The sequence below is a fragment of the Streptomyces atroolivaceus genome (assembly GCF_000717025.1).
Taxonomy (GTDB): domain Bacteria; phylum Actinomycetota; class Actinomycetes; order Streptomycetales; family Streptomycetaceae; genus Streptomyces; species Streptomyces atroolivaceus.
The window spans coordinates 226,017-281,972 of the sequence record NZ_JNXG01000004.1; the positions used below are offsets into that span (position 1 = coordinate 226,017).

Sequence of the window (55,956 nt, forward strand, 5' to 3'; positions counted from 1 at the left end):
GCTGCGCTGCGCGCTGGCGCTGGCGGAGCAGCGGGAGGAGGCCCAGCCGGACTGGGAGCTGGCGGCCGGTGCGCTCGGCCACGCGATCCGCAGCCACCCGGAGCACTTCCTGGACAAGAGCCGTTACTCGATGGACTGGTACTACCCGGTTCTCGGCGGCGCGGTCACCGGGGCCGCGGCGACGCGGCGCATCGAGGAGGGCTGGGACAGCTTCGTGGTCCCCGGCCTCGGCGTGCGCTGTGTGCTCCCCAATCCCTGGGTCACGGGCGGCGAGAGCTGCGAACTGGCCCTGGCGCTCTGGGTGACGGGCGAGTCGGACCGCGCCCTGGAGATCCTGCAGTCCATCCAGCACCTGCGGGCCGAGGGCGGCCTCTACTGGACGGGATACGTCTTCGAGGGCGAGCGGGCCGTATGGCCGGAGGAACTCACCACCTGGACGGCCGGCTCACTGCTGCTCGCGGTGGCCGCGCTCGGTGGGGACGAGGCGACCACCGCGGTCTTCAGCGGCGAACGGCTGCCGACCGGGCTGGAGCCGGACTGCTGCCGTGAGGAACCGGCCCACTAGCCGGCTCGGTCAGGCCCTAGTGGCGGCGGAGCCGGCCCGCGACGGCGTGACCGACGAACAGATAGACGACTGCGGCCAGACCGTAGCCGGTGACGACGCGCGCCCACGCTTCATCGAAGGTGAACAGGTCGTACGACCAGCCGGCCAGCCAGTGTGCCGAGTCCTGGACCCACTGAACCAGGTCGTTGCCCCGGTTGGCGTCGAGCAGGTACATCAGGATCCACAGAATGATGATGAATGCCATGATGTCCGCGACGACGGCTATGACGCGTGCAGCGGTACTGCTTCCTGTGCCTGTTCTGGGAGACATGCTCTCCGGATTGCCGCTTTGCCGTGAGTGAAACCCGTACGGTGTGCGCCGGGTCGGGCCCGTCGCCGCACGGGCGAGCCCGGCGGTGAGTACCGGCCCACCGGAGCCTGAGCCCCCCACCACCGGGCGGAGAGAAACCGCTGAGCAGACCCTCGTACGCCGCATAGGGTGCGGGGATGACCCTCCTCGCGCACGCGCGCTACTGCGACGAAATACTCGCCCAGACCGACCGGTTGGGCGCGCTGGTCGAGGGAGCGGACCTGACCCGGAGGGTCCCCAGCTGCCCCGGCTGGAACCTGCGCGAACTCGTCGTCCACGTCGGCGGCGCGCACCGCTGGGCAGGGGAGATGGTCCGCGGCCGGGCGGCCGAAGAGCTCCCCGAGGACCAGGTGCCGGGCATCGAGGGCCCGGCCGGCGAGGACGCGGCTGCTCTGGTGGGATGGCTGACCGCAGGCGCCGCCGCGACCGTGGACGCCCTGCGCGCGGCGGGCCCCGACACCGAGGTGTGGACCTGGGCGTGGGAACGCCGGGCCGCCTTCTGGGCCCGGCGCATGGCCCACGAGACCGCCGTCCACCGGGCGGACGCGGCCCTGGCCACGGGGACGGCGTACGACGTGGCACCCGGCCTGGCCGCCGACACGATCACCGAATGGCTGCAGATCGTCGCCTTCGCCCAGGCGCAGGGCGACCCGGAAGCAGCCGAACTGCGCGGAGGCGGACGGTCCTTGCACCTGCACGCCACGGACGTGCCGGGAGCGGAGTGGCTGATCGAATTCGGTGAGGACGGCTTCACCTGGCGCCACGCGCACGAGAAGGCGACCGTGGCGCTCCGGGGCCCGCTGACCGAACTGATGCTGGCCTTCAACCGCAGGCAGAAGCCGGACGAGGGCGGACTCGAGGTCCTGGGGGACCGGGGGCTCCTCGACTTCTGGCTGGAGAGGTCGTCCTTCGGCTGAGGTCTTCCCCCGGACGCGAGAACGACAGTGGCCCCCGCCCTTCCGGACGGGGGCCACTCGTGTGCGCGGGCTCAGCCGCGCTGGATGCCCGTGGTGTCCTGGAGGACGCCACGACGGCCGTCCTGCGTCTGGGCGATGAGCCCGGGACCACGCTGCTCTACCGCGAGGTACCAGGTACCGGGCGCGAGCTCGGCGATCGGGTTGGGCGCGCCGTCCTCGCCGTAGAGCGGACGGGCCACCGGCACCGCGAACCAGAACGGAGTGAAGTCACCGGCCGGCGCCCCACCCCCCTGCGGAGCCTGCTGGGCGGCCTGCTGCTGGTGCTCCGGCCGGCCGGGACCGGGCTGGCCGGGCTGGGCACCGTACGGCTGGGGCTGGCCGGGCTGCGCGCCGAACTGCTGGCCACCGGGGTAGCCGTAGCCCTGGCCGGGCTGCTGACCGTAGGCCGGCTGGACGGCCTGCGCCGGACGCGGAGCGCCCATGAGCGGGGCCTTGAGCGCGGGAACCAGCGGAGTGGCCACGGCGCCGCCGGCCAGCACGAGGGCCGCCAGCAGTCCGAGGATCAGGCCGGCGCCGGCGTCACCGGCGTCGATGATCGTCCAGAACATGGTCCACAGCGAGTACACGGTGAACGCGGCGCCGAACTGGGCGAGTTCGAAACCGGCGACCTTGCGGCCCGGCATCACACGGCTGACGATCAGCAGCGCGGCGCCGATGATGCCGGCCAGGTAGATGCCCATCAGGACGGAAAGCGAGTCCCAGGCGTTCGCGCTGTAGCCCGAGCAGTCCACGCCCGAGGGGCAGTCGTAGCCGGAGAGGTCGAGGAAAGAGGCGATGAACAGCACGACCGCTGCTCCGATCACCACGCCGTCGCCTCGGGAGAGGGAGCGGATATTCACGTGAAGGTCCTTAGTCGGTCGTCTCGTCGGGGCGGTCGTCGATGCCGCCTGGACGGCGGGCTACGGCGCGAAGCTCGGGGGCGGCCCCCCATCGTACGGATGAATCTATCGTCTGCCCGGGCGGGTTGTGATGCTGCCCGGACCTCGGACCGGCTATCCCCCCGATGTCTCCGCCATCACCGCAGAACTACCTCTTCAGATAACTGCTGATGCCGTCGGCGATCCCGAGAGCCGCCTTCTGGCGCCAGCCCGCGCTGGTGAGCAGGGCGGCGTCCGCCGGATCACGCATGTTGCCGCATTCGATGAACACCTTGGGCACGGTCGACAGGTTCAGGCCGCCGAGATCGTCACGGGTGTCCAGTCCGGTGTCGCCGCCGACGTAATTGGAAGGGGCGCTTCCGGTGACGCGTACGAAATTCCCCGCAATCCGTTCTCCCAGTTCACGCGAGGGTGCCACGATGCCGGCGGTGTCCGCGCCGCCTCCGTTCACCGCTGCGGGGAGAATGACGTGGAACCCCCGGTTCCCGGTCGCGCTGCCGTCCGCGTGGACCGAGACGACCGCGTCGGCCCGCTCCCTGTTGCCGATCCGCGCCCGTTCGTCGACGCACGGGCCGAAGGCGCGGTCACCGTCCTGGGTGAGGACGACCTTCGCGCCCTGTTCCTCCAGCAGTGTGCGCAGCCGGCGGGAGACGTCGAGGGTGAACCGCGCCTCCGCGTAACCGGAGTCGGTGGCCGTGCCCGTGGTGTCGCACTCCTTGCGCCCCGTGCCGATGTCCACCTGGCTGTTGATCTCCCGGGTGTGGTCGCGGTTACCCGGATTGTGCCCGGGGTCGATCACCACGGTGCGGCCCGAGAGGGGGCCCCGGGGGAGCGGCTTCGCGGACGCGGTCCCGGAGGACGGGCTCGCGTCCGGAACCGGTGACCGCCGGGGCGAAGGGGTGGAGGACGGTGTGGACGACGCCGGGCCGGACGCGGACTCCGGTCCGGCGCCGGGGCCCGGCCCGCCGTCGCCGGCGCAGCCCGCGGCGGTCAGGCAGACGCCTGCCAGCGCCGCCGCGGCGAACACGGGCCTGCGGCGCGGGCCCTGGCGGGGTGTGGGGGGAACGAAGTCGTGAAGCACGTCGCGATGCTATCCGCGCCCTTCAGATTCCAGGCCCCGTACGCCGCAGTACGCGCAGTGAGTCCGTCGTTGCGATCTCGGTGAACGCCCCTGAGGCCAGGGCCCGTTGATGGACGCGGTACGGAGCCTGGCCGCCGTCGGCCGGATCGGGGAACACGTCGTGGATGACCAGCAGGCCGCCGTCGGCGACCTTCGGGGCCCAGCCCTCGTAGTCGCCGTTCGCGTGCTCGTCGGTGTGCCCGCCGTCGATGAAGACCAGGCCGAGCTCGCCGCCCCAGACGGCCGCCACCTGCGGGGACCGCCCGACGAGCGCCACCACGTGCTCCTCCAGACCCGCCCGGTGCAGGGTGCGCCGGAAGGTGGGAAGGGTGTCCATCAGGCCGATCTCGGGATCCACCACCGACGGGTCGTGGTACTCCCATCCCGGCTGCTGCTCCTCGCTGCCCCGGTGGTGGTCGACGGTCAGGGCCGTCACGCCGGCCGACCGGGCGGCGTCCGCCAGCAGGACCGCGGACCGCCCGCAGTACGTGCCGACCTCCAGGAGCGGCAGCCCCAGCGAGCCCGCCTCGACGGCGGCGGCGTACAGGGCGAGCCCCTCGTGGACCGGCATGAAGCCCTTGGCGGCCTCGAAGGCGGCGAGAACCTCCGGCTCGGGACGGGCGGCGGACTCGGCGGCCACGGGGTTCCTCCTGGTGGGGCGGCGGATCGGACGGCGTCCCATCGTGCCGTACGCCCCCGCCGCACGGGTCGGCGGGGGCGCACGGAGGGGCGGGCCACCGGCAGCGACCGGGACCCGTGGCCGGAACCTTCGTGTCCCGGCCGCCCGCTAGGGAGCCGGGGTCCGGCGCTCCGGCGCACCGACCGGTGCCGCCACGGGTGCGGACTCCGCGGCGGGAGCCGGGGTCCGGCGCTCCGGCGCACCGACCGGCGCCGCCACGGGTGCGGGCTCCGCGGCGGCGGCCGCGTCGCCCGCACTGCCGGCCAGCAGTACCGGGCGCGCCGGCCGCTGCGCCGGCAGGAACGCGGCCAGCACGAGGCCGATCAGTACGGCCCCGGTGGCGATCATGAACGAGGTCCGGAAGCCCTCCATGGTGGGGACGTCCACCGCCCCCATTCGCACGGAGGTGTTCGCCAGCACCATGCCGATCACCGCACTCGACAGCGAGGTGCCGATCGACCGCATCAGTGTGTTCAGGCCGTTGGCCGCGCCGGTCTCGGACGCGTCGACCGCGCCGATGATCAGGGCGGGCAGCGAGGAGTAGGCGAGCCCGATCCCCGCCCCGAGCACCACCGCGATCACCACGGTCTGCCAGGCGGCGCTCATCAGGCCGAGCCCCGCCCCGTAGCCGACGGCGATGACGAGCATGCCCAGCATCAGGGTCACCTTGGGGCCCCGCCGGGCGGAGATCCGGGCGTAGAGGGGGGCGACGAACATCATGGTCACACCCAGCGGCGCCACGCAGAGCCCGGCCACCACCATGGACTGCCCCAGGCCGTAGCCCGTCGACGCGGGGAGCTGGAGCAGTTGCGGCAGGACCAGCGAGACGGCGTAGAAGGCGACCCCGACCATGATCGACACGAGGTTGGTGAGCAGCACCTCCCGGCGGGCGCTGGTACGCAGATCGACCAGCGGCGCCGGCGAACGCAGCTCGAACAGGCCCCACAGCACCAGGATCACCAGGGACGCGGCGATCAGTCCGAGTGTCAGGGGGGAGGTCCAGCCCCAGTCGCTGCCCTTGGTGACGGGCAGAAGCAGGCAGACCAGGCCGAGGGAGAGCCCGAGCGCGCCGACGACGTCGAAGCGTCCCGGTGCGCGCAGCGGGGGCTCCGGTACGACGAGGAGGGTCAGGACCATGGCCAGCACGCCCAGCGCGGCCGATCCGAGGAAGAGCGCGTGCCAGTCGGCGTGCTGGGCCACGAGCGCGGCGGCGGGCAGCGCGAGTCCGCCGCCCACGCCTATGGAGGAGCTCATCAGGGCCATTGCCGAGCCGAGCTTCTCGTGCGGCAGCACGTCGCGCATGATGCCGATCCCCAGCGGAATGGCACCCATGGCGAACCCCTGGAGCGCCCGGCCGACGATCATGATCACGAGGTCGTCCGTGGAGGCGCAGATCAGTGAGCCGAACACCATCACGGCGAGACTCGTGAGCAGCATCCGGCGCTTGCCGTACAGATCGCCGAGCCGCCCCATGATCGGCGTCGCGACGGCTCCGGCGAGCAGGGTGGCCGTCATCACCCAGGTCGCGTCGGCCGGGTCGGTGTCGAGCAGGGCCGGGAGGTCCTTGATGACGGGGACGAGCAGGGTCTGCATCACCGCGACGGTGATCCCCGCGAAGGCGAGTACGGGGACGACGCCGCCGTCCTTGCCCCTGCGCGGGCCGGGGAGTTCCCCGGCCCGCTGTTCGTTCGTCGTCCGTCGCATACGTGTGGCCTCCGGGCAGGGGAAGGTGCGGAAAGTCGAGCGGGGCGGGGCGTGCGGGAGCGCGCCGACGGGCAGCGCCCACCGCCAAGTGTGTGCACGCTGAACACTTCCGCATGCCCGCGGTATTCCGGTGAACGCGGCGCAAAGAGAAGGCGGTGGACAAGGGCCCGGGGAGACGGCGCCGGGCCGGACCGATGGGGGAGCGGAAACCGATGTACTGGGCACGAATGGCCTGCGAGTATGACACCCATGGTTGACGTCCCCCCGCCCACGCGGCCTCCCGCCCGATCGAGAACCCGTACGTGGGCCGTGGTCGCGGCAGCCTGTACCGGCCAGTTCCTGGTCGTCCTCGATGTGTCCGTCGTCAATGTGGCGCTGCCGTCCATGCGCACCGACCTGGGCCTGAGCGCGCCCGGACTGCAGTGGGTCGTCAACGCCTACTCGATCGCCTTCGCCGGCTTCATGCTGCTCGGCGGGCGGGCCGCGGACATATACGGCCGCAAGCGCATGTTCCTGACCGGACTCGGCCTCTTCACCGTGGCCTCACTGGCCGGCGGCTTCGCCCAGGAGGGCTGGCAGCTCCTGGCCGCCCGCGCCGGGCAGGGCCTGGGCGCCGCCGTGCTGTCCCCGGCGACCCTCACCATCCTCACCGCCGCCGTCCCCGAAGGCCCCGCGCGGACCCGGGCGATCGGCACCTGGATGGCGGTCGGCGCGGGCGGCGGAGCGGCCGGCGGGCTGATCGGCGGGGTGCTCACCGACCTCCTCTCCTGGCGTTGGGTCCTGCTCATCAACGTGCCGGTCGGCGTCCTCGTCCTCGCCGGCGCGGCGGTGTGGCTGGCCGAGGGCCGGGCGGGCGACCGGCGCCGCGTGGACCTGCTGGGCGCGGTGCTCGTCACGGCGGGCCTGGCGACGACGGCGTACGGCATCGTGCAGACCGAGGCCACCGGCTGGACCGCCGCCGCCACCCTGGTGCCGCTGCTGGGCGGTCTTGCGCTGCTCGGCGCGTTCGTCCTGGTGGAGGCCCGGACGGCCGCGCCGCTGATGCCGTTGCGGGTGCTCGGGGTACGTGCCGTCTCGGCGGCGAACGTGTCGATGCTGCTGATGGGGTCGGCCACCTTCGGCATGTGGTACTTCATGACCGTCTACGCCCAGAACGTGCTGGGCTACACGCCGCTGGAAGCCGGATTCGCCCTCGTGCCGAGCTCGGCCGCCGTCTTCGTCGGCGCGAAGGCCGCACCCGTGATCATGGCGAGGACCGGCGCCAAGCCGCTGGCCGTGGCGGGCACCCTGGCCGCCGCCGCAGGCTTCGGCTGGCAGTCCACCATGGGGGTGCACGGCTCCTACCTCACGTCGGTCTGTCTCCCCGGCGTCCTGATGATGGCCGGGGCCGGACTGGCCTCCACCCCGCTGGCCGCGCTCGCCACCTCCGGAGCTGCCCCCGGCGACGCCGGACTCGTCTCCGGACTGGTCAACACCTCCCGCACGATGGGCGGGGCGCTGGGCCTCGCCGTGCTCTCCACGGTCGCGGCCGCCCGGACCGCGGGCTCGACGGGCGCGGCGGAGATCACCGCCGGATACGCCCTGGCCTTCCGCACCTCCGCCGTGGTGCTGGTGGCCGGAGCGGTGATGATGCTGCTCTGGCTGCCCGGGCGGGCGGCAGCGGACACGCGCGGTGGTCCGGACGCACGAGCCGGCGACGGCCGGGCGGGACGGCCCGGTAAGGAGCCGGCGCCGGCGCTGCGCTCCCCGGAGGCCTAGGGTCTGCGGCTGCCGCACAGCCGAGGGCCGTCACAGCCGGGGCGGCTGCGACGGCCCTCGTGTCGTGCGGAGGGGTTCAGGCCGCCGCGCTGCCACCCCCTTCGGAGGGCCGGCGGTGACGGCCGTGCGGCTGCACGGCCGCGCTCTCCGCGGATGCGCCTCCTCGGTGCTTTCCGTAGCCGCCGGCTTCGGCCCGATCCGCGTCCGTCTCCGGCGGACGCGTCTGGGTCGTGTCGGTTCGGGCTTCAGGCATGTGGGAAGTCTCCCCGTCGCAAATCGCTTACGTGTGTGTCGCAGCCCCGCCGCCGCCCGGCACGGTCACCCTCGGCGCCCGAACGGAACGGCCGCGTAGCCCGGACCGGAGTTTATCCAGGTGGGGTGTGCCCGTTGAGAGGCGCCATCCCCAGCGGTACGGGCCTGCACACACCCGGAACCGGGGCGCCCTCGGACGCGCCCGTTCCGGACGCGGCGACCGGGTGCGGCTCGTCCGCGGGGGCCTCCAGCAACGCCACGGCGCAGGGGGCGCCCTCCTGCGCGTACGGCAGGTGCAGCACGCCGTCCCGGGTCCAGAATCCGGACCCTGCCAGCCACCCCCCGGGCGCCGCGACCTGGTGCAGCCGACGCCCCGCCGGACGCCACAGCCCCACCCAGCTGCCCCCCGCGCCGTCGATCCGCAGCGCCACCGCGCAGCTCTCGGGCATCAGCATCTGGCCGGGTTGTACGGCGAACGGGGTCAACGCCGCGTCCGGGGTGCGCAGGCACTCCGGGAACCGCACCGGGAGACAGCTGCCGAGCACGCCCCAGCCGAGCCGGTCGTGGCCGGGCGCGTCCGACCGGACCAGGAGCAGGCCGCTGTCGGCGTCGGCCAGCAGCAACCGGTCGTTACTCTCCGGCGCGATCTGGAGCAGGGGGGTCACCTCTCCGCCCCGCTCCAGGTCCACGACGACCGCCTTGACGGGGCCGCCACCCGGCATCCGCCGGTCCAGGGCGAGCAGCCGGCCCCCGCGGTCCAGCCAGACACCGCCCGAGCAGCGGCCCGGGACGTCCGCGACGTGCTCGGGGCCGCAGGCGCCACCTGCCACGAGCCAGATGCCGGTGGAGCGTTCGCCGGGGAGCAGGGCGAGGACGCCGACACCGTCCGGGGACGGGGGGAGGAGCGTGAGGTCCGCACCGTCGAGGACGCCCAGCAGGAGTTCACCCGTGCCGGGGCCGGTGGGGTAGAGCAGCGAGAACGTGTGCCGGTCGGCCGCCACCCGCCGACGGATCAGGACCCGCCCGTCCGACAGCGGCAGCACGTCGGCCTCGGCCTCCTCCGGCTGGTCGAGGGGGAGGGGTACGGCGTAGGGCTCGGGGCCGTCCAGTGTCCAGCGCTCGGGGAACCAGGAGGGCTCGCCCGCCTGCCCGGCCGTGGTGAGCCGCGCCGCGTACGCGTGGTCGGCGGACAGGGTGAGCGAGGGCGGCGAGGGGCGCGACGGCCCCGGGGGGATGACCGCCGTGCCGGTCCGTGGCGCCGGGGTCCGCGCGGGAGGCACGGGAGACCCGGCCCGCAGGAGCGGCACGAGGGGCGCGGTCCCCGGCGACGCCGGGAAGGGAGGGCCCGGTGGCATCGGCGGGACAGGCGGCACGGAAGGGAGGGGAGGTACGGGCGCGACGTCCCTTCCGTGCCCGCCGTGCGCGCCGGACTTCTCAGGTGAGGCCGTGTACGCGGCCCGGCCGCCGGGCCCGAGCGGTGCGGGACCGACGACGCCGCCGGGGCCGAGCCGTACGGGGCCGGTGCCGCCGGGCCCGAGGGCCACGGGATCGGCGTTGCCAGGGCCGATGGAGACGACGGCGACGGCGACGGCAGGGGTGGCGGGGGTGGCGTCAGGTGCCCCGGCGCCCGCCGGGCCGGTGCCGGGGCCATGTGTCCTCGCCGCCGGACCGGCGTCCGGGCCGGGCGCCCCCGTCGTGGCCGGTTCCGAGCCCCGGGCGGACGCGCCCGCTCTGAGCGGGTCCGCGCCCTCGTCCGACGCACCCCCGGGGCGGGGTGTCACGGGTTCCGCCGGCTCGTCCGGTTCCGCACGCTCCGGTGCGGGCTCGGCCGCAGCGGCAGCTCTTGTGACTCCGGCGGTCTTGTCCTCGATGGCACAGGCAGTCATGGTCCGGTCACCTCCGGCAACCGAAGCTAGATTTCGCACTCCCCGCCGGACAACGCGAGCCACACCACTTCACACATAAGGGTGCCGATGTCCTGATTCCCCTGCGGAGGCAGGAGCGGCTGTGCTGGCGTCGATGTACGCGTCGGAGGTGAGGCTCCCCTGAGGATTTCCTGTGCACGTCCCGAACCGGAGCAGATCATGTCCCTCGGGCGCCGCGACACCGGCCCGCCGGACCCGCTGTGGAAGGACCTGGCCGCGGTGAGGGCCGGCCGGGCCGAGGCCGTCCCCGAGGAGGGACCTGGCGTCCCGGTCCCGCGGTGTGACCTCCGCGGACCGGTCCTCGGCGACCTCCGCGCCGGCCCCGTCGAGGGACGAGGCGCGTAACGATTCGTACCGGCCGCCGTTCCCGCCGCACAGGCCCCGGCGGCCAGGGGCGGCGGGGTGCGGGGGACAGGTAGCCTTTCCCCCGTGCCCCGTCTGTCTGAAGTCATCGCCGAGCTCGACGCTCTCTGGCCGCCCGAGCGGGCCGAAGGATGGGACGCCGTCGGCACGGTCTGTGGCGATCCGGAAGCGGAGATCGACCGGGTCCTCTTCGCCGTGGACCCCGTCCAGCAGGTCGCCGACGAGGCCCGCACCCTCGGCGCCCGGCTGATCGTCACCCACCACCCCCTCTATCTGCGCGGTACGACGACGGTCGCGGCCTCCACCTTCAAGGGCCGGGTGGTGCACGGGCTCATCAAGCACGACATCGCCCTGCACGTCGCGCACACCAACGCCGACACCGCCGACCCCGGGGTGTCCGACGCCCTCGCCGGCGCCCTGGACCTGCGGGTCACCGGCCCCCTCGTGCCGGACCCCACCGACGCCGACGGCCGCCGCGGGCTCGGCCGGATCTGCGAGCTCGACCACCCCCAGACCCTCCGCGACTTCGCCGCCCGCGCCGCCGCCAGGCTGCCCGCCACCGCGCAGGGCGTCCGGCTGGCCGGCGACCCCGACGCCCTCGTGCGCCGGGTCGCGGTGAGCGGCGGCTCCGGCGACAGCCTCTTCGACGCCGTACGCGCGGCCGGTGTCGACGCCTTCCTCACCGCGGACCTGCGCCACCACCCGGCCTCCGAGGCCGTCCAGCACTCGCCGCTCGGCCTCGTCGATGCCGCACACTGGGCCACCGAATGGCCCTGGTGCGAGCAGGCCGCCGCGCAGCTCGACGCCATTTCCGACCGCCACGGATGGGACCTGCGGGTCCATGTCTCGAAGCAGGTCACCGACCCCTGGACCACCCACCACTCTTCTGGAGCCCCCAACTGAACGCCGCGCCCGCCGACCAGATCCGACTCCTCGAAGTCCAGGCACTCGACGTACGTCTGTCGCAGCTCTCGCACAAGCGCAACTCGCTGCCCGAGCACGCCGAGCTCGAGTCGCTCAACAGCGACCTCGCGCAGCTGCGCGACCTGCTCGTCGCCTCGCAGACCGAGGAGAGCGACACCACCCGCGAGCAGACCAAGGCGGAGCAGGACGTCGACCAGGTGCGCCAGCGTGCCGTGCGCGACCAGCAGCGGCTCGACTCCGGTGCGGTCTCCTCGCCGAAGGACCTGGAGAGCCTGCAGCGCGAGATCACCTCGCTGGCCAAGCGCCAGGGCGACCTGGAGGACGTCGTCCTCGAGATCATGGAGCGCCGCGAGTCCGCCCAGGAGCGCGTCGCCGAGCTGACCGAGCGCGTCGGCGCGGTGCAGGCCAAGGTCGACGACGCGACCACCCGCCGGGACGCCGCGACCCAGGAGCTCGAGGCCGAGGCCGCCACCGTGGCCAAGGACCGTGAGGTCGTCGCGGGTGCGGTTCCCGCCGATCTGCTCAAGCTGTACGACAAGCTCCGCGCCCAGCAGGGCGGCGTCGGCGCCGCCCGGCTCTACCAGCGCCGCTGCGAGGGCTGCCGCCTCGAGCTGAACATCACCGAGGTCAACGACGTGAAGGCGGCGTCCCCCGACACCGTGCTGCGCTGCGAGAACTGCCACCGCATCCTGGTGCGCACCTCGGAGTCGGGCCTGTAATGTCCGCTCCCCGCCGGCTGGTCGTCGAGGCCGACGGCGGCTCCCGGGGCAACCCGGGGCCCGCCGGCTACGGCGCGGTCGTCCTCGACCCCCTCGACGCCGCGACACTCGCCGAGGCCGCCGAGTACATCGGCGTCGCGACGAACAACGTCGCGGAGTACAAGGGCCTGATCGCCGGCCTGAAGGCGGTGAAGGAGCTGTTCCCGGACACGCCCGTGGAGGTGCGTATCCGGATGGACTCCAAGCTGGTGGTCGAGCAGATGTCGGGGCGCTGGAAGATCAAGCACCCCGACATGAAGCCGCTCGCCGCGGAGGCCGCGAACATCCTGCCCGCCTCCTCGGTCACGTACGAGTGGATCCCGCGCGCGGAGAACAAGCACGCCGACCGGCTCGCCAACGAGGCGATGGACGCGGGCAGGCGGGGTGAGCAGTGGGAACCGGCGTCCTCGACGGCCGACCTGGACACGCCGCGCGCGCCGGCCGCCCCGGATCCGTCCCCGGCCGGCCCGCCCGGCGACGCGGTGGCGGGCGCGGCGAAGGTCCGGGCCGCGATGGCCGCCGCCCGTCCCGCGGCGGCCCCACAGCCGGTTCCTCCGGCATCCCCGCAGGTGGGCTGGGGCAGCGCACCCGACCTGGGTGCGCCCGCCACCTTCATCCTGCTCCGGCACGGCGAGACGGCCCTCACCCCCGAGAAGCGGTTCTCGGGGAGCGGTGGCAGCGACCCCGAGCTGTCGGAGACCGGGCGGCACCAGGCCGCCTGCGCGGCGGAGGCGTTCGCCGCCCGGGGCACGGTCCAGGAGATCGTGAGCTCGCCGCTGCGCCGCTGCCGGGAGACGGCGTCCGCCGTCGCCGGACGGCTCGGCCTGGAGGTCCGCATCGACGAAGGCCTGCGCGAGACGGACTTCGGTGCCTGGGAGGGCCTCACCTTCGCCGAGGTGAGGGAGCGCCACGGCTCGGACCTCACCACCTGGCTGGCGTCACCCGACGCGGCACCCACGGGCGGGGGCGAGAGCTTCGCCGAGGTGGCGGAGCGTGTCTCGGCGACCCGCGACCGGCTGATCGCCCGTCACGCGGGCCGCACGGTGCTGCTGGTCACGCACGTCACCCCGATCAAGACCCTGGTCCGGCTCGCGCTGGGCGCCCCGCCGGAGTCGCTGTTCCGCATGGAGCTCTCGCCCGCCTCGGTCTCGACGGTGGCGTACTACGCGGACGGGAACCCGTCGCTGAGACTGCTCAACGACACCTCCCACCTGCGGTAGCGGTGCCACGGTGACCTGGTCCACCGGACTCCTGGGCTTCGTCGCCGGACTGCTGATCTCGGTGGCTACCGCGCCCGTCGGTGTGTCCGGCGCGGTCTTCCTGCTGCCGGTGCAGGTCAGCGTCCTCGGCGTGCCGAGCCCCGCGGTGACCCCCACCAACCTGCTGTACAACGTGGTGTCGTGCCCCGGGGCCCTCCTGCGCTACCGCAGCAGTGGCGGCCTGCGTGGGCCGCTGACCCGGCTGCTCGTGATCGGCGCCGTACCGGGCGTGCTGATCGGCGCGGTGGTCCGGGTCTTCGCCGTACCGGGCGCCACGGTCTTCCGGGCGTTCATCGCCGTCCTGCTGCTCCCGCTGGGCGCCTGGCTGTGCGCCCGTACGCTGCGTCCTGCCCGGCGTGCGGCCGGCGCCTCGCTGCCGTCGCCCCGGGCCACGACCGGCCTCGCCCTGGCCGTCGGTGTCGCGGGAGGCGTCTACGGGATCGGCGGCGGTTCCCTGCTCGGCCCGATCCTCGTGGGGCGCGGGGTCCCCGTCGCCAAGGTCGCTCCCGCCGCACTCGCCTGCACGTTCGTCACGTCCCTGGCGGGGGCGGCCGCCTACGCGCTGCTCTCCCTGACGGCCACGGGCGACATCGCGCCCGACTGGGCACTCGGCCTGGCCTGCGGTCTCGGGGGACTCTGCGGCGGCTACCTCGGGGCACGGCTCCAGCCGCGCCTCCCGGAGACGGGGCTACGGCTCCTGCTGGGCGTCCTCGCCCTGGGCATCGGGCTGCTGTACGCGGTCCAGGCCGTGAGCTGAGCCCGTACAGGCAGCGCGCCCGTCCCCGGGGTCAGCCGCGGCCCAGCGCCGACGCCTCGGCCGCCAGCCGTTCCACGCGCGCCCAGTCCTTCGCCGCCACCGCGTCACCGGGCACCATCCAGCTCCCGCCCACACAGCCGACGTTGGACAGGGCGAGGTACGACGGGGCCGAGGCGAGCGAGACGCCGCCCGTCGGGCAGAACCGGGCCTGGGGGAGGGGGGCGGACAGCGCCTTCAGATAGGCGGTGCCGCCCGCGGCCTCGGCGGGGAAGAACTTCATCTCGGTGATCCCGCGCTCCAGGAGCGCGACCACCTCGGAGGTGGTCGAGACGCCCGGCAGGAACGGCAACCCCGACGCCTTCATCGCGTCCAGCAGGGCGTCCGTCCAGCCCGGGCTGACCAGGAAGCGTGCTCCGGCCGCGACGGTCTCCGTCACGTGCGCCGGGGAGAGCACGGTGCCGGCGCCGACCACGGCCCCGGGGACCTCCGACGCGATCGCCCGGATCGCGTCGAGGGCGGCGGCCGTCCGGAGCGTGACCTCGATCGCGGGCAGCCCGCCCGCGACGAGCGCACGGGCCAGCGGGACCGCGTCGGCCGCGTCCTCGAGCACGACGACGGGTACGACGGGGGCGAGGTCGAGCACGGAAGCGGACACGGCGGCGGGCGCGGAGGAGGTCATGGACTCATCCTGCCGCGAGAACCGCACGCTGCGCAACGCGCGTTGCGCATGTTGCAACGCGCCCGCCGTCAGTGGATCTCGGTGACCACCACGTCGAGTGCCCACGGCCGCCCGGCCCGGCCGGGTGCCTGCGCCTCCACGACGTGACCGAGGTCGCGCAGCACCTCGACCAGCTCCGCCGGTCCCTTGGGCCGCGCCCCGGCCAGCAGCAGGTCCCGGACCATCCGGCCCTTCGTCGCCTTGTTGAAGTGGCTGACCACGGACCGCTTCTCCACCCCGTTCACCATCTGGGACTGGAGGACGCGCACACTCGCCGTGCGCTCCGCGACCTCGCCCACGGGCTTCCACGCCCCGGCGTAGGCCGACGAGCGCAGGTCCAGAACCAGTCCGTCCCCGGCCGCCTCCGGCATGACCGACGCCATCGGGGCACGCCAGTACGCGTTCAGCGCGCCCAGGCCCGGGAGCTTCACCCCCATCGAGCAGCGGTACGAGGGGATCCGGTCGCCCACCCGCACGGCGCCCCACAGGCCCGAGAAGACCAGCAGCGACTTGCCGGCCCTCCGCCTGGCCGCCGCGTCCAGGGAGGCCAGGTCGAGAGCGTCGTAGAGCACCCCGGTGTAGATCTCCCCGGCAGGCCGGGTGCCGGCCGTGCGCAGCTCCGCGTTCTTGGCGATCTCGCCCCTCAGCCCCTCGCTCAGACCGAGCACCTCACGGGCCTTGTCCTCGTCCGCCAGACACAGCTCGACCAGCTCGTCGAGGATCGCGGCACGGGCGCCGGCGAGGCCCGGCAGGGACAGCGACTCCGGCTTCAGCGGTGCTCCGCGCCCCGAGGCGGCCTTACCTTCGGAGGGCGGCAACAGCACGAGCACGGGGGTCTCCTTCATACGCGGCACAGGGGCTCCGCGCGTGTGGGAGCCCCCCGGGCAAGGGTACGGGCCGGACCGCCTCCAGCCGCTCCGGAGGGCGGGATGCCGGCCTGCTGTGCGCGCCCGCGGGAGCGCCGGCCATCAGGTCCCCGACGGCCGGCTTGTCCGTATCTCGTACGATCACGTCCTCGGCTACGGACCGCGTACCGACTCCGTACCAGGGAAGGCCTCATGCGTGAGTGACCTCGCCATCACCCCCGCCGCCGGCCGGCCCCGGCAGATCATCGCCGCCGCACGCGTCCTGCTGGAGGCCGAGGGCCCCGAAGCACTGACCATGCGGCGGCTGGCCGACCGGGTGGGCGTCAAGGCGCCGTCCCTCTACAAGCACTTCCCGGACAAGTCGTCCGTGGTGGCCGCCCTGGCCGCCGAGATGCTCCGGGAGACCGCCGGGGTGCTGGCAGCGGCCGAGGCGGCGGCCCCGGGGTCCTTCTCCGCTCTCGCCACCGCGTACCGCACCTATGCCCTGGCCCACCCGCACCTCTACCTCCTCACCATGGGGCGCGCCCTTCCCTCCGCCGGAGCGGCCGACGCCGCCGCCGCCCCCCTGTTCCGCGCGGCCGGGGGCGACGAGGACCGGGCCCGGGCGGCCTGGGCCTTCGCCCACGGAATGGTGGTCCTGGAACTCAACGGCCGCTTCCCCCCGGCCGCCGACCTCTCGGCGGCCTGGGAGGCGGGCATCGCGGCCTTCACCGCCGGCACCGCCGGGTAGCATGGTCACCACGGCAGACGAGCCGGGCGGACGGCCGCGTGAGGATCCCCGGATCCTCCCGAGGAACGTCCGGGCTCCACAGGGCAGGGTGATGGCTAACGGCCACCCGGGGTGACCCGCGGGACAGTGCCACAGAAAACAGACCGCCGGGGACCTCGGTCCTCGGTAAGGGTGAAACGGTGGTGTAAGAGACCACCAGCGCCTGGGGCGACCCAGGCGGCTAGGTAAACCCCACCCGGAGCAAGGTCAAGAGGGAGCACCCCGGTGCTCCTGCGCGAACGTCCGAGGGCTGCCCGCCCGAGTTCGCGGGTAGACCGCACGAGACCGGCAGCAATGCCGGTCCTAGATGGATGGCCGTCTCCCCGGCCGCCGCGAGGCGACCGGGCGACAGAACCCGGCGTACAGCCCGACTCGTCTGCCGCCACCAGCGGTTCCGCTCCGGAGAGGTGTCCGGCCCGCGTCGGATGCCCGCTCCGTTCGTGCGCCGCCCGACCGGCGAGCACGGCCATGGCGTACTTCACGTACGACTCGACGGGCGAGGAGCACACCGAGCCCGGCGAAGCGCGGATCCGCCGCATCGTCGCGCGACTCGGCGACTCGGCGACTCGGCGACGCGGACGAGGAGCACCCCGGCTTCTCCTTGCAGCACGGGTCCGGATGGTCGCTGAGCATCTTCCCGTCGTGCCCGTGCCTCGGTGCCCGTACCTCCGGGGACGCCCCTTTCTGAAGGGCTGTCAGCTGCCCAGGGCCGCGGCGGTGACCCGCGCGAACGCGTCGGGGTTGTCCAGCATCATGTTGTGGCCGCAGCCGGCGACCGGCACCACGGTGACGCCCGACAGCCGGAGTTCCTCGGCTCCCCTGAACGGGCCGTCGGCCTCGGGGAAGAGGAACGTCCGCGGGACCGGCAGGCGCATCAGCAGTTCACGCATCGTGGGGGTGGTCCCGCGGGTGAGGTGGACCGCGCTGCGATACAGGGCCTCCCGGCCCGCAAGACGCATCGTCGCCCACCAGTGGGCTCCCGCCCGGTCCCGTACCTGCTCCCAGCCGCCCCGTAGGAACTCCTGCTCGGAGTGGGCGGCGATCCCTCCACTGCCCGGGGCGCCGGGGGCGGGCGTGATCGGATCGAGGTTGGCGTCGGCCAGCACCAGGCGGGAGACCAGCCGGGGATGCCGGGCCGCCATGACGATGGCGACCGAGCCGCCCATGCTGTGCGCGATCACCTCCGCGCCTGCGACGCCGGCCTCGTCGAGCGCGACGGCCAGGGCGTCGGCGTGCGATTCCAGGGTGTAGTCGAAATGCGTCGGCCGGTCACTCAGGCCATGGCCCATCAGGTCGACGAGCAGCGAACGGTGGCCGATGAGGGAGCGGTGACAGGCGGTGGCCGCGAAATACGCGGGCGAGGTCGCTCCGAGCCCGTGCACGTAGACACGGGCGGGCTCCCGGCCGGGCAGCTCGACCCAGCGGATCCGGTCGCCTTCAGGGGTGACGACGGCGTCGCGCATGCTCTGTTCCTCCTGCTTCCCGCCGGAGCCGGCGTGAGGGCGGCCCGTGGCCGGCTCCGCGCGTCCGCCGCCGTCTCAGACGTCGCCCAGGTCGGCGCTGAGCCAGCGCTGGGGGCGCATGTGGATGACCACCTGTTCGCCGTGCTCCTTCCACGCGAAGTCGACGTATCCGTCGACCTTCTCGGCGGGAAGGTAGCGCGCCGAGATCTCCACCAGCTGTTCGCGGGTGGCGGGGAGCGTCGCCACGACGGGCCCCTCGACGGAGACGTAGCGGATGGTCGGCGAAAGACGGTCGACCATGATGCTGAAGCGGCCGGCCCTCGCGATGGAGGCCCCCTTGCGGGAGTCGCGGCCCGTCATGATCCACAGGTCGCCGCCGGGCTCGTACTGGTACCAGATCGGCACGGTGAGCGGGGCCCGCCCCTCCTCCGCGTCCACGGCCAGCGCGGCGACGTGCGGTTCGGCCAGGAACTGCTCACGCTCTGCACGGGTCAAAGCCACAGCGGGACTCCTCGGGTGAGTGATCGGCGTTGCCTCAGGGCCGCATTATGCAACGCCGGCCCTGGCCCGGCAGCGTGTTTACACGCCATCCAGGTCCGTGAGCTCCCGGGTGTCCAGCCGCAGCCGCAGGACGTTCCGGCGCCGGGCGGCCGCCAGCTCGGTCCGCAGGGGAGAGGGCGGGACGGCCAGCACCGGGCAGGGCGCGTGCGCCAGGCAGTAGCGGGCCACGGACGGCCACAGGCGACGCTGCAGCGCGCCGCGTGAACCCGTCCCCACCACGAGGACGCAGTCCTCGTCGCGGGCCACGTCCACGAGCGCGGCACCAGGGGTGCCCCGCACGGCCCGGCCGACGACGGGGACCCCTGCCCCGGTCGTACCGAAGGCCGTGCTGAGGGCGTCGCGCAGCCGCCCGACGGCCTCAGCACGGCACGCCGGGAGTGACGGCGCGAGGCTGACGCGGTGCCGGCCTCCGGCACCCGCCCCGGGCGCTTCCCAGGCCAGCACCGCCCACAACTCCGCGCCTCGCAGGCGCGCTTCGGCGGCAGCGCGGCGCAGCACCGCCGGACTTCCGGACGTGCCGCCCACCCCTGCCACAACTCTGGGCCGCATCGGCTCCACCCCTCCTGGCCGTCGCACCGTCGAACCCATGACAGCGCGGAAACGGGAACCCGGGCGCGGCGCCGACGGACCTCTGACGCGCCGCCCGCTGATCATGACGGCTCTCTGATGCCCTGCCGCTCCGCTGGTATACCTGTGCGTTTACCGACGAGGGGGAGCGACAGGATGGCTCAGGACACGTCCGTACGGCTGCGGGCGGCGGCAGCCGAGGACGCGGAGGAGATCACCCGGGTCTTCCTCGCCTCACGGGCAGCCGCACTGCCCTACCTGCCGACGGTGCACAGCGACGAGGACACGCTCGGCTGGATCACCCATGTCCTGCTGCCCGGCACCAGGACATGGGTGGCCGAGGGGGAGACCGGAGGGCTGCTGGGCTTCGCCTCACTGGACGGGGACGAGCTCGACCAGCTCTACCTGCGGCCCGACTCCCTGCGGCGGGGTATCGGGACGTTGCTGCTGGAGCGTACGAAGGAGGCATCGCGGGGCGAGCTGAGCCTCCGCACGTTCCAGCGCAACTCAGCCGCGCGTGCCTTCTACGAGCGCCACGGCTTCGTCGCCGTGGCGTACGACGACGGCAGCCGCAACGAGGAGAAGGAGCCGGACGTCCTGTACCGGTGGACCGCGGCCGGCCGAGCTGCGGGCGGGGGGCGTTCCGGCGGGGTCAGATGACCGGCGGGCGGCCCAGGCGCGTCATCCGCCACACCGTGCGCCAGCGCATCGGCTTCCGTTCGCCGCACTCGGTGCGCACCCCCTCGGCGAAGCCGGCCGCCCAGGCGCGCAGGCCGGTGGCCGAGCGGGTACGGGCCGCCGTGAGCAGGATCCAGGTGCCGAGGTAGAGGGGCACCAGGAGGGCGGGCAGGTTGCGCCGGGCCAGCCAGACGCGGTTGCGGGCCGTCATGCGGTAGTAGACCGCGTGCCGGGCCGGGGACGTCTTGGGGTGCTGGAGCAGGAGGCCGGGTTCGTAGAGGATCTTCCAGTCGGCGTCGAGCGCCCGCCAGGACAGGTCCGTCTCCTCGTGGGTGAAGAAGAACTCGGCGGGCCAGAGGCCGGTCTCGGCGAGCATCTTCATCGAGAGCGCGTGGCCGCCCCCGAGGAACGCGGTGACGGGTCCGGGGCGCATCGGGTCCTTGGCCCGCAGCCGCGGGACGTGCCGGCGCTGGGTCTCGCCGTGTTCGTCGGCGATGCGGAAGCCGACGATGCCGAGGCGGGGGTCGGCGGCGTACAGATCCCGGACCGTGCGGAACACGTCCTTGTCCACCAGGAGTCCGTCGTCGTCCAGCTCGATCACCACGTCCACGTCACCGAAGCCCGCGAGCGCCTCCAGGGCCTCGTTGCGGCCGCCGGGGCAGCCGAGGTTCTCGTCGAGTTCGAGCACGGTCACGCCGCCGGCGAGGTCCGTCAGGCCGGGGAAGGCGTCGTAGCCGGGAAGCGGGGAGCCGTTGCCCACGACGACCACGCGGGAGGGACGCACGTCCTGCATGGCGACCGACGCCAGCAGCGCCTCGACCTGCTGCGGACGGTCTCCCATGGTCACGACGGATACGCCGATGCGTGGTTCGGACAAGGCTCGGCTCTCCTGGGTTTTCGGCGGCGCGGACCGTGGCTCCGGCGCGGTTGCCCGCGATCGTAACGTCTCGTGTTCAGCTCGCGGTGGGTGCCCGGCCATCGGAAGGCCGGTCGCCGTTCAGCCGGGCGTACAGCAGTATGTCCCGGCGCCGGCCCCCGATCTCCTGCCACCCGCGCAGCAGGCCCTCGCGCCGGTAGCCGGCACTCTCGGCGGTCCGGACCGAGGCCGTGTTCCACGGCTCGACGAAGAGCTGGACCCGGGGGATGCGCAGCTCGTGCAGGGCCCAGGTGGTGACCGTGCGCAGGGCCGCCCCCGCGATCCCTTGGCCGCGGCCCGGGACGGTCATCCAGTAGCCGAGCGACGCCCTGCCCTCGGCCGCGTCGGCGAGCCAGAGCCCGATGGAGCCGACCGGCCGCCGGTCCCGGGTGCGCACGATGGCGAACGGATACCCGGTCCCGGTGGCCGCCCTGTCCCACTGGCGCCTGACGTAGGCCTCCGCCGCCTCGTCGGAGTACGGGGAGGGGATCGTGGTGATCAGCGGGATGTAGTCGTCCTCCGCCGCCTCGCGGACGAGGGACAGGTCGCTCATCTCCCAGGGGCGCAGGACGAAATCGGCTCCGGCGGTCATGCTGGGGACGGTCAGCGGGTGTGCCATGCCCGTCATCCTGCCGCGCCGGTGTCCCACCGCCCGGGCCCGACTCACCCGGCGGACGCCCGGCTCACGGCGGAGTGCCGAGGGCACCCGGGTTAACGGTTCCATGGTCTCCTTAAGGTGGGCCGCCGCGCTACGGAGCGCCGACTGGACGGAACTGGAGGGCGTCATGGACGCAGGGGATGGGGAGCCGGGCACGGTCCGGCCCGGCGGGCGTACGGCCCGGGTGCGGGAGTCCGTGCTGCGCGCGGCCGGCGACGCCCTGGTCGAGCAGGGCTTCGACCGGCTCGACCTCGCCGACGTCGCCCGCCGCGCCGGGGTCGGCAAGACCACCGTCTACCGGCGCTGGTCCACTCCGGCCGGGCTGGTCGCCGACCTGCTGACCGACATGGCACAGCAGTCGGTCCCGCGCACGGACACGGGGTCCCTGGACGAGGATCTCCGGGCCAACGCGCGACTCGTGGTGCGGACCCTGACCGACGCGCGCCAGGGTCCCCTCTTCGCCGCCGTGGTCGCGGCGGCGACCTGCGACGCCCGGACGGCCGAGGCCCTGCACCGCTTCTACGCGGTGCGCATCGAGGAGTGGGCGGGCTGCGTCGACGCGGCTGCCGGACGGGGGGAGCTGCCCGGCGGCACCGACGCCCGCGAGGTGATCCGGGCCGTGTCGGCACCCCTCTACTACCGGCTGCTGGCCAGCGGCGACCCGCTCGACGAGGCGGCCGCCGACCGCGCGGCCGAGGCGGCGGCGGTGGCGGCGCGGGCGGGCGTGTACGTGAGCTGACGCGGGATCAGGAGTTTGGAGTGTTGACTTGTTGTGCACTCCAGCACCTAGCTTCTGCGCTCATGAAGACACAGACGGATCGGAAGACGAGGACACTGGGCGGCGTCGGGGCCGAAGTCGGCGCGCTGGGCTTCGGGTGCTGGGCGATCGGCGGCGAGTGGTCGGCACCCGACGGCAGTCCGCTCGGCTGGGGCGAGGTCGACGACGAGGAGTCGGTGGCCGCCGTACGCCGGGCGTTCGATCTCGGGGTGACCTTCTTCGACACCGCGGACGTGTACGGGGCAGGGCACAGCGAACGCGTGCTGGGCAGGGCGCTCGCGGGCCGCCGGGACGAAGCCGTGATCGCCACCAAGTGGGGCAACCTGTTCGACGAGCGGACCCGCACGATGGACGGGGCGGACACGTCTCCCGCGTACGCCCGTGAGGCGCTCGTCGCTTCGCTGCGCAGGCTGGGGACCGACCGGATCGACCTCTACCAGCTGCACATCGGCGACACCCCGCCGGACAGGGCCCTGGAACTGCGCGACGCCTGCGAGGAGTTCGTGGCCGAGGGGCTGATCCGGGCCTACGGGTGGAGCACCGACGACCCGGAGCGTGCCGCGCTGTTCGCCGGTGGTGAGCACTGCGTGGCCGTCCAGCACGCCTGCAACGTGCTGGAGGACGCTCCGGAGATGCTGAGCCTCACCGAGGAGCGGGGGCTGATCAGCGTCGTCCGGAGCCCCCTGGCCATGGGCCTCCTCACCGGCGCCCGTGGCGAGGGCCGACGGCCGGCGGCGGGGGACATCCGGTCCACCCCGCCCGCCTGGCTGAGCTGGTTCGAGACGGGCGGGGTGCCCGCGAAGCACTGGGCGGCGCGCGTCGAGGCCGTCCGTGAGGTGCTGACCGCTGACGGCCGCACCCTCACCCAGGGTGCCCTCGGCTGGCTGTGGGCCCGCAGCGGGCGGACGGTGCCGATCCCCGGTTTCCGGACGGTCGCGCAGGCCGAGGAGAACGCCGCGGCCCTCGCTCTCGGCCCGCTGCGGCCCGAGCAGCTCGAGGAGGTCGCCGGTCTGCTCGCCTGAAGGGGTACCGGTCCGCTCGTACGAACGCGGGCGGACCGGTGTGTCCCGGGTTCAGGCCTTGCGGGCCACCGCCACGTACTCCCCGCTGTGCGCGTTCTCCTGGCCGGGGACCGGTTCGCCGAGCTCCGGGTGCCACTCCTCGGCGGCCACGATCCCGGGGGCGACCAGGTCGAGTCCGTCGAAGAAGCGGGCGAACCGGTCGCGGTCGCGCATGTCCAGGGTGAGCCCGTTGGCCTTGTACATGTCGCGGACCTTCTGGGAGGCCTCCTCGGGGTGGAAGTCCGGGGTGAGGTGCGAGATCACCACGTAACTGCCGGGCGCCAGCGCGGCCGTCAGCCGCTCCACCACCCCGTAGGCCCCCATCTCGTCGCTCAGGAAGTGCAGCAGCGCGTTCAGGGAGAGGGCGACCGGCCGGTCGAAGTCGAGGATCCCGGCGGCCTCGGCCAGGATGCGGTCGGTCTCCCGGGCATCGGCCTGTACGTAACCGAGAGCGCCCTGCGGGGTTCCGCTCAGCAGGGCCTGGGCGTGGCTGAGGACGACGGGATCGTGGTCGCAGTAGACGACCCGGGCGTCCGGAGCGGTCGTCTGGGCCACCTGGTGGAGGTTGGGCTGCGTGGGGATCCCGGTGCCGATGTCCAGGAACTGACGGAGCCCTTGACCGGCCAGCCACCGGGTGGCCCGGTGGGTGAAGGCCCGGTTCATGCGCGCCATGACGGGGATGACGGGAGCGAAGGCGGTCAGCCGCTTGCCCAGTTCCTCGTCCACCGGGTAGTTGTCCTTGCCACCGAGGTACCAGTCGTACAGCCGCGCCGGGTGCGGCTTGCTGGTGTCGATGTCTATGGGGGCCATCGCCGTCCCGTTCTCCGATAGGGGCATCACCGGCCCCTGCGGGCGGAATGCCGACAGATGAGCAACCTGACAGCAGGATAGGCACGCCGGCCCGGGCCCGTAGGGCGAAGCCGCGGCTTCGGCGGGCGGGGGACCGGCCGGGGATCCTGAGGCGCGCCCCTGCCCGCCCCGCCCCGTCCGCTGGTGCCGGCCGACGTGGGGCCGGCACCCCGCACTCCGCTCTCAGCCGATACGGGTCCCCGCCCCGGTCACCCTGATGCGCGCGTCACCCGGCCTGAGCCCGACGGTGAGGGTGCCGGGGCGGCCCATGTCGGCGCCCTGGTGCAGGGTGAGGACCGCGTCGTGCGCGACGAGGCCGAGCTCGCGCGCGTACGCGCCGAAGGCGGCGGCCGCCGCCCCCGTCGCCGGGTCCTCGACGACGCCGCCGACCGGGAACGGGTCGCGGACGTGGAAGACCGTGCCGGACTCCCGCCACACCAGCTGCACGGTCGTCAGGTCGAGCCGGTGCATGAGGGTTTCGAGCCGGGCGAAGTCGTACGACAGGTCCGCAAGCCGTTCCCGGGTCGCGGCGGCCAGCACCAGGTGGCGGGCGCCCGCGTAGGCGATACGGGGCGGCAGCGCGGTGTCCAGCTGGGCGGCCGGCCAGTCCAGGGCGGCCAGGGCCTCCGTCAGGTCCTCGGGGGAGACGTCCGTGGTGTGCGGCTCGACGCTGGTGAGGGTGGCGCGCAGCTCGCCGCCCTCGCGGGTGACGGTGACGGGAACCGTACCGGCGCGGGTGGAGAACACCAGATCGCCCGGGCCGTCCCGCTCGGCGAGCGCGATGGCGGCGGCCACCGTGGCATGGCCGCAGAAGGGGACTTCGGCCTTCGGGCTGAAGTAGCGGACGGTGTGACCGCCCCGGCCGTCCGGCGCGGTGAGGAACGCCGACTCGCTGTAGCCCAGCTCCGCCGCGACGGCGAGCATCGCGGTGTCGTCGAGCCGGGAGGCGTCCAGGACGACCCCTGCCGGGTTGCCCCCTGCGGGGTCGGCGGAGAAGGCGGTGTAGCGGAGGACCTCGGCGCTGGAGTGTGAGCTCATGTCGCAGGTCAACCCAGGGGTCGTGGCACGCATTCCCGGCGGCCCCTCCGCGCGCTTCCCGAGGTCTCCCGCGGGGGTGGTCCGGGGGCCTGACCCCCCGGACCACCCCCTGGCCGCTCCGCGGACCCCCCGGCCGCGGCGGCCCGTCCACCGCGGTCAGTGGCAGACCTTCACGCCGGTGCCCTTCCCCCAGGAGCAGGAGTCCAGGAGCGCGCCGCTCGGCTTGATCAGCCGGGCCTTGTCGCCGGTGTTGTTCCAGACGTACGAGCCGCGGTTCCAGTACACGTGGGCCGCGGAGTTCCCGCCCTTGCCGGTGTGGACCCGGACCGTCTTACCGGCGGCCACGCTGAAGGCGGGGAAGGTGTACGTGTAGCCGGTGTTGTCCTTCAGCTTGTAGCCCTTGAGCTGCAGCTTGGACTTGCCGTTGTTGTGGATGTCCACGTACTCGGCGACCAGGGACGCGTTCGTCCGGGTGTCCTTGCCGGGGCTGTCGTACTGGATCTTGCCGAGGTGCAGCCCGCCCTGATGGGAGGCCGCCGAGGCCGGGGCCGTGGCGAGGAGCGAGCCGGCCAGGGCGGCGGCGGCGGCCAGGGCGAGGGGCGCGGCGGTGCGTATGCGCATGCGTTGTGTTCCTTCTGTGTTCATCCGGTGAAGGTCAGCAGCATACGGGCAGCACACGCTCGCCCGGGCCCTCAGGGCGAAACTCGCAAATCCCGTCGTGCGACGGCGAGTTCCGGGCAAGCGTGGACGGAATTCGATCAGCCTCGACCCACGTACGGCATGGCTGTCGCCATCACGGTGGCGAACTGCACATTGGCTTCCAGCGGCAGCTCCGCCATGTGCAGGACCGTCCGGGCCACGTCGCCCGCCGCCATGACCGGCTCGGCGGCCACCTCGCCGTTGGCCTGGAGGATCCCCGTACTCATCCGCTCCGTCATGTCGGTCGCCGCGTTGCCGATGTCGATCTGCCCGCAGGCGATCCGGTACGGCCGCCCGTCCAGCGACAGCGACTTCGTCAGGCCGGTCACCGCGTGCTTCGTCGCGGTGTAGGCGACGGAGTGAGGGCGCGGCGCGTGGGCCGAGACGGAGCCGTTGTTGATGATCCGGCCGCCCTGCGGGTCCTGCTCCTTCATCAGCCGGTAGGCCGCCTGCGCGCACAGGAACGTTCCCGTCAGGTTGACGTCCACCACCGTCCGCCAGTCGTCGTACGCGAGGTCCTCGACCGGCACCGGACCCGGCCCGAACGTCCCCGCGTTGTTGAAGAGCAGGTCCAGCCGCCCGAAACGGTCCCGTACGGAGGTGAAGAGCGCGGCCACCTCCTCCGGGTCGCTCACGTCGGTGGGCAGGCACACCGTGGCACCCGGCCCGGCCGCTGCGGCCGTCTCCTCCAGTGCCGCGGCCCGCCGCCCCGCCAGGGCCACCGTCCAGCCCGCACCCGAAAGAGTGAGGGCGACCGCCCTGCCGATCCCCGATCCCGCACCTGTGACGACAGCGATTCTCTGCTCAGCGTTCATGGCCCGGCAGCGTACGGGAGGTTTCGCGGCGGCCGGCACCCGGTGCTCATCGCACCGCCATGAGGAAGTTGTGTACCCGCCAACGGCAGGTCGTCGCCCCGCACTCCAATGCCTCTGACAACATCCGGCACGGGAGGGGCACATGACACCCGCACAGATCAGCAGGTCGTCCGGCCGGCACGGCCATTCCGCCGAGCTGCGCAGGGCCGCGCAGAGGTTCGGCTCCGGTGTGGACCGCCGCCGTTTCCTCACCGTCACCGGTGCCGCCGCCGCGCTCGCCTTCGCCGTCAACCTGCCCGGCGCGGGCACCGCCGCCGCCGCCGAGCTCGACGCCCGGAAGATCACCGAGGACCCCTTCACCCTCGGAGTGGCCTCGGGCGACCCGCTGCCGGACTCCGTGCTCCTGTGGACGAGACTCGCGCCCCGCCCGTACGAGGCCGACGGCGGGCTGCCCGCCGAGCGCGTAGAGGTCCGCTGGGAGGTCGCCCGCGACGAACGCTTCCGGCGGACCGTCCGGCGCGGATCCACCACCGCCCACCCGGAGTTCGGGCACAGCGTCCATGTGGACGTGAACGGCCTCGACTCCGACCGGAGCTTCTACTACCGCTTCCGCGCCGGCAGCTGGACCAGCCCCACCGGCCGTACCCGCACCGCGCCCGCCCGCGGGGCCCGCAACAGCTCACTGACCCTGGCCGCCGTCTCCTGCCAGGCGTACCACGACGGCTACTTCACCGCCTACCAGCACCTCGCGGACGAGGACGTCGACGTGGTCTTCCACCTCGGCGACTACCTCTACGAGTACGCGGTCAGCGCCGTCGGCGGCGCCCGCAAGTACACCGACCGCCTCCTGCCGGACCACTACAACCGGGAGACGCTCACGCTGGAGGACTACCGCATGCGGTACGGCCTCTACAAGTCCGACCCCGACCTGCGCGCCGCCCACGCCGCGCACCCCTTCGTCGTCACCTGGGACGACCACGAGACCGAGAACAACTACGCGGGCGGCACCCCGGAGAACAGCGTCCCCCCGGAGGAGTTCCTGCTCCGCAGGGCCGCCGCCTACCGCGCGTACTGGGAGAACCAGCCGCTGCGCACCCCGCAGCGCCCCACCGGCCCCGACATGCGCCTCTACCGCCGTCTGCGCTTCGGCCGGCTGGCCCAGTTCGACATCCTCGACACCCGCCAGTACCGCAGCAACCAGGCGTACGGCGACGGCTGGAAGGTCCCCGGCCCGGAGTCCGAGGACCCGTCGCGCACCATGACGGGCGCCGCCCAGGAGCGCTGGCTGCTCGACGGCTGGAAGACCTCGGACGCCCGGTGGAACGTCGTACCGCAGCAGGTCACCTTCGCCCGGCGGCGTGACGTGCCGGCCGACGCCTACAAGCTGTCCATGGACTCGTGGGACGGCTACCCCGCGTCCCGGCAGCGGGTCATGGACGGCGCGGAGGCCGCCGGGGTCGAGAACCTGATGGTCCTGACCGGTGACGTACACGTCGGCTACGGCTTCGACCTCAAGAAGGACTTCGACGACCCCGCGTCCCGGACCGTGGGCACGGAGATCGTGGCCACCTCGATCGCCAGCGGCAAGGACGGCGCGGAGAAGCCGGCCAACTGGAACAACCTCACCCAGGCCAACCCGCACATGAAGTTCTACGACGGCCGCCGCGGCTACGCGCTCGTCACCCTCGGTACGGAGCAGGCGCGGGCCGACTTCCGTACGGTGTCGGCGGTCACCACGCCCGGTGCTCCCGTCACCACGGCAGGCTCCTTCGTGACCGAGGCCGGGAACCCGGGGCTCACCCCCGTGTGACCCGGCACCCGGCCCCGCGCGGGGTCAGCCGCGGTCGTCCGCCGGATAGCGGACGCCGATCCGGTCACGTACCGCGTCGAGCGTCCGCATCACCGCGAGCGAACCCTCCAGCGGCACCAGCGGGGACTCCTTCTCGCCCGCCAGCAGCGCGCGTGTCACCTCGGCCGCCTCGTACTGCATGCCCGAAAGGCCCTGCGGGCCCGGGCCCGTGACGACCTTCTCGGGCTCCCGGCCGTCCCGGTGCAGGAGGAAGTGCTCCGGGTGGAAGAAGCCCTGCGGGAAGTCGATCCGCCCGGCCGTGCCGGTGACGGACGCAACGGTCGGCAGGTTCCCGGCGATCGAACAGCTCAGCAGCGCCGTGGCACCGGAGTCCCAGCCCAGCAGCATCCCGGTGTTCAGGTCGACGCCCTCCGGGGACAGCAGCGCGTCCGCCTGCACCCGGTCCGGCTCGCCCAGCAGCAGCTGCGCGAACGACACCGGATAGACCCCGAGGTCCAGCAGCGCGCCGCCGCCCAGCGCGGGGTCACGGAGCCGGTGCTCGGCCCCGAAGGCGCCCGCGAAGCCGAAGTCGGCCTGGACCGTGCGTATCTCACCGATCGCACCGTCCCGCACCAGCTCCGTCATCCTCCGGATGAGCGGATTGCAGTACGTCCACATCGCTTCCATCAGGAACAGCCCGCGCTCCCGGGCCAGGTCCACCAGCTCCCGCGCCTCACGCTCGTTGAGCGTGAAGGCCTTCTCGCACAGCACGTGCTTGCCGGCCTCCAGCGCGAGCCCGGCCGCCTCCCGGTGCGCGGAGTGGGGGGTGGCGACGTAGACGACGTCGACCGTGTCGTCGGCGACGAGCTCCGCCCAGCTCCCGTACGCCCGCTCGATCCCGAACCGCTCGGCGAACGCCTTGGCGGAAGCCTCGGCGCGGGACGCGACCGCCACGACCTCGGCCCCGGAGTCCTTCATCGCCAGCAGGTCCCCCGTGAAGGTCGCGGCTATGCCGCCCGTCGCCAGTACACCCCAACGCACAGTCCCGCTCATGCCCGCCCGCCCTCACCCGAAAAAGGTATCGACCACTACGACTGACCTGAGAGCATAGATGCGGATTCAACGAAGCGGAGACGAGGATGCCGGACAGCGGCGCGAGCCGGGCCCAGCAAGAGCACGAGCACATACCGACGAGCAGCAAGGGCGCCGCACTCAGCGCCCAGGCCACAGCCACCCCCACCGCTGCGGGTGTCCCGGCCATTCCGACGATCACAGCGCCGGGCATCCCGGCCACCTCCACGACCACCGCGCGGCGCGCCGGAATTCTGGTCACCCTGGTGCTGGGCGGGCTCACCGCACTGCCACCCCTCTCCATGGACATGTACCTCCCGGCGCTCCCGGAGGTCACCGACGCGCTGCACGCACCGGCCGCGACCGTCCAGCTCACCCTGACGGCCTGCCTCCTGGGCATGGCGCTCGGCCAGCTCGTCGTCGGGCCCATGAGCGACCGCTGGGGCCGGCGCACGCCGCTGCTCCTGGGCATGGTCGTCTACGTGATCGCCACCGCGATCTGCGCCGTCGCCCCCACCGCGGAACTCCTCATCGGCTTCCGCCTCCTCCAGGGCCTGGCCGGTGCGGCCGGCATCGTGATCTCCCGGGCCGTCGTCCGTGACCTCTACGACGGCGACGAGATGGCCCGGTTCTTCTCCACCCTGATGCTGATCTCGGGAGTCGCACCCGTCATCGCGCCCGTGATCGGCGGACAGGTGCTCCAGTTCACCGACTGGCGCGGCATCTTCGTCGTCCTCACGGTCGTCGGCATCCTGCTCACCCTCGTCGTCTGGAAGTGGCTGCACGAGACGCTCCCCCCGGCCCAGCGGCACACCGGCGGTGTCGGCGACGCGCTGCGCACCATGCGCGGGCTGCTGGCCGACCGGGTGTTCACCGGCTACATGATCGCGGGCAGCCTCGCCTTCGCCGCGCTCTTCGCCTACGTGAGCGCGTCCCCGTTCGTCGTCCAGGAGATCTACGGGGCCTCCCCGCAGACCTTCAGCCTGCTCTTCGGCGTCAACTCCATCGGGCTGATCGCCGTCGGCCAGATCAACGGCAAGCTGCTCGTCGGCAGGGTCAGCCTGGACAAGGCGCTCGGCTTCGGCCTCGCCGTGATCTCCGTGGCGGCGGTCGCCCTGCTGCTGATGACCTCCGGGGTCTTCGGTGAGGTCGGCCTGCTGCCCGTCGCCGCCGGACTGTTCGTGCTCATGTCCGCCATGGGCCTGGCGATGCCCAACACCAACACCCAGGCCCTGATGCGCACCAGGCACGCGGCCGGCTCGGCCTCCGCGCTGCTGGGGACCTCCCAGTTCCTGATCGGTGCCATCGCCTCACCACTGGTGGGGATCGCCGGCGAGAAGACCGCCGTGCCGATGGCAGTGGTGCAGGTGGTCTGCGCACTGTCCGCGATGGTGTGCTTCCTGCTGCTGTGCAGGCCGTGGCAGAACACGGGCGCCGCGCGGGAGCCCCTCGGCAAGGGCTGAACGGCTCGTCGGCCGGGGGACACGCACGCGAGGCCCGGGTGGGACGGACCGCCCGGGCCCCCGCGTGCCCGGTCAACCCGATGGCCCCCGCACGGACGGCCGGTCGGACCGTGGCGATGCACGCCGAAGAGGAGGAACCCCTGGCCGGTGGGGACGTCAGCGCGGGCGTCGTCCGCGTCGGCGACACCGTCCGCCGCCTCGCGGGGCCCTGGACTCCGGCGGTGCACGCCCTGCTCACCCACCTCCACGAGGCCGGCTTCCGGGCGGCCCGGCGTCCCACCGGTGGGCGTGCGGGCACGGCCGGTTCAGCCCACGCGCGGATGCCCCAGGAGGTGCAGCCGGTCCTCGCGGTCCGTCCAGCGGAAGACGCCGACGCCGGAGGTCTCCATCTCCGGCAGCCGCGTGTTCGGTGCCAGCGCCTCGACGTCCCAGCTCGTGAAGTTCATCCGGACCGGACCGCCCCCCACACCGTCCAGGGCCTCCTCCGCGTCCCGCGCGGTCGTCGCCCCGTAGGCGCTGCCCCCGTCCGTGACCGACGCGAGCGTCAGACGGGCCGCCCCGTCCTCCTCCTCGAAGCAGAACCCCTTCTTCTCCTCCAGGTCGAAGGCCAGGTTCCCCGCGACCAGGTATCGGCCCGAGGGCGAGACGACGGCCTGTGGATGGCGCCCGGGCTCGACAGCGGGTGTGTGGCACTCCACGGAGACGACCGGTTCGCCGTTCACCGCGTCGTGCACCGTCCACATCCGATGGGTGGCGGCCCGCTCCGCCCCCTCGGCCAGCCGCCACCTCGCCAGGACCAGCCCTGGTGCCACGGAGGTCGGCACCCCGGTCGCCGGGTCGGCACCCTTCGGTGCGGTCCTCCTGCTGAACCAGCCGCCCCGCACCCAGAATTCGCGGACCCCGCTCAGCAGCAGGCCCCCGGCCGTCTGCCCGCGCACCTCGGTGAGCTCCTTGCAGGCCGCGCAGCCCCTCGGATACGTCACCGCGGACGGGGCGACGCGCGACACCTCACCGGTGACCGGGTCCACGACCGCACTGTTCGTCCTGCCGTCAGTGATCAGGACCCCCGGGCCGGTCGCCGTGACGGTCGGCGCACCGGTCCACGGCACCTCCACGCGCCGGCGCTCCCCGTCCACCACGTCGTACACGTCGAGGGACACGAAGGTCTCCGCGGGTGAGAGCCCGTCGCCTGCCTTCCCGAAGGACCAGGTGACGAAGAACTGGCGGTCGTCCTTGGTGACCGTGAAGAGCTTCGGGAAGCTCAGCGGCTCCGGCGGGCGCCAGGCCTCGCCGCTCCAGCCGGCCCGGCCGGTCCCGGTCTCGAGGGTCCGCAGCCGGAAGCGGTTGCCGGGTGCCTTCTCCAGGTAGGCGAGCCGGCCCGTCGTGTGGGACACGGCGTAGTCGGGCCCCGCGCCGACGACCTCCCACACCTGCCGCGCCGTGTACTCCGGGGGGACGTTCAGCCGCGTCGTGGGGCCGGCGCTCCTCCTCGCGGGCTTCTCCGGTTCGTCGTCCCCGGCATCCCGGCCCCCACCGCCTCCGCAGGTCGCGAGCAGGAGCAGCAGGGCGAGGACGATCACCCCGCCCACCAGCGCCAGGCGCACGATCCTCTGTCTCATGGTCCCCCCGGATGAGCCAAACCCTGAGCAATCCCCGATGCGGCGCCGGTCAGCGTAGCAACGGGCCCATGACGAAGAGCAGTTCGGTTCCGTAGCCGTTCCGTCCCGGTTCCGTGCCGGACCACCGGGCTGCGGGGGGAGGGGCCGCTGCGCCTACAATTCGGCGGTGAACGCCACCCTCCCCACCGCGGAAGCCCTGCGCGCGGCGCTGGCCGCCCTGCTCGACGGGCTGCCCCCCACGCAGGCCGCACAGGCCGTCGACCGGCTGATCGCCAGCTACCGCGGGACCACCCCCACCGACGCCCCGATCCTGCGGGACCGCTCGGACGTCGCCGCGTACGCCGCCTACCGGATGCCCGCGACGTTCGAGGCCGTACGGTCCTGCATCGCCGCACTCCGTGAGGCCGCGCCGGACTGGGTGCCCGCCACCCACACCGACATCGGGGGCGGTACGGGCGCGGCGAGCTGGGCGGTCGCCGGGGCCTGGGAAGGGCCGCGGACGACGGTCCTGGACTGGTCGGAACCGGCCCTCGCGCTCGGCCGTGAGCTGGCCGAGGCCTCCGGCATCCCCGCGCTGCGGGCCGCCACCTGGGAGCGGGCGAGGATCGGCACGTCACCGGCCCCGGCGCCCACGGACCTGGTGACCGTCTCCTACGTGCTCAAGGAGCTCACGGCGCGGGACCGGGCCGCGGTCGTGGACGCCGCCGCCGCGGCCGCGCAGGCCGTGGTGATCGTGGAACCCGGCACCCCGGACGGGTACGACCGGATCATCGAGGCCCGCGGCCGGCTGATCGCCGCCGGCCTGAGCGTCGCCGCACCGTGCCCGCACGACGACGCCTGCCCCATCGAGCGCGGCACCGACTGGTGCCACTTCTCGGCGCGGGTCAGCCGCTCGTCGCTGCACCGCCAGGTCAAGGGAGGGTCGCTCAGTCACGAGGACGAGAAGTTCAGCTACGTCGTGGCGACCCGGTTCGCCACCGGCCCGGTCACCGCACGGGTCACCCGCAGGCCGCAGATCCGCAAGGGGCAGGTCCTGCTGGAACTGTGCACCAAGGACGAGGGCCTGCGGCGCGCCACGGTCACCAAGCGGCACGGGGCTCTCTACCGTGCCGCCCGGGACACGGCGTGGGGCGACGGCTGGCCCCCGCCGGGCACACCGGAGGGCTGAGGGCCCGGGTGCGGCTCAGCGGGGCCCGCCGCCGTCAGGCGCCGAGGACGTCGGCCACCTCCTTCGCCATCACCCGGTAACCCGCGTCGTTGGGGTGCAGCGCGTCACCGAAGTCGTAGGCGGGATCGAGGCGGTCCGGGTCCGACGGGGAGGCGAGGGCCTTGTCGAAGTCGACGTACGCGTCGAACTCGCCGGCGTTCCGGATCCAGTCGTTGACCTCGTTGCTGACCCGTGCCGCGTGAGGGCCCCAGTGATCGGAGCCCTTGAGCGGCAGCATGGTCGCCCCGACGGCCTTCAGGCCCTTGTCGTGCGCGGCGTCGATCAGCTCGCGGTACCCGGCCACGATTTCGGCGGACGTGACCACGGGGGCGGGCTTGTACGTGGCGGGAGGGTTCGGTCCCTTCGCGGCCTCGCTGAAGCCGATGTCGTTGAGCCCTTCGAGGACGACGACCGTGGAGGCGCCCGGCTGGTCCAGGACGTCGCGTCCGAAGCGGGCGGTGGCACGCTCGCCGTACCAGGCGGAGTCGTTGAGGAGGAGGTTGCCGCCGATGCCCTGGTTGACGACCGGCCGCCCGGTCAGCTCGGCGAGAGCGTCGGAGTAGCGCCGGTCGGCGTTCGGCGTGGAGCCGAAGCCGTCGGTGACGGAGTCCCCGAACACGACGATGCCGTCCCCGGGCTTCCTGGCCCCCCGGGCGCGGGCCCCGTCCTCCGCGCCGCCGACCTCGACCCCGGAGAGGTAGTACCAGGACCGGGTCCTGTCGGTGTACGCGGTGGCCGTCGTGTCGGCCCGGTGGTCGCCCTGTGCCCGGTAGGTATCCGCCCACCCCTGCGAGTGGAAGGTGGCGGGGCCCGTCGTCCCCGCGAGATAGAGGGTGACCGTGACCGACTCCAGCCTCTTCAGGTCCATCGCCACCGCGTCACTGCGCAGTTCGCCGTGAGCCCGTATCCGGGTGGACTCCGCGCCGTCGAAGGTGAGGCGTCGGACGGACCCCTTCTCGACGGCCGCGCCCTGTGCGGTGCGGGCGATCGTCGCGCCGGTGATGTGCAGCGGGGAGGTGCCGTACGCGTTGGAGAGCCGGATCCGGGCCCGGTCGCCGCCCTCGGTGACGCGGACGACCTGGCGTACGGACTGGCCCGAGAAGCCCTCCTGGGACCAGTTCGGTGTGAAGCCGGTGCTGGGCGTCTGGGGGGAGGCGCCCCAGGCGGCGGTCCAGGTGACGGGGGAGGCCTCGCCAGGTCCGGCGAGTACGCCGACGGCGAGGGAACCGGCGGCGAGAGGTATGGCGACGAGGCGTACGCGGGCGAGGTCCACAGCCACTCCTAATGGGTCTGTCGTTCCTTTAAGGTGAGCAGACCCTACCAAGTGAAGGGCTTTAAGGGAACTGTGGAACCGTTTAGGGGTGACGGTCGCCGCTCCGGGAGGCCGCCGGCACGGCCGCGGCCTCCCGGAGCGGCGACTGCGCCGACCGGTCAGGCCCGTAGCTCCTGGGTGCAGCACTTCACGCTGCCGCCGCCCTTGAGCAGCTCGCCCAGATCCATCGGGACCGGGTCGAAGCCCCGGTCCCGCAGTGGGTCGTAGAGCCCCACGGCGGCCTGCGGGAGCAGCACGTGCCGTCCGTCGCTCACCGCGTTGAGGCCCAGCGAGGCGGCGTCCGCCTCCTCGGCCAGCAGGGCGTCGGGGAAGAGCCGGGCGAGCACGGACCGGCTGCCCGGCGAGAAGGCGCCGGGGTAGTACATGATCTCGTCGGCCGCGTCGTCCAGCACGCACAGCGCCGTGTCCAGGTGGTAGTAGCGCGGGTCCACCAGGTCGAGCCCGATCACCGGGCGCCCGAAGAACTCCTGTGCCTCGTCGTGGGAGAGGGGGCTGGAGCGGAAGCCCCGCCCGGCCAGCACGTACGAGGCGGTCACGGCGAAATCGCCCTCGCCCTCGTTGACGTGGGCCGGCTCGTGGATCTCCGTGAAGCCGTTGGCCCGGAACCACTCCCGGTGGGCCTCGGCCTCCGCGTACCGCTCCCGGTAGGCGAACAGGGCGCCGAGCACCCGGCCGTCGATCACGGTGGCCCCGTTGGCGGCGAACACCATGTCCGGGAGGTCGGGGCGAGGGGTGAGCAGTTCCACGGTGTGGCCGAGTGACCGGTACCGGTCGCGCAGATCCTCCCACTGGGTGGTGGCCAGCGGCAGGTCCACGGGTTTGGACGGGTCCATCCAGGGGTTGATGGAGTAGGTGACCTGGAAGTGGGCCGGGGCGCACATCAGGTAGCGACGAGGGGTGGCGTCACGGGTCAATGCAGGCTCCTCACGAACGGCGGCCGCGGCCGCGGAACGGTGGGATGCGCACGGGGTGTGTGCGTGAGTTCATGGTGCGCCGCGCCGGGCCCTCGCGCTGTGATCCGTTCGGGTGGTTCGCGCGCGACGGTGGGGCTACGGACAAGACGATACGTATCGGGCCGTGCGCCTTAGGGTGGCCGCATGGCACCTCACAGGACCCCCGACTCCAGCCGCCGGAGCGACCGCTCCCGCCGCGCGATCCACGACGCCGCGCTCGCACTCGTCGGCGAGGTGGGCTACGCGAGGACGACGATCGAGGGCATCGCCGCCCGTGCCGGGGTCGGGAAGCAGACGATCTACCGTTGGTGGCCGTCGAAGGCGGCCGTGCTCATGGACGCGTTCCTCGACCTGAGTGCCCGGCAGGCCGCTGAGGTGGACGCGGCCGGGGCCGACGGTGACTACGGGATTCCGGACACCGGGGACCTGGAGGCCGACCTCAAGCTGGTCCTGCGGGCCACGGTCGACGAACTCAACGACCCCGCGGCCGAGGCTCCCACCCGGGCCCTTGCCGCCGAGGGCATCATCGATCCGGCTCTCGGGGCGCAATTCGTCGAAAATCTGCTCGACCCCCAGCTTCAGTTGTATGTCACACGCCTGCGCGCGGCCCAGGAGGCAGGCGAGGTGCGCGCGGACGTCGATCCGCGTGTCGCGCTGGAGCTCCTGATCGCCCCGCTCACCCACCGCTGGCTGCTGAGAACGCTTCCGCTCACCCACGCGTACGCGGACGCCGTCGTCGACCACGCGCTGCGCGGGCTCCTGGTCCGGCCCTGAACCGGGTGGGTATTTCGTGACATTCCGCAGAAAGGCGTCGGCCCTCGCGCGACGGCCCGGGCACCCCGCTTGGGAACTCTGGCCACCCGAGGCGCAGGATGGTGGGACCATGGAGAGGTAACCGCTGAGGTGAGGGGATAGATGGGCGCCGATTCCGGCCGCTATCGCGGCACAGAGGGCAGGATTTCCCAGTGGCTGCGCAGGCGGCCGAAGCCACAGCCGGAAGCCGACGACGCGGCGCGGCTGGCGATGCTCCTGGCCGTAGCCGAGGCCGGGATGCCGATCTCACCTGCCGCGCACCCGTCCGGGTACCGGTGTTCGTGCGAACGCATCGGCTGTCCCACCCCCGCGCGCCACCCCCTCTCGTTCGCCTGGCAGACGCAGTCCACGACGGACTCCGCGCAGATCGAGCGCTGGGCGGCCAACCAGCCGCTCGCCAACTTCATCACCGCGACGGGCGCGATCCACGACGTCCTCGACGTCCCCCTCCCGGCAGGGCGCGCGGCCCTGGAGCGGCTCACCGAGGCGGGCATCGACGTCGGCCCCGTCGCCCAGTCCGGGTCCGACCGGATGCTCTTCTTCACCGCCACCCGCGGCACCCCCGACGACGAGGACGAGTGGTGGCCGTGCGAGCTGGACTGCCACCCCGAGACCATGGACGAGCATCCGGGGCTCCGCTGGCACTGCCGCGGCAGCTACGTCCTCCTGCCGCCCGCACGGCTCCCGGGCGAGCTGGACGTGCACTGGATCCGCGGCCCGGAGAACCCCCTGCCCGACCCGCTGACCCTGCTCGAGACGCTCACCGACGCCTGCGCGCAGTACGCGGACACAGCCGACGCGAGCGACCTCGACCACGACTCCGTGGCCTGGCCGCTCAGCCGCTGAGAGCGGACACCGTCAGCCGGGCCGCCCGCCGGGGAGCAGGGCCCGCTCCGGACCCTGTGTCCCGTGGCGGTCAGGACCCCTGCGCGGCGACCAGACCGGGCAGCCGGTTCAGCACGCGCACCTTGCCGTCCGCACCGCCCGCGCCCTTCTTGGGTACGTAGACCAGCTGGCTCGAGACCCGCTCCTTGGTGAGGGTGCTCTTCACCTCGCCGCTCAGCAGCGCCTGCACGTCCTTGGTGACCGTCGGCCGCAGTCCCTGGGCGGCCGTCTGCCGCTCGAAGTGCTTGCTGCTGAAGAAGACCAGTGCCCCGCCGTCCTCCGTCGTCAGACCCAGGGGGGCGAACGTCCCGGAATCCAGGGCCTGGTCGACGTACTGGTAGGAGAAGCCCGCCCTGCGGGTGGTCTTCCGTGCCTCCCGCCAGCCCGAGGTCATCGACCCCGGAGCGAACACATCCGGCGCACCGTCCCTGAGGTAGTCCGTGTACGTGGTGCTCAGCTCCGCCGGAGCGGTGGCCAGCGTGGCGTCCGTGTCCGCCGAGGGTACGGGCTGCGCCCAGCCGTCGGCGTCCCTGCGGAACTTCGGTACCTCGGTCGCGGAGGCGACCGCCAGGTAGGAGACCTTCCACGGCGCGTCGGGACCGGTCCGGACGAACGCCAGCAGCCAGCGGGTGTCCTGCTTCCCGCCGTCCTGGTCGCGGTTGGAGTCGGTGTCCGCGACGAACCAGCGGGGCCAGCCCGCCTTCCGGGGAATGACGTACGAGGCGTCGGTCAGCTCCAGCGGCTTGTGCTGCGCGTTGCCCTCCGGGCTGTTCTTCTGCCGCGCGGTCAGACCGGCCTGGTTGATCGCGCCGAGCGAACCGGTCACCCGGTCCGCGTCGAGCGCCGGATCGTACGCCTTGTCCGCCTCGTTGTACGCGACGGTGAAGTCCTCCAGGGCCTTCGCGGCCTCGGGCTCCGTCGCTCCCGGCACGACTTCCAGTTCACCGTGCACCGTCACGCAGCCGCTCGCCGTCACGACCAGTACCGTCGCCGTCGCGAGCCCCGCCGCCAGTCGACCCAGCCTTCTCATCCGTTGCCTTCTGCGCCTTCTGATCCGTCGTCCGCACTGACCGCCTGAACCCTACCGGGGACCGGAACCGCGCGAGCGCGGGGATGAGATCCAGCGCCCAACCGTGACATCGGGAGGGGCGGTCCGGCGCGGCCGCCGCATCAGGGGGACCGGCGCGGCACGACGGGCGGCACTCCGGTCCGCGGGTGGGGGAACGCCTCGACCTGCTGCCGGTCCACCCCGTCGAGCGTCGACGGCACGGCCGGCGGCGGCCGGGCGCGTGAGGAACCGTGCGCGGTGCTTGAATGCGCATGTGAACGACTTCGAGGTACCCGACGGCATCGACGTCCTGCGCGTGTTCTGCGGCCCTGACGGCCGCCACGGCAACGCGCTGGGCGTCGTGCGCGACGGACGCAGGTATCCCGGCAACGAGTCCCGTCAGGTGCTCGCGAGGAAGCTCGGCTTCAGCGAGACGGTGTTCGTGGACGACCCGGAGCGCGGCACCGTCGACATCCGCACGCCAGGACTGCGGCTGCCGTTCGCGGGGCATCCGCTCGTCGGCGCGGCGTGGCTGCTCGACCTGGAGGTCCTGGAGCTGCCCGTGGGAGACGTGACGGCCCGTCAGGACGGTGAGTTCACCTGGATCACGGCCCGCCCGGAATGGGTTCCGGCGAGGACGCTGGAGCGGTACGCCTCGGTCGCGGAGGTCGAGGCGCTGACCGGGCCGCCGCCCGGCGAGGGCTGGCTCTACGTCTGGGCGTGGGAGGACGAGGCCGCCGGCCGTGTGCGGGCGCGGGCCTTCCCGCGGCGCGACGACGGCATCGAGGAGGACGAGGCGACGGGCGCGGCGGCGATGCTGCTGAGCGCCGAGCTCGGCCGGGCCCTCAACATCAGGCAGGGGCGCGGCTCCCAGATCCTCACCGCGCCCGCGCCGGACGGGACGATGGAGGTCGGGGGCCGCGTCCTTCTGGTGGTCGCGTCCTGACTACGCGCTGAGCGGGAAGACCTCGCCGAGCTCGCGGAAGACGGCGGTGTTCAGCGCGAAGGCGCGCTTGCACTCCTCGATGATGCGCTGCTTCTCCAGCTCGTCGGCGTCCACCGCGTCCAGCAGCTCCCGGTACTCCCGCTTGAAGGCGGCCGGGTTGGGGATCTGCTCGAAGACGTAGAACCGGACCCCGTCGCCCTTGCGCTCGAAGCCCCAGGTCTTCTCCGCCGTGCCGCGGATGATCTGGCCGCCCGAGAGATCGCCGAGGTAACGGGTGTAGTGGTGCGCTATGTATCCGGCGGGCCACTCCCGGGCGCACTCGGCGACCCGCGCGGCGTACGCGGCGGTGGCGGGCAGGGGTTCGAGTCCTTCGCGCCATTCCCCGCCCCGCAGATGGGTGAGGTCGCGCTCCAGTTCGGCCGTGCGCATCAGCTCCGGCTGTATGAAGGGCCCGGCGACCGGGTCCTCGCGCAAGGCCTGCGCACCGTCCTCCAGCGCCCGGTAGACGAACCACAGCTGCTCGGTGTAGCGCGCGTACGCGTCCACCCCGAGCCGTCCGCCGAGCATGTCGCCCATGAAGGTCGAGGACTCCGCCTCCGTGTGCTGCTCGTGCGAAGCGGTGCGGATCAGAGTCGAGAAAGGCGTGGTCGTGGCGGTCGAGTCCAAGGCGGGCCTCCGGGGACCGAGGGGACGGGAAGTCCGGACAGGAAGGTACATAGCGGTGGTATTCGTACGTGTGACTACACACCGATAAGCTGATCCTCCTGCTTAGGCATACCTAAGTCAACAGGTTCCCGACCGTCTGTCGGTAAGAGCGTCCGGTGGGAGTCCTCACGGAAGCGTCAGGATCTCCGCCCCGGTCTCGGTCACCACCAGTGTGTGCTCGAACTGCGCGGTCCGCTTCCGGTCCTTCGTCACCACGGTCCAGCCGTCGTCCCACATGTCGTAGTCATGGGTCCCGAGCGTCAGCATCGGCTCGATGGTGAACGTCATCCCGGGCTGCATCACGGTCGTCGCGTGCGGGCTGTCGTAGTGCGGGATGATCAGGCCGGAGTGGAACGAGGAGTTGATCCCGTGCCCGGTGAAGTCCCGCACCACCCCGTAGCCGAACCGCTTCGCGTACGACTCGATGACGCGCCCGATCACATTGATCTGCCGCCCGGGCCGCACCGCCTTGATGGCGCGGTTCAGCGACTCCCGGGTGCGCTCCACGAGGAGCCGTGACTCCTCGTCGACGTCACCGCAGAGGTAGGTGGCGTTGTTGTCGCCGTGCACGCCGTCGATGTACGCCGTGACGTCGAGGTTCACGATGTCGCCGTCCCGCAGCACGGTGGAGTCCGGGATGCCGTGGCAGATGACCTCGTTGAGCGAGGTGCAGAGCGACTTCGGGAAACCCCTGTAACCGAGGGTCGAGGGGTACGCCCCGTGGTCCACCATGAACTCGTGGGCGACCCGGTCGAGTTCGTCGGTGGTGACCCCCGGGGTGATGTGCCTGGCCGCCTCCTCCATCGCCTGGGCGGCGATGCGGCCCGCGATCCGCATGCGCTCCACGGTGTCGGCGTCCTGGATCTCCGGCCCGGTGTACGGGGTGGGGGCGGGCTTCCCCACGTACTCGGGGCGCCGGATCTTTCCGGGAACGGAACGGACGGGAGTGATCTCCCCTGGTACGAGAAGCGACTGGCCAGACATGTCAGCGAGTCTAACCAGCGTGCTCGGGGCACCATGGCAACGAGGAAAGGATCCCGCAATGGCCCTGTTCAAGAAGCGCACGGTGGGCAAACCGGGCGAATGGTACTACTGCCTGGAGCACAAGAAGGTGGAGGAGGGCCCCGAGTGCCCCGGGAAGGACCGGTTCGGCCCGTACACCACCCAGGGGGAGGCGCAGCGCGCCATGGACACGGCGCGTGAGCGGAACCTCGAGTGGGAGAACGACCCGAAGTGGCACGACCGTCCGGACCGGCCGGCGGACGGGACACCGGGCTAGGCCCCCGGTCCGGATCACGCCGGGGTCCGGACCGGCCCAATCACGCCGGGCTCCGGCCCGGTCCGGACGGAAGTCCCCGGGCCGCGTCCGCGGAGTCCCGTCCGGCCCGCGACGCCGGACGCGCGGGCGCGCCCCCGGGCGCCCGGCGTGACCTTGCGGAGGCGGTCCTAGGTCTGCTCGGCCTTCTCGGGGCCGGCGCTCGCGGCGCGCCGTCGCACGGCGTCCTCGTCCGTTCCGGAGTCGTACGTGAGGAGCTTCGGCAGCGCCGCGGCCAGCAGTGCGACCGAAGCGACACACGCCACGCCGCCGGTCCAGACCGCGGTCCGCGTTCCCGTCCAGCCCGCCATCGCCCCCGCCCTGACCTGGCCCAGCTGGGGGCCCACGCTGTACGAGAGGACCTCGATCCCGGCGAGCCTCCCCCGCAGCTCGTCGGGGATGGTCTGGTTCCAGATCGTGGAGCGTCCCAGCCCGCTGAGCATGTCGCCCGCGCCGGCCACTCCCAGGCAGCAGAGCACCAGCCAGACGTTCCCGAACCATCCGGCCGCCGCGATGGCCAGGCCCCACACCGCCGCGCCGCCCACGACGAACAGTCCGTGCCGGCGCACCCGTGAGGTCCAGCCGCTGGTCAGCCCGAGCACCAGGGAGCCGACGGATCCCGCGGCGTACATCAGCCCCAGCGACCACTCCGCGTCCAGCTCGTCCGCCAGGAACGGGAAGATCGTGTTCGGGAAGGCGAAGAGCATCGCCGCCAGATCGATCGCGTACGTCCCCAGCAGTACGGGACGGCTCCAGGCGTACCGTGCGCCCTCCGCGATCCCCCGCAACGACGGCTTCTGCGCGTCGTGCGCGGGCGGGGCCGCGGACAGCCGCAGGCACAGCAGCACGGAGACGGCGAAGGTGACGACGGTGACGCCGTACGCGGTGGCGTGTCCGGCGTAGGCCACCACGAGCCCTGCCAGCGCGGGGCCGGCGATCGCGCCCACCTGCCAGCGCAACGAGTTCAGTGCCGCCGCCGCGGTGAGCTGGTCGTGCGGCACGATCCGGGCCATCAGCGAGTCCAGCGCGGGCCTCTGGAGCCCGGCCAGAGCGGAGACCCCGCCGGCCACCAGGTACAGGGGCCAGAGCGCGGGCTCGGGCGCGGTCGCGTTCACCAGCAGGACGACGGCGAGCACACCGAGGCCCGCCTCGGTGCCCAGGATGACCTTGCGGCGGTCCGCGGAGTCGGCGAGCGCCCCTCCGTACAGCCCGAAGACGATGAGCGGGACGAGCTCCACCGCTCCCATGGCGCCGACGGCGAGCGGCGACCCGGTGAGGTCCTTGATCTGGAGCGGCAGGGCGATCAGGGCCATGAAGCTGCCGAAGTAGGTGATCAGCCCTTGGATCCACAGCAGCCGGAAATCGGCGGAGGAACGCCAGGGCGAGAAATCGGGCAGCAGACGGGAGGTCACGGAGGATCATGCTCCGTCGTGCCCGGCTCTCCCGGCAACCCATTTCCACCGCGGCCGGGACGGGCCCCTCACCAGCGGGTCGGTGGCGGTGCCGTCAGCTGGTCGGCCAGGCGGGAGAGGCGGTCGCGGAACGTGCGGCGGCCCCGGGCGGCCGGGGCGCGGTTCTCTCCCGCCGCCGCGCTGACCAGGTGCTGGACCGTGTCCAGGTCGACCTCGTCGTCGGCGGAGACGGTGAGCGCCTCGTGGGCGAGGCCCCGCACCTCCGGGTCGCCGCCGTCCAGCGTGAGCACGGTCGCCCCCGAGCGGCGCGCGTCGTGGACGCGCTCCAGCAGGCCGCCGTCCGGCCGCTCGGGCGCCACCACGAGCAGCGTCTCGCCGCGCCCGGCCGCCTCGATCCGGCCCAGGCCGACGGCCAGATGCACCGGGTCGTCCGGCTCCACCCGGTGGCGTACGAGCGTGGGCCGCAGCTGCGGCAGGCCCGACCACGTGGACTCGTCCACCAGATGCGCGGCCATGTGCCACGGCTCGTAGACCTCCGTCCCCACCAGCAGCAGCCCGCCGCCCTGCGGGACGACCGACGACCGCAGGGCCCGGGCGAAACCCCGGGCCGCCGCGGGCCACTCCGTCCCGGCGAGCACGTCACGCAGCAGGGCGACACGTACGGCATCCATGGCCCGGCATCATGCCGCCGCCGGAGCCCGCGTGGCTGCCCGATCGCGGTAATCCACCCGAACGTGAGCCCCTCCGTGCTCCCTGCGTGACGCACGTCCCAGAGCGACGAGGTGAGGGTTCCGCTTCCCTACCTCGCAGTAGGGTCGGCGGCATGACTACGAATGACAGTGGAAGCGCCCCCAAGCCCCCCGCCAAGGACCCCTGGGACCTCCCCGACGTGTCCGGCCTGACCGTAGGCGTGCTCGGCGGGACCGGTCCCCAGGGCCGCGGCCTCGCCTACCGCTTCGCCCGCGCCGGACAGAAGGTCGTCATCGGCTCGCGCGCCGCCGACCGCGCCGAGGCCGCCGCCGCCGAGCTGGGCCACGGTGTCGAGGGCGCGGACAACGCCGAGTGCGCGCGCCGCAGCGATGTCGTGATCGTCGCCGTGCCGTGGGACGGCCACGCCAAGACGCTCGAGTCCCTGCGCGAGGAGCTCGCCGGAAAGCTCGTCGTGGACTGCGTCAACCCGCTCGGCTTCGACAAGAAGGGCGCCTACGCCCTGAAGCCCGAGGAGGGCAGCGCCGCCGAGCAGGCCGCCGCCCTGCTGCCCGACTCCCGGGTCACCGCCGCCTTCCACCACCTCTCGGCGGTACTGCTCCAGGACGAGGCGATCGAGGAGATCGACACGGACGTGCTGGTGCTGGGTGAGGCGCGAGCCGACACCGACATCGTCCAGGCGCTCGCGAGCCGTGTCCCCGGCATGCGCGGCATCTTCGCCGGCCGGCTGCGCAACGCCCACCAGGTCGAGTCGCTGGTGGCGAACCTGATCTCCGTCAACCGCCGCTACAAGGCACACGCGGGGCTGCGTACCACCGACGTGTGAGCCCGTGCCCGGAGCCGAATCGGGCATGAGGGACACTGGACGGGACCGCGCACCATCCCCGGACAGGAGCACCAGCCCTCATGCCCCGCCTCGCTCTCTACACCAGCATCGTCTGCGTCCTCGCCGTCGCCGCGGCCGTGGTCTCCTTCGTCCAGGGCAGCATCCTTCCCGGCGTCGTATGGGTCCTGCTGGCCGGTCTCTCCTCCAACATGGCGTGGTTCTACGTGCGCAGGCACAAGGCGGAGTCCCGCGCCGAAGCCGCCGCCGGCTGACGGACCACCGCGCGTCAGCGGATGAGCGCACAGCCCGGGTCCTGGTCGCCGAACCACTCCTGCCAGAAGCGGTAACTGTCGAGTCCGCAGTACGTCTCGACCTCGCTCACGCCCAGGCCCCGCAGCAGCGCGTCCACCGCGTCGAAGAAGGCCCCGTTGACCTCCGGGATCCACAGGAGCGCGAAGACCGCGATCAGCCCGAAGGGCGCGAAGGGCTCGACCTGGCGCCGGATCCGGTAGGAGAGCCACGGCTCGATGACGCCGTAGCCGTCGAGACCGGGGACCGGCAGGGAGTTCAGGATCGCGGCCGTCACCTGGAGCAGTGCCAGGAACGCCAGCGCCAGCCGGAAGGGCAGCGGCACGCCGTCCAGGGCGCCCAGCCAGAACGGCGCCGTGCAGACGACGGCGAACAGCACGTTCGTCAGGGGACCGGCCGCCGAGATCAGGCTGTGCTTCCAGCGCCCGCCGATGCGGCCCCGCTCGATGTAGACCGCCCCGCCGGGCAGACCGATGCCGCCCATGATCACGAACAGCACGGGCAGCACGATGCTCAGCAGGGCGTGGGTGTACTTGAGCGGGTTGAGGGTCAGATAGCCCTTCGCCCCGACCGAGATGTCGCCGCTGTGCAGTGCCGTGCGCGCGTGCGCGTACTCGTGGAGGCAGAGCGAGACGATCCACGCCGCGGTGACGAAGAGGAAGACCGCGAAGCCGGTCTGCTCGGCGAAGCCCGTCCACACCGCCCAGCCCGAGACGGCCATGACGGCGACGATCCCCAGGAAGACCGGGCTGACCCGCCGGTCGCTGGGGCGGCGGAACGCGGTGGTCATCGGCGGCACTCCTGAGGGCTGGACGACGGCTGGAGCCCCCGACGGTACGGGTGACACGGCGAGAACGTCTCATGGACGGGTGGTAGTTCCTCGGAGGGCCGAGCCGTCACGGACAATGGGCGCGTGCACTACGGCATCCTCGGAACCACCCGCGCCCTCCGCGCCGACGGCACGGCCGTCGCCCTCAGCGGGGCGCGGCTGCGCGCCCTGCTCACCGTGCTGGCCCTGCGCCCGGGGCGTACGGTCCCGGCCGGAGTGCTCGTCGACGAGGTCTGGGACGGCGATCCGCCCGCCGACGCCCCGGGCGCCCTGCAGGCACTCGTCGGCCGGCTCAGGCGTGCGCTGGGCCGGGAGGCGGTCGAGTCCGCGTCCGACGGCTACCGGCTCGCCGCCGACCCGGACGCCGTGGACCTGCACCGCTTCCAACGGCTCACGGGGGAGGGCACCCGGGCCCTGGAGGACGGCGACGCGGCGAAGGCCGTCACGGTCCTCGACGACGCGCTCGCCCTGTGGCGCGGACCCGCACTCGCCGACCTGCCGGACCGCTCCGTGGCAGCCGCACGCTGGGAGGCGAGGCGCCTGGACGCCCGCAGGACGCGGATCGAGGCCGTCCTCGCACAGGGCCGTGCCGACCACGTCCTGTCCGACCTCGCCGGGCTCTGCGCAGACCACCCGCTCGACGAACCCCTGCAGGCGCTCCGTGTCAGGGCGCTGCGGGACGCCGGACGCACCGCCCAGGCACTCGCGGTGTACGAGGAGGTGCGCGCCCTGCTCGCCGACCGCCTCGGCACCGACCCGGGCCCCGCACTCCGCGCCCTGTACGAGGGGCTGCTGCACCAGGACCCGCCCGCCCCCGCTCCCGTCCCCCTCCCCGCACGGCCGGGCAACCTGCGGGCCAGGCTGACGAGTTTCGTCGGACGCGAGGCGGACATGGCGGACCTGCGGGAGGACCTGACCCGGGCCCGGCTGGTCACCCTCCTCGGCCCCGGCGGGGCGGGCAAGACCAGGCTGTCCCAGGAGACCGCCGAGTCGGTCGCCGCCTCCTGGCCGGACGGCGTATGGGTGGCGGAGCTGGCCCCCGTCGACGACCCGGAGGCCGTACCCGAAGCCGTGCTCAGCGCTCTCGGCGCCCGTGAGACCGTGCTGCGGGGCGCCGGAGCCGAAGGGCTCCGGGCCGTCGAGCGAAGCTCCGTGGCCGGCGCCGGGAGCGCGCTCACCCACCTCACCGAACACTGCTCGCGGCGGCGCATGCTGCTGTTGCTCGACAACTGCGAGCACGTGATCGAGGCGGCGGCCCGGCTCGCCGAGCATCTCCTCGCCCGCTGCCCCGGACTCACCGTCCTGACGACGAGCCGCGAGCCCCTCGGTGTCCCCGGCGAACTGGTGCGCCCCGTCGACCCGTTGCCCGACCCCATGGCCCTGCGTCTGCTCGCCGACCGTGGTGCCGCCGCCAGGCCCGGCTTCCGGGTCGACGCCGACGCGGCGACGGCGGCGTCCTGCGCCGAGATCTGTCACCGGCTCGACGGGCTTCCGCTCGCGATCGAACTGGCCGCGGCCCGGCTTCGGATGCTCGGCCCGCGGCAGATCGCCGACCGTCTCGACGACCGCTTCCGCCTGCTGACCAGCGGCAGCCGCACGGTGCTCCCGCGCCAGCAGACCCTGCGTGCCGTCGTCGACTGGTCCTGGGACCTCCTCGACGAGGGTGAACGCGCCGTGCTGCGGCGGCTGTCGGTGTTCTCCGGGGGCTGCGACATCACCGCGGCGGAGGAGGTCTGCTCCCTGCCGGGTACGCCGTCCGGCGACCCCCGCGACGTGGCGGTCGTCCTCGGCTCGCTCGTGGACAAGTCCTTGGTCGTGGCAGCGCCCGGCGACGGCGGCGACATGCGCTACCGGCTTCTGGAGACCGTCGCCGAATACGCCGCGGAACACCTCGACGCGTCGGGGGAGCGGGCCGTCGCCGAACGCCACCACCTCGTCCACTACAGGGAGCTCGCCCGCGCGACCGACCCCGAACTCCGCGGCGCGGGGCAGCAGGCCGCCCTCGCGCTGTTCCGGCGGGAGTACGAGAACGTGCGGACCGCGCTGCGGCGCGCCGTCGCCGCGCGGGACGAGCACGAGGCGCTCTGCCTCGTCCACTGTCTCTTCTGGTACTGGCAGATGCGTGATCTGCGGGGCGAGGCGCGCTTCTGGGCGGACGCGGTCGCGTCTCTCGGCCCCGATCCGTTCGCCGAACCCGTCGAGCCGGCGCCCTCGCTGGTCGAACGCTGCACCGACCGCCCCCCGCCGATGGAGCCGGAACAGCTCCAGGAGGCCAGGCGCGGTGTGCGGCTGGTCCAACTGGCCAGCATGGACCACGGTACCGACGAGTGGTTCACGGGTGCCGGCCGGGAATGGCTGCGGGCGATCGCCCGGACCTATCGCCCCGGCCAGCCGCAGACCTGCCGGATGCCGGGGTCGATGTGGATGTTCGCCGTCCTGTTCACCGGGGACCACGCCCGGTTCCGTGAGCTCCTGGACGGTACGGTGCGCACCTGCCGGGAGCTCGGTGACGAGTGGGAGCTCGCCACCGCCCTCCAGATGCGGGCCAACGCGCTGGCGAACCGGCCGGACTGGGCGGGCGAGGCCGGGCGTGACGCCGACGAGAGCCTGGACATCTTCATGCGCCTCGGTGACGCCTGGGGCGTCGCCGAGGCACTCGCCTCCAGGGGCGAGGCCAACGAACGCGCCGGTGACAGCGCGGCCGCCGCCGAGGACTTCCGTGCCGGGGTCGCCTACGCCGAGCAGCTCGGAGCCCACGCCCAGGTGGCGGTGCTGCGGGCCAGGTACGCCTCCGCGCTCTGCGACACGGGCCGCGGGGCGGAGGGGGAGCGCATCATGCGCGAAGTGCTCGCCGAGGGTGGCCAGTCCGGCTCCGAGGCCAGGACATGGGCCCGGCTGTATCTCGCGCTCTGGCTGGGAAGGACCGACCGTATCGCTGAGGCGCGTGAGCACCTGGACGCAGTGCGCGAAGTGCTCGCGTCCGAGAACGTTCCGTTGCCGTTCTTCGAGGGGTTCATCCTGGGTTTCCAGGCCTGGCTGGACAACCTGGAGGGGCTCTACGGCACCGCCCTGCCCCGGGCCCTCCGCGCACTGGAGCGGTCCCGGGACTCCCTGGTGGAGATGGTGGCACCCCATATGACCGCCGTCCACCTGGTCACCGTCGCCTGGGCTCTCGCCGGCGCCGGCGCCGGCGCCGGTGGCGAGCAGCGGGGGGCGGACGCGGCGCGGCTGCTCGGCCTCCACGCGGCGCTGCTCCCGGACGGATACCTCCCCACCGCCATGGAGCGCCGGAACCTGGCCCGCGCGGAGGAGACCGCGCGCGCCGCCCTGCCCGACGCCGAGGCGTACGAGGCCGCCCACGCCGAGGGCGGTGGTCTCACGGTCGAGGAGGCCACCGCCCTGGTGCACGCGTACGTCGGAGGCTAGACGTCAGGACGCCTTGCGGAACTTGGACACCGCGAGCGGGGCCATCACCGCGGTGATGACCACGGTCCAGCCGAGCGTCACCCAGACCGAGTGGGCGAGCGGGCCGCCCATCATCAGGGCGCGGGCGGCGTCGGCCAGGTTGGACAACGGGTTGTAGTCGGTGAACGTCTGGAGCCAGCCCGGCATGGTCGTGGTCGGCGCGAAGATGGACGAACCGAACTGGAGCGGCATCAGCACGAGCATCCCCATCCCCTGCACGGCCTGTGCCGTCTTCATGGTCAGTCCGAGCAGGATGAAGATCCACATGATGGCGGCACCGAACGCGGCCGACAGGGCGATCGCCCCGATCAGCCCGAGCACCGACTCCTGCAGCTCCATGCCGAGCGCGAAGCCCATGCCCAGCAGGATCAGGGTGGCGACCATCATCCGGCCGAGCTCGACCACGATCTTCGCGATGAGCACCGAGGAGCGGGCGATCGGCATGGTGCGGAACCGGTCCATGACCCCCTTGCGGAAGTCGTCGTTGACACCGGAACCGACCGCCATCGCGATGTTCATGCCCATCATCGCCATCAGGCCGGGGATCAGGTAGTTGAGGTACTCCTGCCGGCCGCCGCCCATACTGCCGCCGACCGAGCCGCCGAAGACGTACACGAACAGCAGCGTGAAGATGACCGGCATCAGGAGCGCGTCGAACATCGACTCCGGATCCTTCTTGATCTGGAGCAGGTTGCGCCGCACCAGGGCCCCGACGTGGCGCAGGTTGTTCCGCAGCCCGATCCGGCCCTCGTCGTGGAGCTTCGGCGACGGTGCGGAAGCCTCGGTGGGGGCGGGCGTCAGAGTCGTCGTGCTCATGCCGCGACCTCCTGGGGAGTCGTGTCGGTGACGGTGGCCTTGTCGCCCGTGATGGCCAGGAACACCTCGTCCAGGCTGGGCAGTGCGGTGGAGACGTGGGCGAGCGAGAAGCCCCGGGTGCCGAGCAGTCCGATGACGGCCGTCAGCTGCTCGTCGCTGAGGATCGGTACGTAGAGCAGTCCCTCGTCCGGGACCGCCTGGGCGCCGGCGACGCCGTCGAGACCGGCCTCCCTCACCGCCTGGGCCATCGCGGCCAGTTCGGCGGGATCGGACGGCCGTATCTGCAGGGTGCGGCCGCCGACCTTGGCCTTGAGCTCGTCGACACCGCCCCGGGCGATGATCCTGCCGTGGTCGATGACGGTGAGCTCGCTTGCGAGCTGTTCGGCCTCTTCCATGTACTGGGTGGTGAGCAGCACGGTCGCGCCCTCCGCGACCATCCGCTGCACCTCGTCCCAGACCTCGTTGCGGGTGCGGGGGTCGAGCCCCGTCGTCGGCTCGTCCAGGTACAGGACGGCCGGGCTGCCGATCATGGATGCGGCCAGGTCCAGCCGCCGCCGCATGCCGCCGGAGTAGTCCATCGCGGCCTTCTTCGCCGCGTCGGTGAGCGAGAAGCGCTCCAGCAGCTCGTCGGCACGGGACCGGGCCTTCTTGCGTGACAGGTCGAGCAGCCGCCCGATCATGTAGAGGTTCTCCCAGCCGGAGAGCTTCTCGTCGACCGAGGCGTACTGCCCGGTCAGGCCGATGGTGCGGCGCAGCTGGCGGGGCTGCTTCACCACGTCGTAGCCCGCCACGACCGCGTGCCCGGCGTCGGGCAGGATCAGGGTGGACAGGCAGCGTACGAGGGTGGTCTTCCCGGCGCCGTTGGGCCCGAGCACGCCGAGGACGGTGCCCTCGCGCACATCGAGGTCCACACCGTCCAGCGCCTTGGTCTCGCCGTAGTGCTTGACCAGCCCCCGTACCTCGACGGCGTTCGTGCCGCCCCTGAGGTTCTTGTCGTTTCGCGTCATGGGGACCATCAGACCAGCCGCTACCGACAAGTCACCGACATGTCGCTGACAGCGCACCGACAGCGAGGTGGCGGAGGGGCGGCCCGGTCCCGGGCCCTGGAGGGGCGACAGCCCGCCGATGGGGGAAGTCGGCGGGCTGTCGGTGGTGCGGCAGTGGTCAGCGGGGCGTCAGTGGAAGGTGTGCTCCGCCGCGGGGAAGGTGCCGCCGATGACTTCCTCGGCGTACTCCTTGGCGGCGTCGGTGAGCACCTGACGCATGTTCGCGTACTGCTTGGTGAAGCGCGGCACCTTGCCACCGGTCAGCCCGACCATGTCGGTGTACACGAGCACCTGCGCGTCCGTGTCGGGCCCGGCGCCGATGCCGACGGTCGGGATGTGCAGGGTGCGGGTCACCTCGGCGGCCAGCTCGGCCGGTACGAGCTCCAGGACCACGGCGAAGGCGCCGGCGTCCTGCACCGCCTTCGCGTCGCGCAGCAGCTGCTGGGCGGCTTCCTCGCCGCGGCCCTGCACCCGGTAGCCCATCGCGTTGACGGACTGCGGGGTCAGCCCGATGTGGCCCATGACCGGGATCCCGGCCTCGACCAGGAGCCGGATCTGCTCGTGGGAACGCTCGCCGCCCTCCAGCTTGACCGCGCCGACGCCGGCGTCCTTGATCAGCCGGGTGGCGTTGCGCAGGGCCTGCACCGGGCCCTCCTGGTACGCCCCGAAGGGCAGGTCGGCCACGATGAGGGCACGCTTGGTGCCCCGCACGACGGCGGCCGAGAGCATGGCCATCTCGTCCATGGTGACGGGCACGGTGGTCTCGTAGCCGAGGTGACAGTTGCCCATCGAGTCGCCGACGAGCATGACCGGGATGCCGGCCTCGTCGAAGACGGACGCGGTCATCGCGTCGTAGGCGGTGAGCATGGGCCACTTCTCGCCGCGCTCACTGGCGGCGGCGATGTCGTGGACGGTGATGCGGCGGGTGCTCTTTCCCCCGTAGAGCGCCTTGCCGGCGCCGGGTGCGGGACCCGAGGGGGGAGTGGCGGACTGGTTCTGCGCAGCCTGCAGCGACATGGCCAACGGCTCCTTCGTCATCTCGAGGCGCCCTGACGGCGTCCCCGGATCCCTTCCATGGTGGCATCCCGCAGCCGTTCCCGGGAAGTGGGCCCACCGCGTCCGGTGAACGGTGCGCGGCGACCGGGTCCCCAGCGCCCCCGCCGGAGGACCTCGCCGGCCGCGTCATCCGGACCCTCCTCCGGGAACGCGCACCCCGCTCACCGGAACCGCAGGTCACGGAAGTGGAACCGACGGCCTCCCCTGTGTGATCGTTCTGTCACAAGCCCCACACCCACGGCCATGGCCGGAACCCGCCACACCACATCGGTCGTCCTGATGGCAGTACGGCCGTCGTCGACGGCGGGATCGGCGTCACCCATCGCCTAGGGTCGGGAGGCGCGGTGATGTGTACGGCAAGGCAGTGAGGACGAGCGCAATGGTGCAGGCGTACAGGGCGGACACCGAGAACACCGGCGCGGGTCAGCAGCCGGACTCCCGTTTCCGGGCACTGCGTCACAGACTGGCCTCCGACCGGGGCATCTGGCGGCGCGGCATCCTCCTGGCGCTGTGGTCGGTCCTCCTGACCGTCATCATGGTCTTCCACGCCGAGATCCCGAACGCCATCGGCAACCTGGGCAGCCTCACCGAGACGTTCCTGCCCTGGTTCGGCCTTCTCGTGCCGTTCCTGCTGCTCCTCGGTCTGGTCCGGCGCTCCGCGACCGCGGTGATCGCCCTCGTCCTGCCCGTCGCGGTCTGGCTCAATCTCTTCGGCGGCCTGCTGTTCGCCGACAAGTCGGGCACCGGGGGCGACTTCACGGTCGCCACCCACAACGTCAACGCGGGCAACCCCGACCCCGCGGGAACCGCCCAGCAGGTCGCGGGCTCCGGCGCCGACGTCGTGGCCCTGCAGGAACTGCCGAGCGGCAAGGTGGCGGCGTACGAGGACGCGCTCGCCGACCGTTATCCGCACCACTCCGTGCAGGGCACCGTCGGCCTGTGGAGCAAGTACCCGGTGACGGACTCCAGCCCCGTCGACATCAAGCTCGGCTGGACCCGGGCCATGCGTGCCACGGTCACCACCCCCGAGGGCCCGGTCAAGGTGTACGTCGCCCACCTCCCCTCCGTACGGGTCAAGCTGAACGCGGGCTTCACCGCCAACCAGCGGGACGACAGCGCGGACGCGCTGGGCGAGGCGATCGCCCACGAACCGCTGGACCGGGTGGTCCTGCTCGGCGACCTGAACGGCACGATGAACGACCGCTCGCTGAACGCGGTCACCGCCCAGATGCGCTCCACCCAGGGCGCGGCGGGCGACGGATTCGGCTTCAGCTGGCCGGCGTCCTTCCCGATGGCACGGATCGACCAGATCATGGTGCGGGGCCTCGAGCCCCTCGCCTCCTGGACCCTCCCCGCCACGGACAGCGACCACCTCCCGATCGCGGCCCGCGTCCAGTTGTGAGCACGCGGGTGAATGACGGGGCACCCGCGCTATGCTCTCCCGCATGTCCAGCCCCGAGTCCGACAGACTCCGGCCGCCGGTCCGCCGGTGGCCCGTCCGTGACGCCGCAAGCCTCTGACCCCAGCGGTCAGCCGGCTTCCCCTGTCGCGCCGTCGACCACCGCCGGATCCTCCCCGGCGGTGCGGGCCGACTCCCATGTCCCGTAAGAAAACCGGACATTCCACCGCGTTGCCGTCCCCGCGCTCCGGCGCGTGACGACGGGCGCGGCCCGCATCCCCCTGCACACCGCTCGTTCCTCCGACCGGTTCCGTACAAGGGGCTTCTCCTCATGCCATTCGCTGTATACGTGCTCGGGCTCGCGGTCTTCGCCCAGGGCACATCGGAGTTCATGCTGTCCGGCCTGCTCTCGGGCATCGCCGGTGACCTGGACGTCTCACTGGGCGCGGCCGGGCTGCTGACCTCGGCCTTCGCGCTCGGGATGGTGGTCGGTGCGCCGCTCACCGCTCTGGCCGGCCGGACCTGGCCCCGGCGCAGGGCACTGCTCTTCTTCCTGGGTGTCTTCGTCGCCGTCCACGTCGTCGGCGCCCTGACCTCCAGCTACGGGGTGCTGCTCGCCACCCGGGTGGCGGGGGCGCTGGCCAACGCCGGCTTCTGGGCGGTGGCACTGGTCACCGCGCTGGCCATGGTCCCCCCGCACCAGCGGGCCCGGGCCACCGCGGTGGTCGTCGGCGGTGTCACCGTCGCGTGTGTGGTGGGCGTTCCGGCGGGTGCGGCGCTCGGCGAGCTGTGGGGCTGGCGCTCGGCGTTCTGGGCCGTCGCCCTCGTCTCCGTACCGGCTGCGATCGCCTTGCTGGTGGCGGTGCCCGGGGGCCGGTCCGACGACGCGCCGGGGGTGAGCGCGCGGAGTGAACTGCGGACCCTCGGCCGGCCCCGGCTGCTGCTGACGCTCCTGGTGATGGCGCTCGTGCAGGGGGCGACCTTCTGCACGTTCTCCTACCTGGAACCGCTGGTCACCGAGGTCACCGGGTTCGGCGCGGGCTGGGTGCCCGTGGTGCTCGCCCTGTTCGGCGTCGGCTCGTTCGCGGGTGTCACCCTGGCGGGACGGATGGCCGACAGCCGTCCGGAGGCGGTCATCGGGCTGGGCATGACCGCGCTGGCCGTCGGCTGGGGAGCCCTGGCCCTGGCCGCCGCCCACCCGGTGGCGGCGCTCGCACTCGTCCTGCTCCAGGGCGCGCTGGCCTTCGGTACGGGAACGACGCTGATCACCCGGGTCTTCCACCTGGCACCGGACGCCCCGACGATGGCGGGCTCCTTCGCGACGGCGGCCTTCAACGTGGGTGCGGCGGTCGGCCCCTGGCTCGGCGGTCTGGCCCTGGGTGCCGGCCTCGGCTTCCGCGCCCCGGTCTGGGTGAGTGCCCTGCTGATGTGCCTGGCCCTCGCCGGCGCGGGCGCGCTGGCGGCGTCCTCCGGTGCCGTACGGAGGAACCTCACCGCCCGGAGGCGTCCGGCGCCGGAGCGATGACGGCGAAGGCCCGGCCGTGGGAGGACGCTGTTGGTTGCGTCTGGGAGCGGCCGGGCCTCGTGGCCCCAGGGCCGGCCGCGACTGCCGGCGGCAGGGCGCACCCACCGAGTGACGCCCACATCACACCCCGCCGCAACGGCATGTTCACGTCCGGGCATAAAACGTCTGAGAGACTTTGTTCCGACGGGGTACATAACCCGTCCCGGCAACGAAGCCGACGCTCCCGCACATATTTCGCCGCCACCCGGCCCTCATGGTCCGGGCGGCCCCCTGCCCGAAAGGTCTTCTCCATGCCCCTGGCCCTGCTCGCCCTCGCTGTGAGCGCCTTCGGCATCGGCACCACCGAGTTCGTGATGATGGGGCTGCTGCCCAACGTCGCGGACGATCTGGGAACGTCCGTACCCACCGCCGGATACCTCGTCTCGGCGTACGCGATCGGCGTCGTCGTAGGTGCCCCCCTGCTCACCGGTCTCGGTTCCAGGATCCCGCGCAAGCGGATGCTCCTGCTGCTGATGGCCGTCTTCACCGTCGGTAACCTCGCTTCCGCCTTCGCCCCCGACTTCGGCTGGCTGCTGGCAGGCCGGTTCCTGGCGGGACTGCCGCACGGGGCCTTCTTCGGGGTCGGCGCCGTCGTCGCCGCACGCCTCGTACCGGACGGCCGTCAGGCCCGCGCCGTCGCCACGATGTTCCTCGGCCTGACCGTGGCCAACATCG

General features: G+C 72.8%; 54 protein-coding genes, 1 other RNA gene and 1 pseudogene (2 of these 56 running past the window's edge). 26 read left to right on the forward strand and 30 right to left on the reverse strand.

Annotated features, from left to right (window positions below; translation table 11 throughout):
• Positions 1-565: the 3' portion of a glucosidase family protein gene (locus OO67_RS12605; protein WP_033299796.1), read on the forward strand. The gene continues 524 nt to the left of window position 1, outside the view; 565 of the gene's 1,089 nt are visible here — the last part of the coding sequence; its start codon lies off the left edge, out of view; the stop codon is at positions 563-565.
• A 16-nt stretch (positions 566-581) separates the two neighbouring features.
• Here the strand turns inward: OO67_RS12605 and OO67_RS12610 are convergent, their stop codons facing one another.
• A complete protein-coding gene (locus tag OO67_RS12610; RefSeq protein WP_051709317.1) occupies positions 582-875 on the reverse strand; it encodes a hypothetical protein in 294 nt (97 codons plus the stop codon).
• Between the two features lie 176 nt (positions 876-1,051).
• Between OO67_RS12610 and OO67_RS12615 the strand changes: the two genes are divergently transcribed.
• Complete coding sequence (locus tag OO67_RS12615; protein ID WP_033299798.1) at positions 1,052-1,831, forward strand: maleylpyruvate isomerase family mycothiol-dependent enzyme; 780 nt, start codon at positions 1,052-1,054, stop codon at positions 1,829-1,831.
• 71 nt (positions 1,832-1,902) lie between these two features.
• On the opposite strand, the gene OO67_RS12620 is transcribed toward OO67_RS12615, so the two are convergent.
• The 4 genes from OO67_RS12620 to OO67_RS12635 all read right to left on the reverse strand — a co-directional run bounded on the left by OO67_RS12620 (position 1,903) and on the right by OO67_RS12635 (position 6,272).
• Complete coding sequence (locus OO67_RS12620) at positions 1,903-2,730, reverse strand: DUF5336 domain-containing protein (RefSeq protein WP_033299799.1); 828 nt, start codon at positions 2,728-2,730, stop codon at positions 1,903-1,905.
• Between the two features lie 187 nt (positions 2,731-2,917).
• Positions 2,918-3,850, reverse strand: coding sequence for an N-acetylmuramoyl-L-alanine amidase (locus OO67_RS12625; protein ID WP_033299801.1), 933 nt, complete (start codon positions 3,848-3,850; stop codon positions 2,918-2,920).
• Positions 3,851-3,872: 22 nt separating this feature from the next.
• The gene (locus OO67_RS12630; RefSeq protein WP_033299803.1) at positions 3,873-4,529 is read right to left on the reverse strand and encodes a class I SAM-dependent methyltransferase; all 657 of its coding nucleotides are present in this window, start codon (positions 4,527-4,529) and stop codon (positions 3,873-3,875) included.
• Between the two features lie 147 nt (positions 4,530-4,676).
• Positions 4,677-6,272 (reverse strand): MFS transporter, encoded by a 1,596-nt coding sequence (locus OO67_RS12635; protein ID WP_051709319.1) that lies wholly within the window; start codon positions 6,270-6,272, stop codon positions 4,677-4,679.
• 240 nt (positions 6,273-6,512) lie between these two features.
• Between OO67_RS12635 and OO67_RS12640 the strand changes: the two genes are divergently transcribed.
• Complete coding sequence (locus OO67_RS12640; protein ID WP_244300161.1) at positions 6,513-8,030, forward strand: MFS transporter; 1,518 nt, start codon at positions 6,513-6,515, stop codon at positions 8,028-8,030.
• Between the two features lie 365 nt (positions 8,031-8,395).
• Here OO67_RS12640 and OO67_RS39680 read toward each other — a convergent pair whose 3' ends face one another.
• Entirely contained in the window at positions 8,396-9,637 is a 1,242-nt protein-coding gene (locus OO67_RS39680; RefSeq protein ID WP_382055875.1) for a hypothetical protein, read from the reverse strand.
• Between the two features lie 729 nt (positions 9,638-10,366).
• On the opposite strand from OO67_RS39680, the gene OO67_RS12650 reads away from it, so the two are divergent.
• The 5 genes from OO67_RS12650 to OO67_RS12670 all read left to right on the forward strand — a co-directional run bounded on the left by OO67_RS12650 (position 10,367) and on the right by OO67_RS12670 (position 14,268).
• Complete coding sequence (locus tag OO67_RS12650) at positions 10,367-10,552, forward strand: hypothetical protein (RefSeq protein ID WP_033299805.1); 186 nt, start codon at positions 10,367-10,369, stop codon at positions 10,550-10,552.
• Positions 10,553-10,636: 84 nt separating this feature from the next.
• Complete coding sequence (locus tag OO67_RS12655; RefSeq protein WP_033299806.1) at positions 10,637-11,473, forward strand: Nif3-like dinuclear metal center hexameric protein; 837 nt, start codon at positions 10,637-10,639, stop codon at positions 11,471-11,473.
• On the forward strand, positions 11,470-12,213 hold the full coding sequence (locus OO67_RS12660; protein ID WP_208861010.1) for a zinc ribbon domain-containing protein: 744 nt from the start codon (positions 11,470-11,472) through the stop codon (positions 12,211-12,213). Before OO67_RS12655 ends, OO67_RS12660 begins: the two co-directional genes overlap by 4 nt.
• Positions 12,213-13,472, forward strand: coding sequence for a bifunctional RNase H/acid phosphatase (locus OO67_RS12665; protein WP_033299810.1), 1,260 nt, complete (start codon positions 12,213-12,215; stop codon positions 13,470-13,472). Before OO67_RS12660 ends, OO67_RS12665 begins: the two co-directional genes overlap by 1 nt.
• A gap of 10 nt (positions 13,473-13,482) precedes the next feature.
• Complete coding sequence (locus OO67_RS12670) at positions 13,483-14,268, forward strand: sulfite exporter TauE/SafE family protein (protein WP_033299811.1); 786 nt, start codon at positions 13,483-13,485, stop codon at positions 14,266-14,268.
• 31 nt (positions 14,269-14,299) lie between these two features.
• Here OO67_RS12670 and eda read toward each other — a convergent pair whose 3' ends face one another.
• A complete protein-coding gene (gene eda / locus OO67_RS12675) occupies positions 14,300-14,947 on the reverse strand; it encodes a bifunctional 4-hydroxy-2-oxoglutarate aldolase/2-dehydro-3-deoxy-phosphogluconate aldolase (RefSeq protein WP_033299814.1) in 648 nt (215 codons plus the stop codon).
• A gap of 68 nt (positions 14,948-15,015) precedes the next feature.
• Positions 15,016-15,816 carry a peroxide stress protein YaaA gene (yaaA, locus tag OO67_RS12680; RefSeq protein ID WP_033300018.1) on the reverse strand — a complete coding sequence of 267 codons (801 nt, stop codon included), beginning with the start codon at positions 15,814-15,816 and terminating at the stop codon, positions 15,016-15,018.
• 232 nt (positions 15,817-16,048) lie between these two features.
• Here yaaA and OO67_RS12685 point away from each other — a divergent pair, with 232 nt between their 5' ends.
• Both OO67_RS12685 and rnpB read left to right on the forward strand, forming a co-directional pair.
• Positions 16,049-16,582: a TetR/AcrR family transcriptional regulator gene (locus tag OO67_RS12685; RefSeq protein ID WP_078597870.1), complete on the forward strand. Its 534-nt coding sequence runs from the start codon at positions 16,049-16,051 to the stop codon at positions 16,580-16,582.
• An 18-nt stretch (positions 16,583-16,600) separates the two neighbouring features.
• Positions 16,601-17,000, forward strand: an RNA gene (rnpB, locus tag OO67_RS35665) — RNase P RNA component class A.
• A 316-nt stretch (positions 17,001-17,316) separates the two neighbouring features.
• Here rnpB and OO67_RS12690 read toward each other — a convergent pair.
• The 3 genes from OO67_RS12690 to OO67_RS12700 all read right to left on the reverse strand — a co-directional run bounded on the left by OO67_RS12690 (position 17,317) and on the right by OO67_RS12700 (position 19,194).
• Complete coding sequence (locus OO67_RS12690) at positions 17,317-18,084, reverse strand: alpha/beta fold hydrolase (protein WP_033299815.1); 768 nt, start codon at positions 18,082-18,084, stop codon at positions 17,317-17,319.
• Between the two features lie 75 nt (positions 18,085-18,159).
• Entirely contained in the window at positions 18,160-18,585 is a 426-nt protein-coding gene (locus OO67_RS12695) for a pyridoxamine 5'-phosphate oxidase family protein (RefSeq protein ID WP_033299816.1), read from the reverse strand.
• Positions 18,586-18,663: 78 nt separating this feature from the next.
• Entirely contained in the window at positions 18,664-19,194 is a 531-nt protein-coding gene (locus OO67_RS12700; RefSeq protein WP_033299818.1) for a universal stress protein, read from the reverse strand.
• 174 nt (positions 19,195-19,368) lie between these two features.
• Between OO67_RS12700 and OO67_RS12705 the strand changes: the two genes are divergently transcribed.
• A complete protein-coding gene (locus OO67_RS12705) occupies positions 19,369-19,872 on the forward strand; it encodes a GNAT family N-acetyltransferase (protein WP_051709320.1) in 504 nt (167 codons plus the stop codon).
• On the opposite strand, the gene OO67_RS12710 is transcribed toward OO67_RS12705, so the two are convergent.
• Together OO67_RS12710 and OO67_RS12715 are read right to left on the reverse strand one after the other, a co-directional pair.
• On the reverse strand, positions 19,865-20,767 hold the full coding sequence (locus OO67_RS12710; RefSeq protein WP_033299820.1) for a glycosyltransferase family 2 protein: 903 nt from the start codon (positions 20,765-20,767) through the stop codon (positions 19,865-19,867). The genes OO67_RS12705 and OO67_RS12710 overlap by 8 nt on opposite strands.
• A gap of 76 nt (positions 20,768-20,843) precedes the next feature.
• Positions 20,844-21,425 (reverse strand): GNAT family N-acetyltransferase, encoded by a 582-nt coding sequence (locus OO67_RS12715; RefSeq protein ID WP_033299821.1) that lies wholly within the window; start codon positions 21,423-21,425, stop codon positions 20,844-20,846.
• A 166-nt stretch (positions 21,426-21,591) separates the two neighbouring features.
• Between OO67_RS12715 and OO67_RS12720 the strand changes: the two genes are divergently transcribed.
• Together OO67_RS12720 and OO67_RS12725 are read left to right on the forward strand one after the other, a co-directional pair.
• Complete coding sequence (locus OO67_RS12720; protein ID WP_033299822.1) at positions 21,592-22,203, forward strand: TetR/AcrR family transcriptional regulator; 612 nt, start codon at positions 21,592-21,594, stop codon at positions 22,201-22,203.
• Between the two features lie 62 nt (positions 22,204-22,265).
• Positions 22,266-23,264, forward strand: a complete 999-nt coding sequence (locus OO67_RS12725; RefSeq protein ID WP_033299824.1) for an aldo/keto reductase — start codon at positions 22,266-22,268, stop codon at positions 23,262-23,264.
• Positions 23,265-23,315: 51 nt separating this feature from the next.
• Here the strand turns inward: OO67_RS12725 and OO67_RS12730 are convergent, their stop codons facing one another.
• From OO67_RS12730 to OO67_RS12745, 4 genes are all read right to left on the reverse strand, one after another.
• A complete protein-coding gene (locus tag OO67_RS12730) occupies positions 23,316-24,113 on the reverse strand; it encodes an SAM-dependent methyltransferase (RefSeq protein WP_106972739.1) in 798 nt (265 codons plus the stop codon).
• Between the two features lie 222 nt (positions 24,114-24,335).
• Positions 24,336-25,190, reverse strand: coding sequence for a PhzF family phenazine biosynthesis protein (locus OO67_RS12735; protein ID WP_033300023.1), 855 nt, complete (start codon positions 25,188-25,190; stop codon positions 24,336-24,338).
• A 156-nt stretch (positions 25,191-25,346) separates the two neighbouring features.
• On the reverse strand, positions 25,347-25,811 hold the full coding sequence (locus OO67_RS12740; RefSeq protein WP_033299827.1) for a lamin tail domain-containing protein: 465 nt from the start codon (positions 25,809-25,811) through the stop codon (positions 25,347-25,349).
• A gap of 137 nt (positions 25,812-25,948) precedes the next feature.
• Positions 25,949-26,704, reverse strand: a complete 756-nt coding sequence (locus tag OO67_RS12745; RefSeq protein ID WP_033299829.1) for an SDR family oxidoreductase — start codon at positions 26,702-26,704, stop codon at positions 25,949-25,951.
• Between the two features lie 142 nt (positions 26,705-26,846).
• Between OO67_RS12745 and OO67_RS12750 the strand changes: the two genes are divergently transcribed.
• Positions 26,847-28,514 (forward strand): alkaline phosphatase D family protein, encoded by a 1,668-nt coding sequence (locus tag OO67_RS12750; RefSeq protein WP_033299830.1) that lies wholly within the window; start codon positions 26,847-26,849, stop codon positions 28,512-28,514.
• A gap of 24 nt (positions 28,515-28,538) precedes the next feature.
• On the opposite strand, the gene OO67_RS12755 is transcribed toward OO67_RS12750, so the two are convergent.
• Positions 28,539-29,546: a Gfo/Idh/MocA family protein gene (locus tag OO67_RS12755; RefSeq protein ID WP_033299831.1), complete on the reverse strand. Its 1,008-nt coding sequence runs from the start codon at positions 29,544-29,546 to the stop codon at positions 28,539-28,541.
• An 86-nt stretch (positions 29,547-29,632) separates the two neighbouring features.
• On the opposite strand from OO67_RS12755, the gene OO67_RS12760 reads away from it, so the two are divergent.
• Positions 29,633-31,027: a Bcr/CflA family multidrug efflux MFS transporter gene (locus tag OO67_RS12760; protein ID WP_033299833.1), complete on the forward strand. Its 1,395-nt coding sequence runs from the start codon at positions 29,633-29,635 to the stop codon at positions 31,025-31,027.
• A gap of 305 nt (positions 31,028-31,332) precedes the next feature.
• Here OO67_RS12760 and OO67_RS12765 read toward each other — a convergent pair whose 3' ends face one another.
• Positions 31,333-32,646 (reverse strand): hypothetical protein, encoded by a 1,314-nt coding sequence (locus tag OO67_RS12765; RefSeq protein WP_033299835.1) that lies wholly within the window; start codon positions 32,644-32,646, stop codon positions 31,333-31,335.
• A 166-nt stretch (positions 32,647-32,812) separates the two neighbouring features.
• Between OO67_RS12765 and OO67_RS12770 the strand changes: the two genes are divergently transcribed.
• The gene (locus OO67_RS12770; RefSeq protein ID WP_033299836.1) at positions 32,813-33,814 is read left to right on the forward strand and encodes a small ribosomal subunit Rsm22 family protein; all 1,002 of its coding nucleotides are present in this window, start codon (positions 32,813-32,815) and stop codon (positions 33,812-33,814) included.
• Positions 33,815-33,848: 34 nt separating this feature from the next.
• Here OO67_RS12770 and OO67_RS12775 read toward each other — a convergent pair whose 3' ends face one another.
• Together OO67_RS12775 and ddaH are read right to left on the reverse strand one after the other, a co-directional pair.
• Positions 33,849-35,126 (reverse strand): SGNH/GDSL hydrolase family protein, encoded by a 1,278-nt coding sequence (locus OO67_RS12775; RefSeq protein ID WP_051709322.1) that lies wholly within the window; start codon positions 35,124-35,126, stop codon positions 33,849-33,851.
• Between the two features lie 158 nt (positions 35,127-35,284).
• A pseudogene (gene ddaH / locus OO67_RS12780) lies at positions 35,285-36,121 on the reverse strand (dimethylargininase); the annotation flags it as partial.
• Positions 36,122-36,283: 162 nt separating this feature from the next.
• Here ddaH and OO67_RS12785 point away from each other — a divergent pair.
• Positions 36,284-36,913: a TetR/AcrR family transcriptional regulator gene (locus tag OO67_RS12785; RefSeq protein WP_033299837.1), complete on the forward strand. Its 630-nt coding sequence runs from the start codon at positions 36,284-36,286 to the stop codon at positions 36,911-36,913.
• Positions 36,914-37,054: 141 nt separating this feature from the next.
• A complete protein-coding gene (locus OO67_RS12790) occupies positions 37,055-37,798 on the forward strand; it encodes a bifunctional DNA primase/polymerase (protein WP_033299838.1) in 744 nt (247 codons plus the stop codon).
• 70 nt (positions 37,799-37,868) lie between these two features.
• Here the strand turns inward: OO67_RS12790 and OO67_RS12795 are convergent, their stop codons facing one another.
• Entirely contained in the window at positions 37,869-38,867 is a 999-nt protein-coding gene (locus tag OO67_RS12795) for an SCO2278 family lipoprotein (RefSeq protein WP_033299839.1), read from the reverse strand.
• Positions 38,868-39,159: 292 nt separating this feature from the next.
• On the opposite strand from OO67_RS12795, the gene OO67_RS12800 reads away from it, so the two are divergent.
• Positions 39,160-39,831, forward strand: a complete 672-nt coding sequence (locus OO67_RS12800) for a PhzF family phenazine biosynthesis protein (RefSeq protein WP_033299840.1) — start codon at positions 39,160-39,162, stop codon at positions 39,829-39,831.
• Here the strand turns inward: OO67_RS12800 and OO67_RS12805 are convergent, their stop codons facing one another.
• Both OO67_RS12805 and map read right to left on the reverse strand, forming a co-directional pair.
• Positions 39,832-40,497, reverse strand: coding sequence for a biliverdin-producing heme oxygenase (locus OO67_RS12805; protein ID WP_033299841.1), 666 nt, complete (start codon positions 40,495-40,497; stop codon positions 39,832-39,834).
• A gap of 165 nt (positions 40,498-40,662) precedes the next feature.
• On the reverse strand, positions 40,663-41,520 hold the full coding sequence (gene map / locus OO67_RS12810) for a type I methionyl aminopeptidase (protein WP_033299842.1): 858 nt from the start codon (positions 41,518-41,520) through the stop codon (positions 40,663-40,665).
• A 58-nt stretch (positions 41,521-41,578) separates the two neighbouring features.
• Here map and OO67_RS12815 point away from each other — a divergent pair, with 58 nt between their 5' ends.
• On the forward strand, positions 41,579-41,815 hold the full coding sequence (locus tag OO67_RS12815; RefSeq protein WP_033299843.1) for a hypothetical protein: 237 nt from the start codon (positions 41,579-41,581) through the stop codon (positions 41,813-41,815).
• 167 nt (positions 41,816-41,982) lie between these two features.
• On the opposite strand, the gene OO67_RS12820 is transcribed toward OO67_RS12815, so the two are convergent.
• Together OO67_RS12820 and OO67_RS12825 are read right to left on the reverse strand one after the other, a co-directional pair.
• The gene (locus OO67_RS12820) at positions 41,983-43,263 is read right to left on the reverse strand and encodes an MFS transporter (RefSeq protein WP_033299844.1); all 1,281 of its coding nucleotides are present in this window, start codon (positions 43,261-43,263) and stop codon (positions 41,983-41,985) included.
• A gap of 68 nt (positions 43,264-43,331) precedes the next feature.
• Complete coding sequence (locus OO67_RS12825) at positions 43,332-43,934, reverse strand: hypothetical protein (RefSeq protein ID WP_033299845.1); 603 nt, start codon at positions 43,932-43,934, stop codon at positions 43,332-43,334.
• Positions 43,935-44,086: 152 nt separating this feature from the next.
• Between OO67_RS12825 and npdG the strand changes: the two genes are divergently transcribed.
• The gene (gene npdG / locus OO67_RS12830; RefSeq protein ID WP_033299846.1) at positions 44,087-44,797 is read left to right on the forward strand and encodes an NADPH-dependent F420 reductase; all 711 of its coding nucleotides are present in this window, start codon (positions 44,087-44,089) and stop codon (positions 44,795-44,797) included.
• Between the two features lie 80 nt (positions 44,798-44,877).
• Entirely contained in the window at positions 44,878-45,069 is a 192-nt protein-coding gene (locus OO67_RS12835) for a hypothetical protein (protein WP_033299847.1), read from the forward strand.
• Between the two features lie 14 nt (positions 45,070-45,083).
• Here OO67_RS12835 and OO67_RS12840 read toward each other — a convergent pair whose 3' ends face one another.
• Positions 45,084-45,896, reverse strand: a complete 813-nt coding sequence (locus OO67_RS12840; protein ID WP_033299848.1) for a site-2 protease family protein — start codon at positions 45,894-45,896, stop codon at positions 45,084-45,086.
• 123 nt (positions 45,897-46,019) lie between these two features.
• Here OO67_RS12840 and OO67_RS12845 point away from each other — a divergent pair, with 123 nt between their 5' ends.
• Positions 46,020-49,361 (forward strand): ATP-binding protein, encoded by a 3,342-nt coding sequence (locus OO67_RS12845; RefSeq protein ID WP_033299849.1) that lies wholly within the window; start codon positions 46,020-46,022, stop codon positions 49,359-49,361.
• A gap of 3 nt (positions 49,362-49,364) precedes the next feature.
• Here the strand turns inward: OO67_RS12845 and OO67_RS12850 are convergent, their stop codons facing one another.
• From OO67_RS12850 to panB, 3 genes are all read right to left on the reverse strand, one after another.
• Entirely contained in the window at positions 49,365-50,216 is an 852-nt protein-coding gene (locus OO67_RS12850; protein ID WP_033299851.1) for an ABC transporter permease, read from the reverse strand.
• The gene (locus OO67_RS12855; RefSeq protein WP_106972740.1) at positions 50,213-51,232 is read right to left on the reverse strand and encodes an ATP-binding cassette domain-containing protein; all 1,020 of its coding nucleotides are present in this window, start codon (positions 51,230-51,232) and stop codon (positions 50,213-50,215) included. The genes OO67_RS12850 and OO67_RS12855 overlap by 4 nt, the downstream gene beginning before the upstream one ends.
• 159 nt (positions 51,233-51,391) lie before the next feature.
• Positions 51,392-52,279 carry a 3-methyl-2-oxobutanoate hydroxymethyltransferase gene (gene panB / locus OO67_RS12860; RefSeq protein WP_033299856.1) on the reverse strand — a complete coding sequence of 296 codons (888 nt, stop codon included), beginning with the start codon at positions 52,277-52,279 and terminating at the stop codon, positions 51,392-51,394.
• Between the two features lie 418 nt (positions 52,280-52,697).
• Between panB and OO67_RS12865 the strand changes: the two genes are divergently transcribed.
• From OO67_RS12865 to OO67_RS12875, 3 genes are all read left to right on the forward strand, one after another.
• Complete coding sequence (locus tag OO67_RS12865; protein ID WP_033299857.1) at positions 52,698-53,720, forward strand: endonuclease/exonuclease/phosphatase family protein; 1,023 nt, start codon at positions 52,698-52,700, stop codon at positions 53,718-53,720.
• A 328-nt stretch (positions 53,721-54,048) separates the two neighbouring features.
• The gene (locus OO67_RS12870; RefSeq protein WP_033299858.1) at positions 54,049-55,242 is read left to right on the forward strand and encodes a Cmx/CmrA family chloramphenicol efflux MFS transporter; all 1,194 of its coding nucleotides are present in this window, start codon (positions 54,049-54,051) and stop codon (positions 55,240-55,242) included.
• A 290-nt stretch (positions 55,243-55,532) separates the two neighbouring features.
• On the forward strand, positions 55,533-55,956 hold the beginning of the coding sequence (locus OO67_RS12875; protein ID WP_033299860.1) for an MFS transporter. 794 nt of this gene lie beyond the right edge of the window; 424 of the gene's 1,218 nt are visible here — the first part of the coding sequence; its start codon is at positions 55,533-55,535; its stop codon lies off the right edge, out of view.

Coding starts and splice junctions, on each gene's coding strand:
- OO67_RS12835 (WP_033299847.1), top strand. CDS start 44,878: ATGCCCCGCCTCGCTCTCTACACCAGCATCGTCTGCGTCCTCGCCGTC.
- map (WP_033299842.1), bottom strand. CDS start 41,520: ATGTCTGGCCAGTCGCTTCTCGTACCAGGGGAGATCACTCCCGTCCGT.
- OO67_RS12650 (WP_033299805.1), top strand. CDS start 10,367: ATGTCCCTCGGGCGCCGCGACACCGGCCCGCCGGACCCGCTGTGGAAG.
- OO67_RS12725 (WP_033299824.1), top strand. CDS start 22,266: ATGAAGACACAGACGGATCGGAAGACGAGGACACTGGGCGGCGTCGGG.
- OO67_RS12750 (WP_033299830.1), top strand. CDS start 26,847: ATGACACCCGCACAGATCAGCAGGTCGTCCGGCCGGCACGGCCATTCC.
- OO67_RS12795 (WP_033299839.1), bottom strand. CDS start 38,867: ATGAGAAGGCTGGGTCGACTGGCGGCGGGGCTCGCGACGGCGACGGTA.
- OO67_RS12730 (WP_106972739.1), bottom strand. CDS start 24,113: ATGGCCCCCATAGACATCGACACCAGCAAGCCGCACCCGGCGCGGCTG.
- OO67_RS12825 (WP_033299845.1), bottom strand. CDS start 43,934: ATGGATGCCGTACGTGTCGCCCTGCTGCGTGACGTGCTCGCCGGGACG.
- OO67_RS12870 (WP_033299858.1), top strand. CDS start 54,049: ATGCCATTCGCTGTATACGTGCTCGGGCTCGCGGTCTTCGCCCAGGGC.
- OO67_RS12705 (WP_051709320.1), top strand. CDS start 19,369: ATGGCTCAGGACACGTCCGTACGGCTGCGGGCGGCGGCAGCCGAGGAC.
- OO67_RS12635 (WP_051709319.1), bottom strand. CDS start 6,272: ATGCGACGGACGACGAACGAACAGCGGGCCGGGGAACTCCCCGGCCCG.
- OO67_RS12765 (WP_033299835.1), bottom strand. CDS start 32,646: ATGAGACAGAGGATCGTGCGCCTGGCGCTGGTGGGCGGGGTGATCGTC.
- OO67_RS12640 (WP_244300161.1), top strand. CDS start 6,513: ATGACACCCATGGTTGACGTCCCCCCGCCCACGCGGCCTCCCGCCCGA.
- OO67_RS12840 (WP_033299848.1), bottom strand. CDS start 45,896: ATGACCACCGCGTTCCGCCGCCCCAGCGACCGGCGGGTCAGCCCGGTC.
- OO67_RS12745 (WP_033299829.1), bottom strand. CDS start 26,704: ATGAACGCTGAGCAGAGAATCGCTGTCGTCACAGGTGCGGGATCGGGG.
- OO67_RS39680 (WP_382055875.1), bottom strand. CDS start 9,637: ATGCCACCGGGCCCTCCCTTCCCGGCGTCGCCGGGGACCGCGCCCCTC.
- OO67_RS12715 (WP_033299821.1), bottom strand. CDS start 21,425: ATGGCACACCCGCTGACCGTCCCCAGCATGACCGCCGGAGCCGATTTC.
- OO67_RS12760 (WP_033299833.1), top strand. CDS start 29,633: ATGCCGGACAGCGGCGCGAGCCGGGCCCAGCAAGAGCACGAGCACATA.
- OO67_RS12690 (WP_033299815.1), bottom strand. CDS start 18,084: ATGCGCGACGCCGTCGTCACCCCTGAAGGCGACCGGATCCGCTGGGTC.
- OO67_RS12720 (WP_033299822.1), top strand. CDS start 21,592: ATGGACGCAGGGGATGGGGAGCCGGGCACGGTCCGGCCCGGCGGGCGT.
- OO67_RS12610 (WP_051709317.1), bottom strand. CDS start 875: ATGTCTCCCAGAACAGGCACAGGAAGCAGTACCGCTGCACGCGTCATA.
- eda (WP_033299814.1), bottom strand. CDS start 14,947: ATGACCTCCTCCGCGCCCGCCGCCGTGTCCGCTTCCGTGCTCGACCTC.
- panB (WP_033299856.1), bottom strand. CDS start 52,279: ATGTCGCTGCAGGCTGCGCAGAACCAGTCCGCCACTCCCCCCTCGGGT.
- OO67_RS12850 (WP_033299851.1), bottom strand. CDS start 50,216: ATGAGCACGACGACTCTGACGCCCGCCCCCACCGAGGCTTCCGCACCG.
- OO67_RS12755 (WP_033299831.1), bottom strand. CDS start 29,546: ATGAGCGGGACTGTGCGTTGGGGTGTACTGGCGACGGGCGGCATAGCC.
- npdG (WP_033299846.1), top strand. CDS start 44,087: ATGACTACGAATGACAGTGGAAGCGCCCCCAAGCCCCCCGCCAAGGAC.
- OO67_RS12855 (WP_106972740.1), bottom strand. CDS start 51,232: ATGGTCCCCATGACGCGAAACGACAAGAACCTCAGGGGCGGCACGAAC.
- OO67_RS12700 (WP_033299818.1), bottom strand. CDS start 19,194: ATGCGGCCCAGAGTTGTGGCAGGGGTGGGCGGCACGTCCGGAAGTCCG.
- OO67_RS12865 (WP_033299857.1), top strand. CDS start 52,698: ATGGTGCAGGCGTACAGGGCGGACACCGAGAACACCGGCGCGGGTCAG.
- OO67_RS12740 (WP_033299827.1), bottom strand. CDS start 25,811: ATGCGCATACGCACCGCCGCGCCCCTCGCCCTGGCCGCCGCCGCCGCC.
- OO67_RS12815 (WP_033299843.1), top strand. CDS start 41,579: ATGGCCCTGTTCAAGAAGCGCACGGTGGGCAAACCGGGCGAATGGTAC.
- OO67_RS12735 (WP_033300023.1), bottom strand. CDS start 25,190: ATGAGCTCACACTCCAGCGCCGAGGTCCTCCGCTACACCGCCTTCTCC.
- OO67_RS12665 (WP_033299810.1), top strand. CDS start 12,213: ATGTCCGCTCCCCGCCGGCTGGTCGTCGAGGCCGACGGCGGCTCCCGG.
- OO67_RS12615 (WP_033299798.1), top strand. CDS start 1,052: ATGACCCTCCTCGCGCACGCGCGCTACTGCGACGAAATACTCGCCCAG.
- OO67_RS12785 (WP_033299837.1), top strand. CDS start 36,284: ATGGCACCTCACAGGACCCCCGACTCCAGCCGCCGGAGCGACCGCTCC.
- OO67_RS12790 (WP_033299838.1), top strand. CDS start 37,055: ATGGGCGCCGATTCCGGCCGCTATCGCGGCACAGAGGGCAGGATTTCC.